Origin of the sequence: Flavitalea plasmicola, from assembly GCF_030546645.1 — a bacterium.
Taxonomy (GTDB): domain Bacteria; phylum Bacteroidota; class Bacteroidia; order Chitinophagales; family Chitinophagaceae; genus Puia.
Map to the genome: position 1 here is coordinate 115,344 of NZ_JAUOTO010000008.1, position 57,671 is coordinate 173,014.

General features: G+C 51.5%; 38 protein-coding genes (2 of these 38 cut by a window edge). 8 read left to right on the forward strand and 30 right to left on the reverse strand.

Annotation, left to right across the window (positions count from 1 at the left end):
- Together Q4E93_RS28455 and Q4E93_RS28460 are read left to right on the forward strand one after the other, a co-directional pair.
- Nucleotides 1-1,256 carry the end of a TonB-dependent receptor gene (locus Q4E93_RS28455; RefSeq protein ID WP_303591177.1) on the forward strand. Its footprint begins 1,447 nt before the window's first position, so only the last 1,256 of its 2,703 coding nucleotides appear in the window; its start codon lies off the left edge, out of view; its stop codon occupies nucleotides 1,254-1,256.
- Between the two features lie 43 nt (nucleotides 1,257-1,299).
- Complete coding sequence (locus Q4E93_RS28460) at nucleotides 1,300-1,896, forward strand: SGNH/GDSL hydrolase family protein (protein ID WP_303591179.1); 597 nt, start codon at nucleotides 1,300-1,302, stop codon at nucleotides 1,894-1,896.
- On the opposite strand, the gene Q4E93_RS28465 is transcribed toward Q4E93_RS28460, so the two are convergent.
- Nucleotides 1,890-3,848: a hypothetical protein gene (locus tag Q4E93_RS28465; protein WP_303591181.1), complete on the reverse strand. Its 1,959-nt coding sequence runs from the start codon at nucleotides 3,846-3,848 to the stop codon at nucleotides 1,890-1,892. The genes Q4E93_RS28460 and Q4E93_RS28465 overlap by 7 nt on opposite strands.
- Nucleotides 3,849-4,144: 296 nt before the next feature.
- On the opposite strand from Q4E93_RS28465, the gene Q4E93_RS28470 reads away from it, so the two are divergent.
- Nucleotides 4,145-4,363, forward strand: a complete 219-nt coding sequence (locus Q4E93_RS28470; RefSeq protein WP_303591183.1) for a hypothetical protein — start codon at nucleotides 4,145-4,147, stop codon at nucleotides 4,361-4,363.
- Nucleotides 4,364-4,415: 52 nt separating this feature from the next.
- Here the strand turns inward: Q4E93_RS28470 and Q4E93_RS28475 are convergent, their stop codons facing one another.
- Complete coding sequence (locus Q4E93_RS28475) at nucleotides 4,416-4,664, reverse strand: hypothetical protein (protein WP_303591185.1); 249 nt, start codon at nucleotides 4,662-4,664, stop codon at nucleotides 4,416-4,418.
- A gap of 144 nt (nucleotides 4,665-4,808) precedes the next feature.
- On the opposite strand from Q4E93_RS28475, the gene Q4E93_RS28480 reads away from it, so the two are divergent.
- A complete protein-coding gene (locus Q4E93_RS28480; RefSeq protein ID WP_303591186.1) occupies nucleotides 4,809-5,282 on the forward strand; it encodes a YciE/YciF ferroxidase family protein in 474 nt (157 codons plus the stop codon).
- Here the strand turns inward: Q4E93_RS28480 and Q4E93_RS28485 are convergent.
- The 4 genes from Q4E93_RS28485 to pxpB all read right to left on the reverse strand — a co-directional run bounded on the left by Q4E93_RS28485 (nucleotide 5,277) and on the right by pxpB (nucleotide 9,284).
- Entirely contained in the window at nucleotides 5,277-6,566 is a 1,290-nt protein-coding gene (locus tag Q4E93_RS28485) for a DUF4407 domain-containing protein (protein ID WP_303591188.1), read from the reverse strand. The genes Q4E93_RS28480 and Q4E93_RS28485 overlap by 6 nt on opposite strands.
- 138 nt (nucleotides 6,567-6,704) lie before the next feature.
- Nucleotides 6,705-7,439, reverse strand: a complete 735-nt coding sequence (locus Q4E93_RS28490) for a 5-oxoprolinase subunit PxpA (protein WP_303591190.1) — start codon at nucleotides 7,437-7,439, stop codon at nucleotides 6,705-6,707.
- Nucleotides 7,433-8,425 (reverse strand): 5-oxoprolinase subunit C family protein, encoded by a 993-nt coding sequence (locus tag Q4E93_RS28495; protein ID WP_303591192.1) that lies wholly within the window; start codon nucleotides 8,423-8,425, stop codon nucleotides 7,433-7,435. Before Q4E93_RS28495 ends, Q4E93_RS28490 begins: the two co-directional genes overlap by 7 nt.
- Nucleotides 8,426-8,570: 145 nt before the next feature.
- Complete coding sequence (gene pxpB / locus Q4E93_RS28500; RefSeq protein WP_303591194.1) at nucleotides 8,571-9,284, reverse strand: 5-oxoprolinase subunit PxpB; 714 nt, start codon at nucleotides 9,282-9,284, stop codon at nucleotides 8,571-8,573.
- Between the two features lie 257 nt (nucleotides 9,285-9,541).
- Between pxpB and topA the strand changes: the two genes are divergently transcribed.
- Nucleotides 9,542-11,887, forward strand: a complete 2,346-nt coding sequence (gene topA / locus Q4E93_RS28505; protein ID WP_303591195.1) for a type I DNA topoisomerase — start codon at nucleotides 9,542-9,544, stop codon at nucleotides 11,885-11,887.
- Between the two features lie 185 nt (nucleotides 11,888-12,072).
- Nucleotides 12,073-12,945: a transglutaminase family protein gene (locus Q4E93_RS28510; protein ID WP_303591196.1), complete on the forward strand. Its 873-nt coding sequence runs from the start codon at nucleotides 12,073-12,075 to the stop codon at nucleotides 12,943-12,945.
- Nucleotides 12,946-12,989: 44 nt separating this feature from the next.
- Here the strand turns inward: Q4E93_RS28510 and Q4E93_RS28515 are convergent, their stop codons facing one another.
- Nucleotides 12,990-14,411 (reverse strand): Gfo/Idh/MocA family protein, encoded by a 1,422-nt coding sequence (locus Q4E93_RS28515; RefSeq protein ID WP_303591198.1) that lies wholly within the window; start codon nucleotides 14,409-14,411, stop codon nucleotides 12,990-12,992.
- A 121-nt stretch (nucleotides 14,412-14,532) separates the two neighbouring features.
- On the opposite strand from Q4E93_RS28515, the gene Q4E93_RS28520 reads away from it, so the two are divergent.
- Nucleotides 14,533-14,868 (forward strand): tRNA-binding protein, encoded by a 336-nt coding sequence (locus Q4E93_RS28520; protein WP_303591200.1) that lies wholly within the window; start codon nucleotides 14,533-14,535, stop codon nucleotides 14,866-14,868.
- Nucleotides 14,869-14,882: 14 nt separating this feature from the next.
- The gene (locus Q4E93_RS28525) at nucleotides 14,883-15,401 is read left to right on the forward strand and encodes a methylated-DNA--[protein]-cysteine S-methyltransferase (RefSeq protein WP_303591202.1); all 519 of its coding nucleotides are present in this window, start codon (nucleotides 14,883-14,885) and stop codon (nucleotides 15,399-15,401) included.
- A 1-nt stretch (nucleotide 15,402) separates the two neighbouring features.
- On the opposite strand, the gene Q4E93_RS28530 is transcribed toward Q4E93_RS28525, so the two are convergent.
- The 23 genes from Q4E93_RS28530 to Q4E93_RS28640 all read right to left on the reverse strand — a co-directional run.
- Nucleotides 15,403-16,758, reverse strand: a complete 1,356-nt coding sequence (locus tag Q4E93_RS28530) for a TolC family protein (protein WP_303591204.1) — start codon at nucleotides 16,756-16,758, stop codon at nucleotides 15,403-15,405.
- A gap of 3 nt (nucleotides 16,759-16,761) precedes the next feature.
- Nucleotides 16,762-19,827 carry an efflux RND transporter permease subunit gene (locus tag Q4E93_RS28535; protein ID WP_303591206.1) on the reverse strand — a complete coding sequence of 1,022 codons (3,066 nt, stop codon included), beginning with the start codon at nucleotides 19,825-19,827 and terminating at the stop codon, nucleotides 16,762-16,764.
- A 29-nt stretch (nucleotides 19,828-19,856) separates the two neighbouring features.
- Nucleotides 19,857-20,969, reverse strand: coding sequence for an efflux RND transporter periplasmic adaptor subunit (locus Q4E93_RS28540; RefSeq protein WP_303591207.1), 1,113 nt, complete (start codon nucleotides 20,967-20,969; stop codon nucleotides 19,857-19,859).
- A gap of 333 nt (nucleotides 20,970-21,302) precedes the next feature.
- On the reverse strand, nucleotides 21,303-22,166 hold the full coding sequence (locus Q4E93_RS28545; protein WP_303591209.1) for a beta-1,6-N-acetylglucosaminyltransferase: 864 nt from the start codon (nucleotides 22,164-22,166) through the stop codon (nucleotides 21,303-21,305).
- 32 nt (nucleotides 22,167-22,198) lie between these two features.
- Complete coding sequence (locus tag Q4E93_RS28550; RefSeq protein WP_303591211.1) at nucleotides 22,199-24,046, reverse strand: lanthionine synthetase LanC family protein; 1,848 nt, start codon at nucleotides 24,044-24,046, stop codon at nucleotides 22,199-22,201.
- A 12-nt stretch (nucleotides 24,047-24,058) separates the two neighbouring features.
- Nucleotides 24,059-24,916 carry a DUF6734 family protein gene (locus tag Q4E93_RS28555; RefSeq protein WP_303591213.1) on the reverse strand — a complete coding sequence of 286 codons (858 nt, stop codon included), beginning with the start codon at nucleotides 24,914-24,916 and terminating at the stop codon, nucleotides 24,059-24,061.
- 32 nt (nucleotides 24,917-24,948) lie between these two features.
- Nucleotides 24,949-26,046: a glycosyltransferase family 2 protein gene (locus Q4E93_RS28560; RefSeq protein ID WP_303591215.1), complete on the reverse strand. Its 1,098-nt coding sequence runs from the start codon at nucleotides 26,044-26,046 to the stop codon at nucleotides 24,949-24,951.
- Nucleotides 26,047-26,057: 11 nt separating this feature from the next.
- On the reverse strand, nucleotides 26,058-28,259 hold the full coding sequence (locus Q4E93_RS28565) for a tryptophan halogenase family protein (RefSeq protein ID WP_303591217.1): 2,202 nt from the start codon (nucleotides 28,257-28,259) through the stop codon (nucleotides 26,058-26,060).
- Nucleotides 28,260-28,315: 56 nt separating this feature from the next.
- Nucleotides 28,316-28,486 carry a hypothetical protein gene (locus Q4E93_RS28570; RefSeq protein WP_303591219.1) on the reverse strand — a complete coding sequence of 57 codons (171 nt, stop codon included), beginning with the start codon at nucleotides 28,484-28,486 and terminating at the stop codon, nucleotides 28,316-28,318.
- Nucleotides 28,487-28,573: 87 nt separating this feature from the next.
- On the reverse strand, nucleotides 28,574-29,233 hold the full coding sequence (locus Q4E93_RS28575; RefSeq protein ID WP_303591221.1) for a DUF4254 domain-containing protein: 660 nt from the start codon (nucleotides 29,231-29,233) through the stop codon (nucleotides 28,574-28,576).
- A 22-nt stretch (nucleotides 29,234-29,255) separates the two neighbouring features.
- Nucleotides 29,256-31,211 carry a lanthionine synthetase LanC family protein gene (locus Q4E93_RS28580; RefSeq protein ID WP_303591223.1) on the reverse strand — a complete coding sequence of 652 codons (1,956 nt, stop codon included), beginning with the start codon at nucleotides 31,209-31,211 and terminating at the stop codon, nucleotides 29,256-29,258.
- Nucleotides 31,212-31,216: 5 nt separating this feature from the next.
- A complete protein-coding gene (locus Q4E93_RS28585) occupies nucleotides 31,217-32,104 on the reverse strand; it encodes a DUF6734 family protein (RefSeq protein WP_303591226.1) in 888 nt (295 codons plus the stop codon).
- On the reverse strand, nucleotides 32,076-33,011 hold the full coding sequence (locus tag Q4E93_RS28590) for a glycosyltransferase family 9 protein (RefSeq protein ID WP_303591228.1): 936 nt from the start codon (nucleotides 33,009-33,011) through the stop codon (nucleotides 32,076-32,078). The genes Q4E93_RS28585 and Q4E93_RS28590 overlap by 29 nt, the downstream gene beginning before the upstream one ends.
- Nucleotides 33,004-33,195, reverse strand: coding sequence for a hypothetical protein (locus Q4E93_RS28595; RefSeq protein WP_303591230.1), 192 nt, complete (start codon nucleotides 33,193-33,195; stop codon nucleotides 33,004-33,006). The genes Q4E93_RS28590 and Q4E93_RS28595 overlap by 8 nt, the downstream gene beginning before the upstream one ends.
- Nucleotides 33,196-33,222: 27 nt before the next feature.
- Complete coding sequence (locus tag Q4E93_RS28600; protein ID WP_303591232.1) at nucleotides 33,223-34,500, reverse strand: class I SAM-dependent methyltransferase; 1,278 nt, start codon at nucleotides 34,498-34,500, stop codon at nucleotides 33,223-33,225.
- 109 nt (nucleotides 34,501-34,609) lie between these two features.
- On the reverse strand, nucleotides 34,610-37,063 hold the full coding sequence (locus Q4E93_RS28605) for an ABC transporter permease (protein ID WP_303591234.1): 2,454 nt from the start codon (nucleotides 37,061-37,063) through the stop codon (nucleotides 34,610-34,612).
- Between the two features lie 122 nt (nucleotides 37,064-37,185).
- Nucleotides 37,186-41,517, reverse strand: coding sequence for a thioester reductase domain-containing protein (locus tag Q4E93_RS28610; protein ID WP_303591236.1), 4,332 nt, complete (start codon nucleotides 41,515-41,517; stop codon nucleotides 37,186-37,188).
- A gap of 18 nt (nucleotides 41,518-41,535) precedes the next feature.
- On the reverse strand, nucleotides 41,536-42,294 hold the full coding sequence (locus Q4E93_RS28615; RefSeq protein WP_303591238.1) for an SDR family NAD(P)-dependent oxidoreductase: 759 nt from the start codon (nucleotides 42,292-42,294) through the stop codon (nucleotides 41,536-41,538).
- Between the two features lie 9 nt (nucleotides 42,295-42,303).
- Nucleotides 42,304-43,917 (reverse strand): MBL fold metallo-hydrolase, encoded by a 1,614-nt coding sequence (locus Q4E93_RS28620; RefSeq protein WP_303591240.1) that lies wholly within the window; start codon nucleotides 43,915-43,917, stop codon nucleotides 42,304-42,306.
- Between the two features lie 55 nt (nucleotides 43,918-43,972).
- On the reverse strand, nucleotides 43,973-44,668 hold the full coding sequence (locus Q4E93_RS28625) for a thioesterase II family protein (protein ID WP_303591242.1): 696 nt from the start codon (nucleotides 44,666-44,668) through the stop codon (nucleotides 43,973-43,975).
- Nucleotides 44,669-44,670: 2 nt separating this feature from the next.
- Nucleotides 44,671-49,125 carry a non-ribosomal peptide synthetase gene (locus tag Q4E93_RS28630; RefSeq protein ID WP_303591244.1) on the reverse strand — a complete coding sequence of 1,485 codons (4,455 nt, stop codon included), beginning with the start codon at nucleotides 49,123-49,125 and terminating at the stop codon, nucleotides 44,671-44,673.
- The gene (locus Q4E93_RS28635; protein ID WP_303591245.1) at nucleotides 49,122-56,990 is read right to left on the reverse strand and encodes a non-ribosomal peptide synthetase; all 7,869 of its coding nucleotides are present in this window, start codon (nucleotides 56,988-56,990) and stop codon (nucleotides 49,122-49,124) included. The genes Q4E93_RS28630 and Q4E93_RS28635 overlap by 4 nt, the downstream gene beginning before the upstream one ends.
- A gap of 40 nt (nucleotides 56,991-57,030) precedes the next feature.
- Nucleotides 57,031-57,671, reverse strand: partial view of an SDR family NAD(P)-dependent oxidoreductase gene (locus tag Q4E93_RS28640; RefSeq protein ID WP_303591247.1) — the 3' end only. 3,859 nt of this gene lie beyond the right edge of the window; 641 of the gene's 4,500 nt are visible here — the last part of the coding sequence; its start codon lies off the right edge, out of view — the gene reads right to left on this strand; it ends in the stop codon at nucleotides 57,031-57,033.

Below are 57,671 nucleotides of genomic sequence, written 5' to 3' on the forward strand. Positions count from 1 at the left end.
AGTCAAAGTTCGAAACAGGCGCCCGCGTGGCGATCCGCAATATCACGAGCCTGAACAACATCGATATCTTCGGTGAGGATAAGAACTACCACAACCAGCCCCTGCTCTCTTCCCATTATAAATACCGCGACCGGGTATACGCTGCGTACGTGACCTATAGCAATGCCATTAAGAACTTCACTTATCAGCTGGGATTGAGGGGCGAACGCTCCGACTACAACGGCGCACAAACCTATGCCGTAAAAGGCCAGGGTGGTGGGCTCGCCGACACCGTTGGTAATTTCAGCAATAAATTCCCTATCAGCCTCTTCCCCAGCGTATTCCTTACACAAAAACTGGGCGGTGACCAGGACCTTTCATTGAACTATACGCGCCGCATCGACAGGCCCAGCTTCTTCCAGCTGTTCCCTTTCACCGATTATTCCGATTCCCTCAACCTAAGCAGGGGAAATCCAAACCTGAAACCGCAGTTCACCAACTCTTTCGAGCTCGCTTATCAGAAGACCTATGCAGGCAATAATACGTTCCTCGCTTCCATCTATTATAAGTATACCACGGACCTGATCACCCGCTACCAATTTCCGGGCTTCAACCCCGTCAATGACTCGGCCGTCTTTATCAACACATTTATCAATGCCCAATCCTCTTTTGTCAGCGGACTGGAGCTCATCAGTCGCAATACCATCACCAAATGGTGGGATGTGACAGGCAATATCAACATTTACACGTCAAAGATCAACGTGACAGACACTGGCGCGGTAGCCATTCCTACGGTAGGACAGACCTGGAGCTGGTTTGGCAAGATCAATAATACTTTCAAGCTGCCAAAGAACTTTACCCTCCAGCTGACAGGCGATTATACGTCCAAAACTGTACTACCTCCCGGCGGCAGTGCCAGCACAGGCGGAGGCGGTGGCGGCGGCGGCAGAGGTTTTGGACAAACCGTCAGCGGCAGCGCCCAGGGATACTCCAAGCCCACCGGCGGCGTGGATGCAGCGTTGAAATATGAGTTCCTTAAGAATAAGGCGGCCTCCCTCACCCTCAGTGTCAGCGATATCTTCCGCTCAAGGGTATACGACGTCTATACCACTTCTGTATCCTTTACGCAGGAAGCCTTCCGCCGGAGGGATCCCCAATTCTTTCGCCTGCAATTCAACTGGCGCTTCGGTAAATTCGACATGAGCCTCTTCAAACGTAAGAATATGAAGGGCGAAATGGAAAGCATCCAGGGCGGCCTGCAGGGCGCACAACAATAAAAACGTATCTTAACAGGCCGGTTTTTGCCGGTCTGTTAAGACTATGTACACATTCTTAGCCCTGGGAGATTCCTACACCATTGGAGAAGGCGTCCTCCTCAACGAAACATATCCCTATCAGGCAGTGCGGCTGCTGCGTGGAAAAGGCCTTCCCTTTACAGCACCTGAGATCATTGCGCGTACAGGCTGGACAACGGATGAGCTGAACAACGCCATCGCAGGCTCCCGCCTCCTCCCGGCCTACGATTTTGTCACCCTCCTCGTCGGCGTCAACAATCAGTATAGGGGGCGTTCCTGCGAAGAATATAAGGTTCAGTTCCAATCCCTCCTCCAGCAAGCCATCGCTTTCGCCGGAGGACGACCCGATCGGGTATTCATCCTCTCCATTCCGGACTGGGGCGTCGCTCCATTCGCGGCAGACCGCGACAGGGACACCATCGCCCGCCAGATCGACGCATTCAATGCAGCGGCAAAGGAGTCTGCCGCCCGGCAGAAGGTAGCCTTCATCGATATCACCTCCCATGGAAGGATGCAAGGACAGCCTTTTGCCGCTGACGGCCTTCATCCCGCTGGCGGGCAATATCGTTTCTGGGCTGAAGAGCTGGTGGAGCAGATTACCCGGCAGGTCGCCCGTCAGTAGATGCTATTCAGACCGTCCGTGTTTAGGAAAATGACATCCGGCGCTTTTACATACACACTCCTGTACCGGAACTGGATTCCCGTGTCCAGAAAGATCTTGAATGACTGGTTCTGCTCGGTCTTACGGGGAAACCAGGCCATCCGGAACTCGATCGTATTAAAGACGAGGTTCTCATTGCGTGCCCTGACGCCAGCGCCCAGGCCATGGTAAAGGGAGGAACGGTCAAAAAACGACCGGTGCTCAGGGGTCAGCAGAGAGACATCCCCGAATGCAAAAGGGGCAAACTTAAAACCGAACAGCTTGTAATTGATAAAAAAGCTCGTTTCCGAATGCAGGGTCACCCGCTGAGATCCAATCACCGAATCCCCGCTGAAATAACGCAGACCAAACGGATTGTTCAACGTCAGCGCATCAATGCCTATCCGGTTGAATTGCCGGGTATAGCTGAAGTTGATGTATTGTCGGACCTTTAGCCGGCGGAATAAGAACAGGGGACTGTAATAGCTGGCCCCGATCAGCCCGCTGGCATCTTGCAGACGCCCCTGGTTCAGGTAGCCGCCGCTCCGGAAAAAATACTGGATAAAACCGCCCCTTTTTGTCACCACATAGCTGTTGGCATCCACTCCGCTGTAGAATCTCTTCAGGTCCGTCTGCCCGAACTGGCGGTAATACCCCGTCGTCAAAGCCACATTATAGCCCGATGGGACGTCCTCCGTCGTACCAAAACCATAGATGTAGTTGGTCTTATAGAAATCCTGCCTGAAAAAAGTGAACTGCGACAAGACAGCCTCCCGGTCGTTAAAGCGGAAATTGAATTGATGGGCGATCTGGTAGGGTACTTCCGTAAAATGGTTCTTAAAATACCGGAAGCTGAGAAATTTACGATCGCGCACAGATGTATTGGAAAGGAACCGGTTGTTTCCCAGGTTCCATCCAAGCCATATATCGTGGGTCCAATACCGGTACTTAAAGAATAAGCTATCCGGTTGTTGATACCGGTTAATGGACTCGAAAGTGCCCAGGTTGATCCCTCCGGCCAGGTGTGCATAAGGCGCATACAGGGGGCGCTCCAGCCGCAGGAACCAGGCTTCCTCATCCGGTGTGCCGGATTTAAGGTTGCTGTTGATCTGCGTGTAAGACGCCGAAACGTTTACAAAGCGGTACATATTGATCTTGCTGTACAGCAGCTGGTACCCAAAGCTGGGGTGCCGGGCCTGCTCTACAATCACCCCCCCCTGGACCTTCTGCCCCATACCCAAAAAATTCGATTCGCTGATATTGCCGCGGACGCTGGTAGGGGCAATTCCCAGGCTGCTCAGCTCCCCCCCTATGCTGAAAAGGTCCTTTACCACCACCACCAGATCCACGGAATCCTGGTCATCCGGAAGATAGTTCACCAGGATACGGGCATCCTGTATAAAATTCAAACTGCGAATGAGGCGTTCGTTATCAGCCACCTTAAAGGCATTCAACGGGGTGCGCTCCTTTATAAACAGGGAATTACGGACCACCCAATCCCTGGTTTTCCGGTGCGCCTGGTTCAGGAGCTTTGTACCGAAATACTGCAGCCGCTTGGAAGTATCGGCAAAAGTCTGCTCGAATCCGTAGGTTCTGATGAAAATATGCCTGATTATCTTTCCCTCATAAGAAATAAAGGGGCTTTCACTTTTGGTATTCAGGGCAGATGCCAGCTCAGCTGAATCCACATGCCCCGCAATAATGGGCTTGATATTCGTATCCACCCCCCCGCCCCGGCTGATGGCATTGCGAAAGAACTGGAAGATATTGTTATTCATCAACCGGTTGCGGCCGCGAACACTGTCGGTCGCGTGGTGGCGCCCCCGCCGGAGACTGTCCGCTACAGGGTGCTCTTTTTGGGTGGTGTCCGTCACCTGGCCAAAACAGCTGAGACAAACCAACCAACTAACCAATACAGCAACAAATCGTATCATGATAGTCTTCTCAAGCACGAATATGGGGTCGTGGTTTAGTAATCATATAGGACTCCAATATAAGGCATAATCGTTTGAAATCTGCGGATGATCTTCCTTTCGGTTTCAATTTCCTTTAATTATTTGTACGTACTTGTTACGGTATTGTTATAATGCCTTGTTTACTGATACTTAACGTGCTGCATCCTGACGTGGTATTGTTTTTGAATAGGTGTCAACTGAAATCACGATGCAAAAACCATTGATCAAACGATTGTCCGGAGTCAGACTCCCGGCCCCAAAAAACCTTCAGAAAGATGAAATCGAAATCATTAGCCAATTGGCCAGCCCTTTTGCCGGAAAATGCCCTTACAGCCTACAATCCCAGCAAATCCCAACGACAAAAACCTGGCGTTGTCAAATTGATGCCGATGGTTCCTCCGCCAGACGAAAAAACGATCCGCGAACTGAATGAACTGGCAGCCAGGCGCCCATTCTGTACGTTCCGCAAGGTCCGCCGCCACGACATGCTGTAGAAAAAATTCCCGTGGATAAAGGATCAATTTCCACACGTCCGGAGCATCCTTCCTAAGAAACAGACTTTATCTTATCTACGAGCTGATCCAGGAAGGAAAGTTTAAAGATCTCCTTATCGGCTGCGGGAATATCGAAGTTCATGAACAGGATGCTCCCGTCTTTAGCAATAGTCATCAGGAATTGCTCTTTTCTGAAAATATCATAGACGACAAGGTCGCCATGGTCCTTTTCCTTTATTTGAAATTCCTCGTTGATGCCATGAAGCCGCATTTTGATTGATTGCGTCATTAAATTTTCCATATAATTGTTTTTTATCATTATAACATAAAAATTCAAGCCACCTGCCCGGAGGCTGCAGGCTGGAGGAACTTCCTCACAAGTGCCTGTTTTTCGGGCCAAAATGGCATAATTCTATTACAATAATTACGTACACACCTTGCTATTATGGAAAAGTTATTCCTTGATCTACTCCGGGAAATATATGGGGCGGAAAAGTACCAGATCCTGCTGCTTCACCTGCTGAAAAAATCAGCGGCCTCCCTTCGGCTGCAAAATATGCTTGCCAATCATCTGGACGCAACCCGAGAGCACATTCATCGCCTTGAAGCCATCTTCGGTATGCTGGGGAAAGCCCCCGAGGCCCGCCCTTCCGAGGCAGTGCTGGGAATTGGACGTGAGGCGGAAACGGTAATAGAGACCACGGAAAAAGGTTCAGCTATCCGCGACACAGCGCTGGTGGCGGCAGTGCAAAAGCTGGAGCATTATGAGATCTCTTCGTATGGGAACCTGGCCCGATTGTGCAGGACGCTGGAATACGACGATATACTTGATATACTGGAAATGACCTTGCATGAGGAAAAAGAAGCGGACGACATGCTCACCGTCCTTGCCGAAAATTACATCAGGCCCGTACTATAATACATCCTCTTCCCGGAAATCATAGCGTTCCCTGATGCGCCGTGTGATCGTCTCAAGGGATGTCCGGGAAGGAATATTATCCTGTCCCTTTTCCCATTGGTCCAGCTCTTCCTGGATATGTTTCTTTTGGAGGGCGCCCAGCTTCTTCGTCAGTTCCTCCGTCAGATCTTTCTTCTGCTGATAGATCCCTTTCTTTTTATCCTGCATCAGCTCTTTTTGCCTGCGCATCTGATCTTCCTCCTCGGCCATCTGCAGCAATTCCGCTCTTGCCAGCGCCAGGTCGTATGGTCCGGTGCTCATGATCAGCTTCGACAGGATTGGCCCGGTTTCAATAAGAATGATCAGCAGGGAGATGAGAAGGTTGGCCCAGAATACACTCCCCTCCTTACCGGACAGGTCGGAGAGGGCCTTGTTCTTTTCAAGGAATCCTACGTCTGCCGTCACCTGCGCCTCGTAACCCCGGTTCTTCAGCTCTTTCGCAGCATGCACGCCGGCGATAATGCTATCCTGGTAACGGATAGCTCCCTGTAATTGGCCTAGTTCCGGGGTTGCCTGCAGCAAAGCCGTCTGATATGCCTCCTGCTTCAGCCGGGTCAGTTTGTCGATGCCCCGTTGCTGTGAGCCCCCTGTCCCGTCGGCTTCCTGCACATAGGCCTGCTGCAGCCGGTGGAGCGTATCCTCCAGGGACGTTTTACGGGACATCAGCCTCTGCCGCTCCCCCTGCGCAGTGGCCAGCGTCTGCTGGTTCTCCAGGGTCAACAGGCTATCATTGAGCAGGATCTTCTTGTGCCGGTTCTCCGTCACCTGGACATCGATCTCCTTCTCGAATATCTTCAATTCCAGCGGCCGGGCAATGGTGAACCCGATCAGCAACGCAAGGGCCAGCCGGGGAGCCGCCATCCATAATTGCTTATTGCGCGATACCCCGTATTTGCGCATGGTGGCGACGAGAAACCGGTCGAAGTTGAAGATCACCAGGCCCCAGATGATGGCAAAGACGATAGCCCAGATGGGCTCGTTGAATACGCTATAGATAGCATACCCAGCCGAGAGTGCCGCCAGGACAAAAGTGGCCAGGATCACGCCGCCCAGGCCGGCGTACTTCGTCTGTTCCGAAGGACAATCCTTTAAAAGGTCCTGGTAAGCGCCGGCGCACCACCAAAGGAAATGAGTTTCACGGGGTTTCTTTTGCTTCTCTCCCAGCCCGCTGAAGGAATCGTAGGTCAGGAGGCTTTCATTGCGATAGCGCCCATTGCCGCCCTGCCCGTTATCTGTTGTGGACATAAAATTTGATTGAAGTACATGAAACGATCAGGCCCGGGCAATAGCCTGCGGCCTGCCGTACCAGACGATTTTCTAGTAAAATTGAAGTGGGAACAAGGCAAAGAACGGGAATTCCCGGGAGAAATTGCAAAGGAAATGCTAAAAGGTATGCTCCCGCGACAACGCCTCAAATATCATCTTCGCAAATTCCACCGCGTGGTCTCCATCCCCATGTAAACAAACCGTCTCCGCGACGATATCAATCTCCTCGCCCGTCAGGGCCACTACTTTCCCCTCCGATACCATGCGTCGAACCTGCGCCAAACACACCGCCGCATCCTCGATCAGCGCACCCGGTGAAGTCCTCGGCGTCAGACTTCCATCCGCCTGGTAAGTCCTGTCCGCAAACACCTCGTTCACAAAAACCAATCCATGCCGGGAAGCTTCCACCCCCATCACACTGCCACTGAGCCCATATAACTGCAACGAGGGATCGAATTCCCGTATAGCCCGGCAAATGAGCGCGCTCACCTCCGCATCCCGGGCGGCCCTGTTATACAAAGCTCCATGCGGCTTCACATGATGCAGCCGCGCTCCAAACTCATCACAGATGGCCTGCAGAACAATTAACTGATCGACAACGAGACCGACGATCTCTTCCAGGACAACCCCTCTCCCCAGCATATCGACCCTGCCGAAATGGGCACGGTCAGGATAGGAAGGATGCGCACCGATCGCCACATGATGCCGCAAGGCCATTTCCACGGTCCTGCGCATGGTGTCCGCGTCGCCGGCATGGTAGCCGCACGAAATGTTGGCTGAGCTTATAAAAGGGATGATCGCCTCATCCGTCTCCATCCCCTCCCCCATGTCACAGTTGAGATCGATCAGCATACCAGCTCGTTTAAATGATCCATACAGGCCCTTTGAAGGATATGCAGCTCCTTTTGCTGGGCTGTCAACAGCGTTTCGGCCGCAGTCGCGTCCACCCGCTTGAATTGAATGGCGTCGCAGGGCCTCAGCTGAGCCAGCTTGGGCAAGTGTGCCGAAATAACATGCGCAATGCGGGGATATCCTCCCGTTGTCTGATGATCCGCCATCAGCACGATCAGCTGGCCATCGGGAAGTAATTGAACAGTTCCAAAGCTGACCGCTGAAGACAGCAGCTCGACAGGACGATCCATGACCATCGGACTACCTTTCAGCTGATACCCCATCCGGTCGGAAGAAGGATGTATAAGGAAATTATTCTGGATGAAATTCTCTTGTGAAGCCGGTGACAGCCCCTCCCATTCGCGGCCTGGTATAAAACCAATCTCATGGGGCCAACGATAGATCTTCTCAGTATTCACGCGCCAGGGCAAAGCTTCGAAATTGCTTTCGTCTTTCAGCAGCCCCGCAAAGTAAATGGTGTTCTCTTTAAAAGGAAGCTCATCCCCTTTTCTCAGGGGCTGCCCATGCCAACCTCCTACCCCGGCCTTCAGGTTCGTACTATAGCTGTTCAGCCATTTTTCTCCGCAATAGCCGCCATGCACGCTTAGATAGCAACGGGCCCCTTCCACCAACGAAGAGAATTGAAGCACTGTATTCCTCCTCACCACCACCGGCTGCCAGCGGGGGATCTGCTCATCGTTCACCGTCGCGGAAAAATTCGCGCCCGTGATCGCGATCAGCGTATTCTGCTCGAAGAGGATCTGAGGACCGGGAAAATGGATCTCCATCACCGCCTCCTCACCGCAATTGCCTACCAACAGATTTGCCACCTGTGCCGCATAACGGTCCATGGCGCCTCCGGGATTGATACCCCAGCTGCCATAACCAATCCTGCCTAGATCTTGTAATGTGTCGAGTAAACCTGGCTTAATAATAGACAAAGACATGATAAATGTTTAGTGTCCAATGTAAGTTGTTACGATAGGGCGGGTACGAAGGGGCAGGATATACATACACAGGATAAAAACAGGCAAACTAAGCTACTGATTTCATCTACCTCATGGGTGATCGATTATGCTAAAACACATACTATCAGGGACACAATGAACGGAACTCCTCCTGGCTGATGGGATAAAACTGCACCCGGTCGCCGATGGCAAATCTTATAGGAGGCAGCGCGGCACGTTCGAATAATTTTATGGGTGTACGACCAATGATCTGCCATCCGCCCGGGCTGTTCACCGGGTAGATCCCTGTCTGATTGCCCGCAATTCCTACACCACCGGCACGGACAGGCACAGGCCGTGATTTTCTTTCCGCCTCCAGCCGGACATCCACCTTTCCAAGGTACGGAAAGCCGGGAAGAAAGCCTATCATATAAACACGATATATTATTGAACAATGTAATTGTATAATGTCCTCCTTGGTTATATTCTTAACTCGGCTCAACTCCTCCAGGTCAGGCCCCTCCCTTCCGCCGTAACATACGGGTATGCGTATAAGCGCACCCGATGCCGCCGGACCGTCTAAAACCCCGGTGGCTATCCAGGCCTCTTCCAGTAATGCTTTTACATAGTCATATACACCACCCGGGCAGTCCCGTTGCCTCCGCACTATTTCCGGATCATAGAAGATGCTCACCGAGCTATAGGCCACAATGATGTCCTGCAAGCCGGGAAAAGCGTGGGCCTTCAACCATTCCTGGATGCATAAAGCCTTTCTATTTAGCTGTTCATCAATGAGATGGCCCAGATCCAGGGTAATGGCGCAATCCCCCAGGGGAAATATTGCAAATGGTTTATCCAAAGTTTGCTCTGATACCCGCTCAAATTAGAGTTTTTTGGCCAGCCTCCTCTCCCTGACATTCATAAACTTATAACCTTTCTGCGCCAAACGGCATAAATTATTGCTATACAATATGAAATAGTTTAATTTTTTTCGGTTTATGTCTCTATTCCCCAGGTAGTAATTTTTTAATTTGACGGTTATACTGTAAACTTGCACGCGGACATAGAGTATCCCGGTGAGCGGGCAATCCTATTTTAAACCACTTTAATGAACACATGGCTAAGAATTTATTGATTGTGGAGTCTCCGGCGAAGGCCAAGACGATCGAAAAGATACTGGGTGAAGATTTTGAAGTAAAGAGCTGCTACGGTCATATCCGCGACCTGGAGAAAGGCGATATGGGGATTGATATAAAGAACAATTATAAACCTCGCTATATTGTCCCGGAAGACAAGGAAAAAGTCGTAAAAGAGCTTAAAAGCCTCGCCAAAAAATCTGGCGAAGTATGGCTCGCGACGGACGAGGACCGTGAGGGAGAAGCCATCAGCTGGCACTTGTGTGAGGTATTGGGTTTGGACCCCGTGACCACAAAACGCATTGTTTTTCATGAGATCACGAAGCCAGCCATCCAGTCGGCCGTCACAAAGCCGCGCACAGTGGACATGAACCTGGTGAATGCCCAGCAGGCCCGCCGGATCCTGGACAGGATCGTAGGCTTCGAGCTGAGCCCCGTCCTCTGGCGTAAGATGAGCATGAAGAACAACCTGAGCGCAGGTCGTGTTCAAAGCGTTGCCGTCCGCATCATAGCCGAAAGAGAACGGGAGATCAATGCATTTGTCCCCGTCAGCTCCTTTAAGATAGAAGCCCTTTTCACCGCCAAAGACGTTTCCGGCAAACAGGTGACATTTTCGGCCGAAGGTAAAAAACAAGCTTCGGTGGAGAATGCGGAAGCCTTCCTCACTGGCTGTAAAGGCGCCGACTATACGGTCACGGATATCCAGGTCAAGCCAGGCAAAAAAACACCTGCCGCGCCTTTTACTACATCTACCCTCCAGCAGGAAGCCAGCCGTAAACTGGGCTACGGCGTCAGCCGCACCATGCTCCTGGCCCAAAAGCTATACGAGAGCGGTAAGATCACCTATATGCGTACCGACAGCGTCAGCCTGAGCGAAACTGCAATGGATGCCATCAGCAGCCAGATCAGCAGCCAATACGGAGATAGATACAAACAGTCCCGCAAGTTCAAGAATAAGAATGAATCCGCCCAGGAGGCCCACGAGGCCATCCGCCCTACCTATATGGATGCCATGACGGTGGAAGATGCCGACTGCCGGCGGTTGTACGAGCTGATCTGGAAAAGGACAATGGCCAGCCAGATGGCGGATGCCGAGCTGGAAAAGACCATCGCCAAAATACAGATCTCCACCAATAAAGAAGAACTGACGGCCAGCGGCGAAGTCCTGAAATTCGACGGATTCCTGAAAGTATACATGGAGGACAGGGATGAGGATGAGATCTCCGAAGAAGATGGCCAGGAAGGCATGCTGCCTCCGCTGGCAGTACAGCAAAAACTGCCCCTGAAGGAAATGCGGGCCGTCGAGCGTTTCACCCGCCCCCTCCCCAGGTATACGGAAGCTTCCCTGGTCAAAAAGCTGGAAGAGCTGGGCATCGGACGCCCCTCCACCTATGCGCCCACCATCTCCACCATTCTGAAAAGAGGCTATGTGGAAAAACGCGATAAAGAAGGAATAAAAAGGGATTTCAGGATCCTCTTGCTGAAAAATAACAATGTTGAGAAGCTGGTCGAACAGGAGAACACCGGCGCGGAAAAATCCAAATTATTCCCCACCGACCTCGGCTTGGTGGTGACGGACTTCCTAAAACAATACTTCGACGACATCATGGATTACAACTTCACGGCCCGCATCGAAGAAGAATTCGATGAGGTTGCCCAGGGTAAGATCCTATGGAATAAAATGATCGACGACTTCTACAATCCTTTCAAGAAGGACGTGGATAATACCATCGAAAATGCCGAAAGGATCAAGGGTGAAAGAGAACTGGGCGTCGATGCCGCCAGCGGCAAGAAAGTCATCGCCCGGATGGGCCGCTATGGTCCCATGGTCCAGATCGGGGACGTCAACGATGAAGAAAAGCCAAGGTTCGCCAAGCTGAAGAACACCCAAAGCATTGAGACCATCAGCTACGACGAGGCCATGGAGCTTTTCCGCCTGCCCCGTAACCTGGGCCAGTTCGAAGATTCGGACGTAGTGGTCAACATCGGTCGTTTCGGCCCTTACATCGCCCACGATAAGAAATTTTACTCCCTGGGGAAAGAATATGATCCCTATAGCATCACCTTCGATGAGGCCACTCCGATCATCGTGGAAAAAAGGGCCGCCAAAGAAGAGCGCACCATCAAGATCTTCGAAAAAGAAAAGATCCAGCTGCTGCGTGGCCCTTATGGTCCCTATATCAAGCAGGGGCTCCGCAACTACAAGCTGCCCAAGGAAAAGCAGGAAAATGCTGCAGACCTGAGCATCGAAGAGGTCAAAGCCATCATCGAAGAGGTGAAGGCCAACCCTCCCAAACGCGTGCCCCGCAAGAAAAAAAGCTCCTGATAGCCCTGCCCCGGTATCACAATTTTATCGGAAGGACCATCGTTATCCATAGGACACCCCTTACCCGCATCGCCCACCCGGAGTGTAGTAATAAACACTTACAGCGTGCTTGTGGATAAGAATTTTATCAAAGTTTTACAAACTTCCCCGATATTGATTCCGTATTTCAGGGAAGAATCATCTACATGCAGGAAAACAAAGAAATAAAGGCCCTTTTTCACCTGATCGATGACCCCGATCAAGAGGTGTTTGACTCTGTGAGCAGTCGTATTGTCAGCTATGGCAGGGGCATTATCCCTAACCTGGAAAATCTCTGGGAAAATACCATCAGCGGAGAGGTGCAGGAGCGGATCGAGCTCCTCATTCACAAGCTGCATTACCACGATCTCACGGAAGATTTTATTCATTGGAAGAACAGCAGCTACCAGGACCTGCTCACGGCGGCACTGCTGGTGTCCAAATTCCAGTATCCCGACCTGGTCACGACGCCCGTGCTGCAGGAAGTGGAAAAATTGCGCCGCAACATCTGGCTGGAGCTGAACAGCTATCTCACCCCCCTGGAACAGGTGAACGTCCTTACGAGCATCCTGTACAATTACTATGGGCTAAAAGGTACGGAAGTCGCCTACCAGCAACCGGAAGAATTTCTCATCAACAAGCTCATCGAGACAAAAAGAGGTAATTCCATCGCCAATGGCATCCTGTACCTGTTGCTGAGCGAATTATTGGATATCCCCGTAAAAGCGATCAATATTCCCCGACAGTTCGTTTTGGCCTATATCAAGCCTACCTACGATGAAAACCCCGAAAGGCTCAGCGCACAGCAACGCATCGAATTTTTCATCGACCCGATGAGCGGACAGGTATTCTCACATAAAGACGTAGACAGCTATTTCAAACGGGTATCCGTTCCGCCTGTGGCGTCTTATTTCAAGCCGCTGTCGCATAATCGCATTATTCAGACGACGCTGGAAGAGTTCAGTAAATGTTTCGAGGACGAACGCAATGCGTATAAGCAGAAAGAATTATTGGAGCTTGCTAAGCTCCTGAATGAATAAAAAAAACCGGCATCTGCCGGTTTTTTTCTGCGTATTGCGTATTATTATACGGGTAGCTTCCACCCTTCACGGTATTCCCGTTTCACAAACTGGTTGGCCGGGTCGAAATTCGTGATCTTCATATTCTGCGCGTCCCACAACAGCTTTTTCCTGCCGGTGAATTCTTTGCCTTCCTTGATATTCCAGCTGCGCAATGCCAGGTTACCCATCAGGATCGTCTCCGTCAGCGGTCCGGCATATTCGAATGGCGAGCTCACCTTGTTCTTGCCATACCCTGCGATACAGGCATTCACCCACTGTACATAATGCCCTTCGGGTACACGTGCCAGTGTCTGCGGCACATTCACCTCCTTCGTCCTGGACGTTGGCAACAAGGTCGCCTTACTGCCGTATGTACCGCACATGATCTTACCCTTTGTTCCCGTGATGATCGCACCGCCGCCGTCGTCCCCGCCCATCATCTCGTCAGGTCCCAGCTCGGCGGGTCGGTCAGGACGCAGATTGCCGTCCATCCAATGAAGGTCCACATCAGGCTTGCCATTCTTGCCAGGAAATTTCATTTTTACAGAGCTGGCAGGAGGACAGCTTTCAGGATAATAAGCAGGCGTCCACATCTGCTCGTAAACATCCACCACGCTGCATTCCACTTCGGAAGGATACCCCAGACCCACCGTCTTGAATGCCGGATCGATCAGATGACATCCCATATCTCCCAATGCCCCCGTCCCGAATGCCCAGAACCCCCTCCAGTTGAAAGGCACATATTCCTTATGGTATTGCTCGAATGTTGCCGGTCCCAGCCACAGGTCCCAATTGAGCTCTGTCGGCGAGGCATCCGTGCTTTTCGGCCGCCCAAAGCCCTGCGGCCAAACAGGGCGGTTCGTCCATACATGAATGGACACTGCATCTCCGATGATGCCCGCATTGTACCACTCCTGCATCTGCCGCACACCGTCGCTGGAAGATCCCTGGTTGCCCATCTGGGTCACTACCTTATAGCGCTTCGCCGCTTCCGTAAGCATGCGGGCCTCATAAATATCATGCGTAAGTGGTTTCTGCACATAAACATGTTTTCCCAGGGACATAGCCGTCAGCGCTGCGATCGCATGGGTATTGTCGGGCGTGGAAACAGACACGGCATCAATGCTCTTGTGCTCTTTCTCCAGCATTTCCCGGAAGTCCTTATAGTACTTCGCTTTCGTATACTTCTTGACGGAGTTGGCAGCCTGGCGGTCATCCACGTCGCAAAGCGCCACTATATCAACCTTTCCGCTGCCAAAAAAATTCTTCAGATCGTCCCCGCCCTTTCCACCGGCGCCGACGGCGGCAATGGCCAGCCGGTCGCTGGGAGCGATAAAACCTCTTCCCAGTACGTGACGGGGAACAATAAAAAATCCGGTGGCTGCAAGCGATGCATCCCGTAGGAACTCACGCCTGGAATGCTGGTTTTTGAGTTTGTCAGTCATAGAAAAAATTTGCTAAGCTAATCGGTTTAAAAATTTATCCGGTAATTTACATTAAAGACATCGGACAGAATATAAAATCGAATTAAAAAACACCGGGAAACGCTGCTAAAATTGCAAAACCATGGAGACCATTCAATGGAGTGATTTCGAAAAGATCGATATTCGGGTAGGTACCATCATTGACGTCCAGGAATTCCCCCAGGCCCGCAGACCCGCCTGGCGGCTGACCATCGATTTTGGAGAGCTGGGAATAAAAAGGTCGTCGGCACAAGTCACAGATCTATATGATCCTCAACAGCTCTCCGGTCGGCAGGTAGTGGCGGTGGTCAATTTCCCTCCCAAACAGATAGCAAATTTTTTTAGTGAATGTCTCGTACTGGGTGTGTATACTGACAAAAAAGAAGTAGTTTTATTAGGGCCTGAACGGCACGTGCACAACGGCTGGAAAGTAGGCTGACAAAACCCCTTACAATGGCAACGACGCTGGAGGTCACATCCACCTGGTATAAGTCACCCCTGGGCCTTCTCCGGATAGGCGGAACGGACGCTTATATCAGCGAGATCAGCTTCGTCGACAATCTGGACCGGGCCATCGATGGCCCCGGAGAGCTACAGGGCCCCGTTCCCCCCATGATCATACAATGCATCGAACAGCTGATCCAATATTTCCAGGGACAAAGAAGAGTGTTTGATTTTCCGGTTTACCAGGAAGGGACGCCCTTTCAGGAAAAGGTCTGGAACGAGCTGACAGGTATCCCATTCGGCAAGACCCTCAGCTACCTGGACATGGCCCGCCGGTTGGGCGATCCAAAATGCATTCGCGCTGCGGCATCCGCCAATGGAAGGAACAATATAGCGATCGTCGTTCCCTGCCACAGGGTCATCGGCTCTAAAAGGGACCTGGTGGGTTATGCAGGCGGCCTCTGGCGCAAAAAATGGCTGCTGGATCACGAGACCAGGATCCATTACGGCGTTCAAACCCTGTTCTGACCTAATTTGTCAGCTGATTGGCATAACGCCGCAGCTGCACCTCTGCCGACTTCGCGGCAAAAGATACATTGATCAGGATATACCCCGCATTCTCAAAACTTTGCTGTGCGTTCTTTACATCCACGATCGTGGCCTGCCTCAGCTGGAAACGCTGTAATACGAGGTTCAACAGCTTTTGTGAAAGATCATAATTGGCCTTGGCCGTCTGCAGCTGCTTGAGATTATTATTATAAGCCTGCCAGTTCCTGACAGCATTGGATGTATAGTTCAACACCAGGGTATCCCGCGTCAGCTGTGCATTTTTAACGTTCACGCCCGCTATCCGCTCCTGTCGCTTGTAAATCCCGCCGTTGAAGATGGGCACATTCAGCGAAACACCCGCGTAAGGCCCATAGTTGAGGTTCAACAGGGAAAATCCCTCCGAGTTCTTCGTCCGGTTGTAATTATACCCCGCATTCACATAAAGGGAAGGATAGCGCAAGGCCCCTGTTTCCCGTTGGATATACTTGCTGATCGTGATCTGCTCGTCCGCCGCCAGGACGTCCGGATTGGCCGACTGCACGGCACTCAGAATAACCCCTAGCTGAATGCTGCTGTCAACAATGATCGTATCCTCCACGCTGATGGCCGAGTCGGGATTCAGGGTAAGCAGGGTAAGCAGGTCCGTCTTGCCCTGGTCCACCACCAGCTGCTGCGCCTGCAGGTTCTGCACCTGCGTATTCAGGTCCACCTGGGATTGGAACAGGTCCGCATTGTTCGCTACCCCCACATTCTGCTGCGCTTTTACGATGTCCAGCCGCTGTTGGGATGCATCGATGGACCTTTGCAGGGTCCTGGCATAGCTCTGCTGCCGCACGATGTCGTAATATTTCAACGTAACATTGTTGATCAGCACCAACGCCCGGGAGCTCAGCACCTGCCGTGTCTGTGCTTCGACGGAGCCCAGTCGCTTTTTCGCCGTTGCTATGCGCCCGTCATTATACAGCAGCATGCTGCCGTTGACCGAGGCGGACAGGCTATTGGAAAAGGCATTATTGCTGGATTTGTTATTGGCCGGGTTGGCGTACTGCTGCTTAAGGCTGGTGGCCTGCTCCTGGTTCGTGGCGGTGGCGCTGACCACCGGAAGGCCGCCTGCATAGCCATAGTCATTGGCAATGCCCGCAATGGTAACATTGTTTTTGGCCAGCTGGATGCCCAGGTTGTTCTTCAGTGCTATCTGGACGGCGTCCGGAAGGGTCAGCGTAGCGGTCTGGGCGCACAGCTGCATCGCCGGCAAACCGCCGGTGAATAAGAAACCAACTATGCGAAATAATCCTGTCTTCATGGAAGTGTTGATCATTGTTTTTTTGTTGGTCATGCCCTAATCGGTGACCTCTGTCAAATGTGCTTTATGTTTGCCGGATACATAAGTATATACTGCCGGTATTACGAACAGTGTCAATATCAGCGAGAACATGATCCCCCCTACTACCACGATCCCCAGGGGAATGCGGCTCGTGGCCGCGGCGCCCAGGCTCAGCGCAATAGGCAGGGCGCCAAGCGACGTGGCAAGGCTGGTCATCAGGATGGGACGCAGTCGCTGGGAAGCGGCTTCTATCACCGCATCCATCCGGGCCATGCCATGCTCCCTTTTCTGGTTGGTGAATTCCACGATAAGGATCCCATTCTTCGTCACCAGTCCGATCAGCATGATCATCCCGATCTCGGAGAAGATGTTCAGGGTCTGGTGAAAGAGCCACAGGCTTAGCAAAGCGCCTGCCAGCGCCAGCGGCACCGTCAGCATGATGGTGAATGGATCGATAAAGCTTTCGAATTGTGCCGACAATACCAGGTAGATCAGCGCCAGCGCCAGGCCAAAGGCAAACAGGATATTGGACGAGCTCTCGGCATAGTCACGGGAAGAGCCAGACAGGGCCGTTTGGAAGCTGGGGTCCAGCTGCTTGTTGGCAATGGCTTGCATAGCCTCGATCCCATCCCCGATGGTCTTGCCTTCCGCCAGTGACGCGGAGATGGTAGCGGCTTTATACCGATTGAAATGGAAGAGGGTGGAAGGATTACTGTTGTTTTCGATATGGATCACGGCATCAAGAGGAATATTGTCCCCATACTTGTTGCGGACATACACCTTGCTGATGTCGGTAGGCTTGTTCCTGTCGTCCCTTTCCACCTGCGCAATGACATAATACTGATAGCCGTTCATGATAAAATAGGCCAGCCGGCCTCCGCTGAAGGCCGCCTGCATGGCGGAGATGACGTCGTTGGTCGACAGGCCCAGATCCTTGATCTTCATCCTGTCCACGCTGATCTGCAGCTCAGGTTTGTTGAATTTCAGGTTCACGTCCACATTAGCGAAAGTGGGGTCCTTACGGGCCGCGTCCAGGAATGCGGGGATCGTTTTCTTCAGCTTTTCCATATCCTGGTTCTGCAGGACGAATTGCACGGGCAGACTGGTCTTGCTGCCGGAGCCTACGGCAATTGTCTGTTCCTGGATGGCGAAAACCCTGGCGTCGTTAAACCGGGTGAGCTTTCGTTGCAGCTCCGACGTGATGGTATTCTGACTCCGGTGGCGCTCATCCGGTGGCACCAGGCCGATGCGGGGCTGGGAAGTATTGATAGATGTCCCCGCTGGCGTACGCGCAAAGACAAACTGCCGCTCCGGAATGGAGTCATAAAGAAAATTGGCGATCTCATCGGTCACATCGCGCGTGTACGTGTAGCTGGAACCTTCCGGCAGGGTGACGGAGAACCGAATGCTGCTGCGATCTTCCAGCGGTGCGATCTCGCTTTGCATATTCCTCAGGATCATCCAGATCATAACGCCGCAGACCACGATGATCACCCACGCCATCCACCGTATCTTCATAAAACCTTTAAGCAGGCGTAAATAGCCATTTTCCATGCCGGCGAAAAAAGGTTCGGTCTTATTGTAAAACCACCCATGTCCCGACTTGCTGCTCGTCAGGTATACGTTCAGCACAGGAGTGATGGTCAGCGATACGAAAGAGGATATGAGCACCGCTGCAGCCAGCACCACGCCGAACTCACGGAACAGCCGTCCCACAAAGCCCTGGAGAAAGACCACCGGCATGAACACTACCGCCAGGGTCAATGAGGTGCTGATGACGGCAAAAAATATCTCCTTACTTCCTTCCAACGCTGCCTTATGAATGGGAAAGCCCTGTTCCAGCTTGCGAAATATATTTTCTGTCACCACAATGCCGTCGTCCACCACCAGGCCCGTTGCCAGCACAATACCCAATAACGTAAGTATATTGATCGTAAAGCCCGACACATACATGATAAAAAAGGTGGCGATCAGCGAGATGGGAATATCGATCAGTGGACGCAGGGCGATCAGCCAGCTGCGGAAAAAGAAAAAGATCACCAATACCACCAGCGAAAAAGCGATCACCAGGGTCTCCTTCACCTCGGAGAGGGATTGACGGATGATCTTGGTATTATCTATCAATACATTCAGCTCTATATCCGATTTGTTGGAATTTTTCAGCTCATCCATCCGCTTGTAGAACTCATCGGCTATGGCAATATTATTCGCCCCCGGCTGAGGCACGATGGCCAATCCCACCGCATTGACCCCGTTGTACTTCCAGCTTTGCTCCTCATTCTGGGGTCCGAGCTCCACCCGGGCTACATCGCTCAGGCGAACGATGCCCGTACTATCCTCCCGGAGAATGATGTCCCTGAAATCCTTTTCCGTTGTCAGGCGGCCCAGGGTTTTGATGGTGAGCTCCGTATTATTGCCATAGATCTTTCCGGGCGGCAACTCCACATTCTCGGTGTTCATAGCCGTGGAGATATCGTTGTAGGCGATGCCATAGGCATTCATTTTGTCCTGGTTCAGCCAGATACGCATGGAATAGCTCTTGTCCCCAAAGACGTTGACAGAGCTCACCTGGTTAATGGTCTGCAGCTGCTGCTGCAAGACGTTGTCAGCATAATCGCTCAGCTCCATCAGGCTCTTGGTCCGGCTTTGGACAGCCAGGATAAGAATAAAGTCGCTGTTGGCGTCAGCCTTGGTTACCACGGGCGGAGCGTCGATGTCCAAAGGGAGGCCCCGCTGGGCCTGACCCACCTTGTCCCGCACATCGCTGGCCGCCGCTTCCAGGTCCACCCCAAGGTTGAATTCCACCGTGATATAGCTGCTGCCCAGGCTGCTGGTGGAAGAAATGGTCCGGATGCCGGGAATACCGTTGATCTGTTTTTCCAGGGGCTCCGTGATCTGGCTTTCAATGATATCCGGGTTCGCGCCCGTATAGTTGGTATTCACCGTGATAATGGGGGGATCGATAGCAGGATAATCCCTTACGGCCAGAAAATTATAGCCTACGACGCCAAACAGGATGATCATCAGGTTCATCACCGTCGCCAGCACCGGCCGTTTGAGAGATAATTCAGAGATATTCATACTTCAGGTATACTAGATAGGTGATTTGCTTATTGGTTGGCGTCCATTTTTTCCAGGTCCTTCACGCTGCGCACCTGCAGCGGGGACCTGGGCCGGGCAAAGAGCACGCCGGTGACCACCACCGTATCGCCGGGACTGACCCCCTTGGTTATCTCCACATTATTGGCTTCACGTACGCCGGTCTGTACGTTGACAAACTGAGCCCTTCCCTGTTTCACGAGTATCAGCTGGTTGTTCTTATCTTCAGGGATAATGCAATTGGTAGGCACCATAACGGCCTGCTTGTCCGCGCCGGCATCGACAAATACCTTTACAAAGGCGCCGGGATGCCCTTTCCCTTCCTGGAGGATCGCCCTTACTTTCAGGTTGCGGCTGGTCTGGTTGATCTGAGGTTCAGTGGCGATGATCAGCCCTTTGCGATGCGCCTTGCTGGCGGCGTCTATCTCAATATCCACCAGCGAGCCTTTCCTGATCACGGCGGCATATTGTTCAGGCAGGGTAAAATCCACTTTGATCCTGTCCAGCTGCTGGACGGTGGCAATGACATTGGCTGGGGTGACATAGGCGCCGGGACTTACCTGGCGAAGCCCCACAATACCACTGAATGGTGCGCGGATGATGGTCTTGTCGATCTGGGCCTGTGTATAGGCGATATCCGCCTTGGTGCTGTTGACATTATTGAGCGCCAGGTCATAATCTGCCTGGTTGATCCCCTGAATGTCCAGAAGCTTCTGATCCCGCTCCAATGTCTTTTGATAAAGGTCCAGCTGTACCCTTGACTTTTCCAGGGTAGCCTGGAGATCCGCATCATTGATCCGGGCGATGACCGTGCCTTTCTCAATCTGCGCTCCTTCCGGCACATTGAGGTAAGTGATGCGCCCGCTGATCTCGGGATGCAATTCCACGTATTCATTCGCCACCACCGTCCCGTTGGCCTCTACCGTATTCTCGACGCTCCGGGAACTGGCAATAATGACATCCACGATGACGGGCTGGTTGCCCTGGCTCCTGGGCGTCTTTGCAGCATCCGCTTTCTCCTTACAGGCCTGCAGGAACAAAGGGAGCGAAAGTGCCACGCAGAGATAACGAATAGCGAATGTATTACCTGTGAAAGGAGCTGCTGTGTGTAGTAGCCGGGCCATAAATCGATTTAGTTGAAAGATGCCAAATATAAACAGATTTGACATGCTCTAAATTCCCGGACCTAAGTATTTCTATGAATGGTAATATGGGGGTGCCCCCGGGGAGATGGTTTCATTTACAGGGAGTTAGCACTGCCCTGCCATTAACAATTGATTTAAAATTAGATTAAGATGGGATTAAAAAAAACGGGAATAATCTGCGAATGGAGAAGAATGGTGATTTTTTCAAATACGGCAACTGGAGCGTTGCTATTTTTTTAAGGAGGGAGGCGATTTTATATGGTCGGTGGATGGGCACCTTACCTACACCGGTGCATGGGTGTTCCTCATGGGTTATTCCATAAATTTTTCTAAGGCATACACAATCTGCCTGTCTACTTTATAGTCGAATTTCCGGGCAAAATGGCGGTTGCTATTTTTAATTTTTACCCAATCTTTTATGGTTAAAGTTTTGGGGTGATAACCTCCTTCTGTCCAATCAATATACCGTAAATTGTTATTAACTATAGCCTTTCTAAAAGGAGAGTTTAACAGTAAGGAGGGCATCAGCAGCTCATCGGGAATGCAGGTAAGTCTAAAAAAGATATCAATATCAATATGCGCTGTCAGGTATTCACAGATATATTTTGCACAGGCGTAAGTAATGGTAAACCACATGGACCCGCCATAGGGTTGCCATCCATTTGGGAAAGTCCGCTTACTGCCTTCCATACGCTGTGCCTGGACAAACAGATGAGCGCGCTCCATTCCAAGGTCATCGACGAGCCAATAATAATTATAACGGTCTGCCCCGCCTGCGGGCCCCCATCTTGTAAAATCCGGTATTGAAAAATATTCAATGAATTCATGTCCGGCATGCTCTTGTAAGTACGTCACGATTGTTTGATTGCTTTTTATGGGGAAATCCTGTCCGCTGATCAAGCTGAGATAATCATAATGCCCATGTTTGATAGCTTCGTTTAACAAATGTAAGATCCCTTCTACCATACTATATCCTCCCCAATTGATTGCCAGTCGTTTTTCCGGCAGGTGGACGTCAGCCTTGTCGGAAAATTGGCTTTTCAGCGTAAGATAATTTACTTCTGTCTGGCTATCGATGTGAATAAAAAAAGTAACCTCTTCCGACGCAAGTGTGTTAACTATTTTCACCAGATGTTCAAAATGTTCATGCGCCAGGATTAAATAAGCCAGTTTCATATTGCCTGCCAGATTTTTTTAGTTCCTTAATACTAACGCGGTACGACGACCAGCACTCCTTTCATTAACAGGGATTTTATATACATCTGCAGGATATAATTCAACTGGACCTGGAGATGTCGTTTATTCCCGGCCGAAAATTTTTCTATCAGGATCGCAATGGTTTTTTCTTCCTGGGATAGAATAAAGTTTACAATATTGTTCAATACTTTATACACCGGGCGTGGTTCGGTGAATATGTCTGTAAAGATCCTCGATGTGCCCAGGTTCTCTGCCTTAAAGTCCATGTAGTCGTCGCCCCAGCAGTAATACGAATGCCTGCCATAAGAAGTGAACAGGTGGGACAGCATTGCAGGCGTCAATGGATTTGTGAGGTCAACTACAGGCTCCCTCTTCAACAATAATATTTTGTCCGAGAGTATCAGCTGCAAATTCAAAAAGTCCTCCACCGGTAAGGCCAACAGTTTATCCATTCTCGCGGAGAATTCAACGGCACTGTCTGACATATATATTTCCGGACGGCTTCTCATCCTGGTGATGGCCATCTCGATATCGATCGCCTCCTCCAGCTTGTTTTTCACATTTCCCGGAAATACATGTTTCGAGACCGTCCTGACCCATTCCTCATATTTTTCCGGCAGAATGAATGACGATGTCGACAAAAAAGTGCTTAATTCATCCGGGCAGTTTTTTTTAACGATAGGGAATGACCTTCTGAAATAGCGTTGCAGCAATTGTGCATTGACGGCCGACTGCAATCCTCCCTGGGAAGCCTTGTGCAGCATACCACGGCAAGGATGATCTTCCTGCATCGGGGAAACGGGCAGGCGCGGCAGCAACAAGGATGGATCGCTATCAAGATCCGTCATTTTAAGCAGGAAGTAGCCTGCGTCCACCAGACTGTTGAAATCGTGTGGCGTGCCTGCCAGCTTTTTCTTTTCCTGGGCGACCTTTGTAACGAGCGCTGCAGCCACTGTCCTTGCGGCTTCCAGGCAATTGGGGTCTTTTGTCAGGCAATAGGCTTCTTTATATGCCAGCCCTTCGTCTGCTAGTTTGCCTGTAGGGGCCTGTGCATAATTTGAAGCAAGCATGGGAAAAGCGGCTATCCATTCATTCCAGCGGTCCCCGTATCCCGTGCCGGGCAGGAGCAAGGACGCATACAGCCTCGTCAAAAGGTGTACAGGCAGCATCGCATTATTCATTTCCCTCCGCAAGTATTCATCTTCTTCCTTTAGCACTTTATCAGCCAGCGAATACAGATCGGAATTGTGGCAATAGCGCCCTATTTCGAGGAAACAGCATGCTATCCCCGAGCTACCCCGGTCCCAGCCGGTGTGACGTTTGTTCCTTTTCAAGGCGGTCCAATAAATCCCGGTGCCTGTCAGGACGGCCTTATCCACCAGGAAGGTGAGGCATTGCCGGATATAATCCATCAACCAACCTTCTTCTGTCTCGGCATACATGGAAAGATAAAGCAGCATTGTGCCTGCCATTCCGTCTGCCATCCCATAATTGTCGGGTGTTTTACACGAAAGGAAATTCGAATGGAGATATTGTTTTCCCAGTTCCAGAGCCTTCTCCAGGTATAACTCCCTGCCGGTGGCGTTGAAAAGTTCAAAGTAAAGGGAAGCCAGCCCTGACCTCCCATAACATGGGCGCCCCGGGCGGCTCGGGAATGTCATGGACGATAGCCCCGGTTTTTCCAAAACGGACAGTAGGTTTGCCAATATTGCCGGCTCATGCGTATTTTTATACAACTCCAGTATAAAAAAGAGGTCCTTGTTTAACCCATGTTCTGCCACCTGGCTGTCTTGCATTTCCATGACATAGCGGCCAATATCAAGACAATGGTCCAATATCTGAGACGACTGTTTAAGCATGCGGTGGAAGAGTTAGATCTCAGACTTTTCGATCAGCCTGTTTATTTTATGATAATATTCGGGATAATCCGTTTGGAGCCGCCATTCCAGATGTGCATAGCATATGCGTACAGATTTATAAAACCCATAGCAGTGTACGTAATTCTTGTTATCACGGGCGAAATTGAACACACCAATGTGGTCGGGGGCATCTATCTGAGGGAACAGGCAGGTGATCTTATGCTGGTGACGGCGGGCAAGGGCCTCGAAAACGACCTGCTCGGTGATGACATTGACAAACCCTGCATTGATGGTGAGTAAGGAGTCCACAATGACTTCCATATTGTTCTCCAGAAAAGAAAAAGCTTCTTTTACATATTCCTTGAAGAAAATAATATCATTGCCTCCCAGGATGCCCGCGCTGACGCCGGGAATATATTTGACTCCGGACAGGTTGCCGAAGTAGGAAGGGATCTTCACCAGTCCTGCCCAGACCTCCTCATAGTCCGGCATACTGACTGGGGTCAGTTCCATATTCTGCCCGATCAGGGCTGCGTTCATCAGCTGTTCACCGAATTCCTGGAAGATGAAGACGTCTCCATCCACATGCAGGAAAGGCTTGTCTTGCAGGCCATATGTATACAATTTCCCCAATGCCCATAATGCCGGAGAATAATGATCGATCTGGTTCAGAACAGTCCGTACGCTGGTGTAAGGCAAACCGATCTTATCAATGAAGATCTCCTGTCCGAAATGGTCCGTAACCAATTCCACCTCGTCATAATATTTTCTCAGCTGGAGGCAGCTTAGCGCCCAACTGTAATAATTGATGACGCGATGCGGCCACCCACCGTGCAGTCTGTCATCTATGCCATATGAGTCCGACCTCATAAAGGGTTTGGACCAAAAGCTTTGAATTATTTTCATACGATCCCGATCGGATTGGTCATGTCGAAATTCAAATATACCGTCCCTTTACCCCATCCATCCTGGTTGACGGATTTATCATTCTTGTCGTTTTCCATGAATTTATTCCGGTTGACACATTCTCCATAAGCCATCAATACCACATAATACATTGCATCGTCCTTGGGGATGCACTGCCAGGAAGAGTTGTCGTTTGCAGCCCGGTAACTCATTGCTTTGCTGTCTTTCTCCTGCAGCCTGAGGGTTTGGCCCTCTTTGAATTTGAGCAGTATACCCTTGTTCTCCTGGTCGAAGGTGCCTTCCTTTTGCCCGTTGGGAGGGATGGACCAGCCTGCGAAGCTATTAACCCAATCTTCGTGCGCTGAGCTATCGAATGCATAGGAGACCTCAAAAAAGGAATGGTCCCGCAAGAGGTACAATATTCTTCCTGAATTGTCGGTGCCTTCCTCCGAAACACGCATCAGGATCGCATCTACATCGTTGGGGAGGCGGTGATTCACCAGGCGCTCGACATTGGAATGCCCGATGTACTGGCGGTATTTATCCTGGTCTATGAAAACCCGTTTGCCGCCGGCTTTTTCCAGCCGGTTGACAAGGTCGACGTCTTCTATGCCGTATACGATCATGGATTCATCAAATCCGTTCACGGATCGGAAGGCGTCGTTGGAGAAACAAAGTTTACCGCCCTGGTCCCTGAAGGGAATGCTGTCTTTCATCAAGGTGGTGGTAATCGTCTTTTCGCCATGTTGATTAAAACTTTCATTAACCCAATCCACGTAAGCAGGTCCGGCATAATTATCTGCGTCCACCAGACCAATGATATTCCCTGATGCCAGCTTTAAAGCCATGTTCTTGGAATGGGACAGGTCAAAATACTGCGGTTCAGTGGTCTTGTAATATTTTAAGATCCCGGAGCTGATATACTGAGATAAATTAGACCTTACCCAGTTGCTCAGGCCGTCTTTGGAATTATAGTCCAGTAAGACGAACTCTATACCCGGGTAGTGCATGTTCTCCCTGATGTTAACAGGTAGCGTCTTGGCCAGGTGTTTCAACCTGTTCATACACACGGTGCATATCGATATCTTATTCATACGATTGAAGTTTAAATTAATTCGGGATGCCGGGTAAGGATCTTCAGGTCGTTTTCCAACGGCACCGTCAGCTGTTGGATGGATTGCCAGGTACGTATGTTCGCCATCCAGATACTTTTGTTCTGTACGGATGGCGGGAACCTGTTTGGAAGTATACCTTGTCCCATCAATAAGGTATCCAGTCCGAGAAATCCAAAAATATCGTCCTTTATTTCCTGCCCTATCATTCTCTTGAAGTGTTCGTCTGTATAGGACAGCAAACCTACTTCCTTATAAAGGTCTACCAACCATTGAATGGAGGAGATATCCGTGTATTCCCGGCAATCCTTCCAGAATTCCGTCTGGAACTTCTTATTGTATTTGTAGTGGATGGAAAGGAAGCCCCGCAGATAGTCCCAATGGGCGTTCATGTTGTAGTTGATAGCCTTTCTTATGGAGGGGGATTTTTTCAACTGGCGAAAGCTATGCGTCAATGTTTCCACCTCTTTAATGATCATGTGGATACCGGTGGATTCCAGGGGTTCCACGAACGCATAGGAATTCCCGATGGCGAATACGTTGCCTATACAGGCTTCCTGGTGCCGGCCTGACCTGAAACGGACCGTTTTAAGTCCGACGATCCCCGGGTTTTTCCTCTGCAATTCATCTGCGGCTTCATCGATCGTACAGTAATTAGACGAGAATACATAGCCGCGATGATCTTCTCCGCGCATGGGTATGCACCAGCACCAGCCATTGTTCATTGATTCGGCATAAGTATAGGGTTTCACCTTATCGCGGTTGGGGATACAGCCTGTCACTGCCGTATCTGTGAAAAGACTGCTGTTGTAAGATACATAAGGTGATTCGAGCATTTTTTCGAGCAGCAGGGACCTGAACCCGGAGCAATCCACGTAAAAATCGTATTCATAAGACATGCCGCTCTCTCCTTTTATCGAAAGGATCTCATTTACATCGGTTTTCCTTTCTGAGTCAACGATGAGGTCATCGATATAATGGACGCCGGCGGCCAGGGCCATTTCCTTCAAATACCCGATAAAGGAGACATTGTCCAGGTGAAGCGCATAGGAAATATCATTTGAAAGGGAAAGGAACTGTTCGAGGGAATGGCTGTTCATGGTCGACAGGACGAAGGATGAGTCATTGCTCATCAACAGGGATGTAAGGGAGCAATAATTCATGTCCTTGTTGATATGATAGGCGCTGCGGATATCGGATTTGCCGAAGGGATAGTTGAAATAGTAATCGCCGGGAAGGCCCCAAAAGAACTTGATCCCCAGCTTCCATGTGGGCCTTACTTTTTTATAGAAATCCAGCGCACTAAAGCCCAATGTATGGAACAGGAAACGACGGATCTCGGGTGTTGTAGCCTCTCCCACCCCAATGACCGGGACCTTGGAGGACTCGATCAGGGAGACGGACAGCCCTGGATATCGTTTCTTGAGGGATAATGCAGTGAGGTAACCTGCCGTTCCGCCCCCTACTATGGCTACGCTTTTATATTCATCTTCATCAATCGTAGAAGCGGGCCGGTCGAGGAACAGGTTATTGACGATATGTGTCTGGGAGTGCTGGTATTTTCCAAGGAGCACCCTGCAATCCGGCGGCCCCATCGGGGGCGGGTAATTTTCTTTCTCGAACAGTGGATATATGTATTTTGAAGAGGCAGGAGCGGAAGATCCGGGAGATAAGCAGAAAAAGGCTGCTTTATCGATGAATTTTAATTTCTGGTCCGGCTCGTCCTGGTACAATAGCCGAAGCTCGTCTACCAGGTCTGCAAATGCCAGGTGATATACGCCCAGGTTTCGCTGCAGGTCATCAGCGGTGACCGCACACGTGGTCATTTCATACAATTCGCTGCTGGTCGGCGTGCGTTTCAGCTCCTGTTGTTTCAGGAAAAGCAGACAGGAATCCATGCCGGCCGTCATACCGGGGAAATGTGTGGGCCCTGCGATCAGGTGATCATCCCAGCAAGATATATGTATAGATCTTTTCTTTTCTTTCCGGAGGAGCTCGCAAACGTCCAGGACTTCCTGGAAAGTAAGGTTTTCCATGACGGGCAGGAAGAATTCCGTCTCCATTTGATCATTCCAGATGCCGAACAGGGTCCGACGACAATCCAGCCAGTCAACCATCTTCAGTTGGTCCCAAAGAAAGTTTGCCAGCGGAGACTCCTCGTTATGGGCAACCAGTGTGATTTTCATTTTATTCATTGAATGAAATTTTGCGAATTAATAAGGGCACCATAATATTAATGGTGCCCTCCATGTTACTTGTTCCAGCTTTGGCTCCAGCTTTGGCTCCAGCTCTTGGAATCCGCAACGGACCATTCCCAGGCGCGGGAATTCTTAGATTCCTGCATTTCGCATGCAAGGTCCATCTTCTCTTCTGACATAGCAGTCAGAAGTTCGTTCAGGTTACCCTTCGTCTTTTCAATCATAAAAATTGATTAAAATAGTTACGCTTACTCTTTTTTAGGTTTTCAGCATCCCCTACTTTATAGATAGATCATAAAGCTGTGGTAAGTTCAGTGCCCAGCCGAATTGTATAGCACCGGATTGAGGTTCGGGTCATTATACATTTTCATTTGCCTGTACACTTTCATGTATTTATCCCCGCGGGCAATGTCCTGCAGCAATTCATCGATGCTTCGGAGCAGATCGAGCTGCTGATCTGCCAACACCCGCAGCCTGGAGGTACATTGATGAATATGCTGTTCATCGGCGTTGGTGCGGCGCGTTTCAATTCTCATGTGATATATCTTCAATGCCAGGATAGACAATCTATCGAGTGCCCACGCAGGGCTCTCGCTGTTCATTTTGGCGGATGGTCGAACCGGGACTTCCCTGAACAGTGTAAGAAAATGGTCGTCCATACGTTCCACTGTGTTTGTCCGGTCCTGGTTGAGCGCATCGATGCGGCGTTTGCAGGCCAGGGCCTCCCGGGGTTCTATATCGGGGTGCCGGATGGCGTCTTCGACATGCCATTGGAGGCAGTCGATCCAGCATTTCTGGTAAAGCAGGTATTCGATGGTTCCGGCCGGAAAGGGGTTGGAGACGGCCTGTCCGGGGTCATCGTACAGGTGGTAGTCATCTATGACCTGTTCGTAGATAGTATTTGCCGGCCGGCTAAAGGTTTCACCCATCGATAGGGCGGCAATCGGCGGCATCTTTTTCAGGTACTGCATATAAATTTCTCTTCCTTGGTGATCAATTACCCAGGGCGGGGGAAAGGATGTCGGCACATACCCATTGACGAATGGTGAACAGCGTGCCTTTTTCCATCACTTCCAGGAAATAAGCCGCGGTCGGAAAATTCGTAAATGCCTTCACCATTTCTTTCAACTCCTTTTGAGGTATGGATGCGATGTGTGCCCTGATCTTCTGCAGCGCATGTCCTACCGTGCAGGGCTCATCAAAACAGTGTAGCAGAAGCATATTATCTGGAGTCAGGTATATTTCGTCCACCTGGTTCCCCGGGACGGTGTATAAAATATATTCGCTGTACTGAGCGGCAGTGTTATCAGGCTTGCTCCAGTTCCAGACAGTATTCACCAGTTTTATCGCGGGCGATATACGCAATGCTTGTTGGAGCAGCCATTCATCGGACCCGTTGAGCCATTCGGCAGTCTTTTCCTGGCGAAGGCTTTTATCGAGATAGAGCTGCAGCGGTGAACGTTGTTCCGTCAGAAGGCATTGCAGCTTTTCATGTTCCAACCTGAATGCGTCCTTCCACCTGTCTTTTGTCGGGAGTAGACCGGTCATGGACACCCGATGCCTCAGCTGTGTGATAAAGGCAGAGAGCTCTCCGGCGACTCCCGGTCCTTCCGATCTTTTCAGGTAGTCGGCTGCTGAGGAGGCGTCGGCCTCTTCCCACAACCGGAGGCTCCTTGGGAATACGCCGGAAAGCAGTATCCTGCGAGTCTCGGCTAAGGTCGGGCCGGGCAGTTCCGGAAGGTGTTCTCCCCGGTCGATATTCAGGAATGGGGCAACTATGTTCCCCGACCGGGCAGCCCCCCTGAGGGCGAGGGTAAGGAAATAAACAATGCCGGGGCAACCATGCAAGAGCCCCCCGTTCATGCTGGTCTCCGTTTCGCAAGCCAGGTAGTCTGTCAAACGGACGCTCAGATGTTGCCATTTGTCGGTGTGCCGTCCGTCGTCTGTCGCGAGGAGGAATAGCCCCAGACCGGCCAGCCCATTGTATATGCCGGCGGCTTCCATGTTTCCGGGCAGTGGCCCGTCGGGGATGTCCGGAGCTTCTCCCTGGCAGCCCGCCACCAGCAGACCCGTCGTTCCGTCTGCCCAACCATAATCATTTTCCGGTGTCAACGATCCTGCATCGCCCCGGAGGTATGCTTGCCTCCAAAGCTCTTCCATTTTCCGGTCCAGCATGGGCTTCCGGTAGTTGCCCCAGGTAGAAGATCCCTCTACCCGGCAGGACTGGATAAACCGGTCTGTTTCCGTCAATAAGAAAGAAAAGGAAGGATGGGGTGAGAGGTGGTGCAACTGGGTCAGGACACATCGTATCCCGGCGGCTCCATAAGCCAGCCCGCATACGGGTCCCAGGTTGAGCTCTTCCGGCCTGCGCCAGTACAAGCCTTTGGGTGAAAGCGTTGCATTCTCCAGTATCTTGTAAATAAACTGCCCGATGTATGACGGGAGGAAGGAAGCGCCTGTGTAGCGGTACAGGTGCAGCAGGATCAATAACGTGCCCGCCCTTCCATCAAACAGCGCATCCGGCGTGTATTGGGAGTGAAGGTATTCGAGGTTGGCGGGCCGGATGAGATCCAGGTGATCTGTTAAAATGGTTTTATCCTTGTCGATGAGGTATCGTTCGATCAATACATAAAAGACTCCTCCCCGGCCAGTGTACAAGGAGTAGTTGTTGGTAGGATGCTGTCTGCAGAAGGCAAGCAGGGATTGTATCGCCTCATCGGCAGAGCGTAAATAGGCCTCTTCCCCGAACTGCCGGTATAATTCCAGAAGGAGCAAAATGATGCCGCCCGTTCCCGACGCTATATTTTCAGGGTTGTTCCAGGGCAGCTGCCCGGGAACTTGTAGTGAAGGAAACTGTGTGACAAGAGGCATTTGTCCGAGGAGGAAATGCCCATAGCGTCTTGTCAGCTCTTCTGTCCCGGGCTGCGCCTGATCGATTGTCTGCAACATGTGACTCAGATTTGATGCGTCCGCAAAAGGTTTATGATCCTGTAGTAGGTGTCGGGATGGTCTCTGTGCAACCTGTGATCCAAAGAATCTGTCAGGTAGCGCTCCGATTTCAGGGCATTTCCAGGCGTATGAATGTAAGTGGTTCTGTGGGGAACGCCTGTATAATCGGCAAAATCATACAGCAAATGATTCACTTTGGGTTTAAGGTATTTAATGGCTATACCTTTTTCTTCGGCCAGGGCGTGGAACAGGAACTGCTCGAAGATGGTATTGGACAATCTTACATCCACTTTATCGAGGTTATTAAGATTGCGGTCGATGAACTCGAAGGCCTGGCGTCCGTATTCCCGGAAGAAGCCCACGTCCGTGCCTCCGATGACACCCGCATTAACGCCTTTGATACTACCATTCCGGCCGAGAGACGCGGTCAGTACATCCGGGCAGAAGTCAAAATGATTGACCATTTTGATAAATATCTCAAAGTAGCTGGGGTGGAAGGCGTCCCCGGCCTCTTCAAACTGTGACACCAGTGGGGCGCGCAGAAAACCTTCATCGAATTTTTTCCAGATGAACACATCCCCGTCGGCATGGAGAAAGGGAGCTTCCTGGATGCTGTAGGCATAGAGTTTTCCCACGGCGAATAAGCCGGGAGGATAGTCATTCAGTATATCCAGGGCGATCTTGCAGCTGGTATAGGGCAATTCCAGTTTTTCGATCAGCAGTTCGTGGCCCGCCTTGTCAGTGACCAGTTCCACTTCATCATAGAATTGCCTGAATTGCAGGCAGCTCAGGGCCCAGCTGAAGTAATGGTATTTCTTAGCCGCCCAGCCGCACCTGTTGGGTTCTTTCTTGACCTGGCCAGGTTTAGACCAGAAGCTTTGGATTATTTTCATGGAATTCAGTGTTGAAAGGAGGTCCATTGTGTCTCCCTGAAGCGACCTGGCGTTTGAGGGCCAGCTTTACTTCTTCGACGGTGATATGGTTCATACATTCATGTCCGAACGGGCAGGGATCGCCCCAGGCGTAATCAAAGCAGGGGGAACAAAAGACCCTTTTATAAATATTGACATTGTTGTCGTGCCCCCAGTAAAGAGGGTCCGTGTCTCCGAACAGGACCACCCCGGGGAGATCCGCGGCATTGGTGGCATGTGCGAAGGAAGAGTCAATGCCCACGAAAGAAGTGCAATAGTGCAGCATGCAAAATGCTTCCCGCAGCGGCACTTTCCCTCTCCAATCGACGGCGCCTTTCACATATTCCTCGTCGGCATGGCCTGTCTGAATAAAGGTATATTCAGGTAATTGCCTGACCAGCTCGATCCAGTTGCTGATCTTCCAATGATGATTCCTGGAAGCCCTGGAATGGATGTGCATAAAAACGACATTGCGATAAGGAGCCAGCTTTTCACGGGCAATGCGGTGTTCCTTTTCTGTAAAGAACAGCTGTATCCTTCTATCTTTCAAAGTAAGGCCGAATATATCAGCGGCAATGTCCACTACATTTTTCCGGTAGATCCTCGATACGGGGACGTGCTGAAAAGCCATCCGGTAAGCGTTGGGCATTTTCTTTTTCAGCCAATAGGACAGCAGGTGCCTGGGATAGCGTAGCAGCGCCCACGAAGTGAGATACCGGAGGGAGTCTATATAAGGGTTGTGCTCAAACACCTTTTTGTGTCGCGGATTGATGTAATAGACTATGATCCTGCGGTCGGGGAACTTCTCTTTAAGTGCCTTGTAGACGGGTGTGCAAACAAGTGCGTCCCCGATGGCTCCCCAGGAATAGATGATGAAGTCCTTATTCATATAGCCATTTTAGCTCCTTATACAGGGAGGCATGGATCTTTCGTTGAAGGTCGAGGAACTGACAGAGGTTGGGCCGCCTTGCAAAGAAAGGCCTTTCCAGTTCCCGGGCGATGGCATCGTCGATCTGTTTTAGCTTGCTTTTTACTTCCATCATCCTTATTCTGATCTGTTCTTCCGTTTTCATTGTAATAAACGATTGGTTGGAATAAGTTCAGCAAACGGCCAGCAGGTAGGGGAACTGGGAGCTTGTCAGACGGATCCTCACCTCGTTGACATGCCGGAAGCCTGGTTTGATCTTGAGGCGCTCGAATACCTCTCCTATTGTCAGGTTCTTGTTGACCTCGTTGTATACCCGGGCGGCCAGAGGATGCTTTGGAAGGGCCGGGGACGGGAGTGAGCGGGGTTTTTCACTCAACAGGTAATCCCCGTCGGCATTCAGGATATAATTCCGTACCTGGAATGAATTCTTTTCGAAGCGCGTATGGAGGAATTCCTCGCAGATCTCCTGTTCGGACCTGATGGGTATGCCGGCGTCCTGGCGTTGAAAGTAGAACCACAGCATCGGTGACTTGTCAAGGAGCAGGAGGTTGGATATTTGCCAGCGTCTGACATCGGGCAGTTTATCGTAAAGTGCCTGAAGGGAGGGGTCTTTAAAGGTCATGTTCCAGTCAAGCCTTTCGGATTCGACATCGAACTGATTCGGACATTGCGCCAGGTACGAGAGATTGGATTGGCCCGTCAGCTTTTCAAGCGAGCGTACGGTATAGCTGTATTCCACCGGCTGCAGCAGCGTGTCGGCCATTTCCGCTTCGGGAGTGATGGAATGAGCTTTCAGGAACCTGGTCACCAGGTTCTCGGGTTGGAAACCAGCTATCAATTTGCCGATCAGTGAAAGTTCGAGGTCCAGGTCCGGCGAGCTGTCATATTCATAGAATTCTCTGACTGCATTCTGGGTGGCGGTGCTGAGCAGGCGATGGTAATAATTATAGACCATGAATTCCAATATACCATTGGGTTTGAGCGCCCCGGCAATCTTTTTCAGGGTGGCATCCGGGTTGGCGTTATGGTGGACGACGCCTGTGCAAAGGACATAATCGAACTTATCCTTGTGGGTGATCTCATTAAGGCTGCGTTCTTCCAGCTCCAGGTTCTTTACACCCAGTTGGGCGGCGTTTCTCCGGCATACGTCCAGGGAGCCGGAAGATATATCGGTGCCGAGCACTTCTGCCTCCGGGAATTTGAGCGCGGTGAAAAGGGCCTGGTTGGTACCGCACCCGGCGATCCATATTTTGGGGCGTTCGGGAATACGGGAGTGGTTCCAGGAGCCAATGTCCTGGTTGACGAATAATCCTGCCATGCCGGGGGGATACGCTGGCAGCAAAGAGGGAGACCAGGGATAGTTAAACCTCCCGTAAAATCTTTTGTTTACATGATCTACCTGTTCGTAGGATTTGACCAGCTTGAGATTAAATAAATCTGTCGTTGACATAATAGATGATTTTCCTGATTATTAAATACCAGTTGATAAATAGATATGCAGGTGCGGCCTGCCACGTAACAGTGCGGGAGAAATAATGACTATACGATGTCCGGGAAACCTACTCCGACTTAAGGCTTTTGATCGGATTTGCAAGGGCTGCCCGGACTGCCTGGAAGCTGATCGTCAGCATGGATATTGCCAGGGCCAGCGCTATGGTCACCAGGAACACCGTCCAATGAATAGGTGTTCTGAAGGCGAAATCATCCAGCCATTTATGCATGATGAACCATGCGATGGGCGATGCGATCAGGGACGCGATAAAGACTAGTTTGAGAAAATCCCGGGAGAGCAGACTGACAATGCCTGAGGCGCTGCTTCCCAATACTTTTCGGATACCTATCTCCCGGATGCGCTGCTCCGCGCTGAAGCTGGCGAGGCCGAACAATCCCAGGCAGGAAATAAGGATAGCCATGATCGTGAAATAGCGGATGATCTCCGAGAGGCGTACTTCCGCTTTGTAGTTCTTTTGAAAATCCTCATCCAGGAAGCTGTATTCGAAGGGTGACGAGGGGTCGGCTTTCTGCCAGACACCGGCTAGGAATTTGATCAGGTTGCTGATGTTGCCGGGGCCTGCATGGACAACAAAATAGTTATAGGTGGGGTCAGTGTATAATTCGAAGCCATAGGGCGCTATGGGTACGTGTAAGTCTTCGAAATGAAAATCTTTTACTACTCCTACTATGGTATATTCGGTGGAATTACCCTGGTAAGTGGAATAGATGTGTTTACCGACGGCCTTTTCCGGAGTTGCGAAACCCATGGAATGGATGGCGCTTTCATTTAAGATCATATGATTGCTGGTATCCGACATATATTCCTCCGAGAAGATGTGACCGGCAGCAGCCTTGATATCGAGGGTACGGAGATAGCCGGGGTCGACGAAATTCATCCGTATGCGTTTGGCGGCGCTGACGCCTTGTCCTTCGGGGTATAACAGTTTGTCGGCCGGGTTGATAATGCCGGGATAATAGCGGGAAGCGCCTACAGAGATAACCTGGCGGTTGCCCGCAATTTCGCTTTTGAGGTAAGGGTATGCATTCTTGGCGCTCTTGCTTCGTAAGGGAAGGATGATCTGCCTCTCTTTTTCGAATCCGAGATTCTTGGTGCGCATAAATTGCATCTGGTCATCTATGACCAGGGAAGAAATGATAAGCACTACGGAGATAACGAACTGGAAGATCACGAGTCCTTTGCGGAGAGAGAGGGCTCCCAGTGAATTTTTAAATTTCCCTTTCAGTACCTGCACCGGACGGAATGAGGCCATGTAAAAGGCGGGATAGATGCCAGCCAGCAGGCCTGTCATTATCGACAATACCAGGAACCCGATAATCAAAGGGAGTTGGTGAGAAAGTGAAAGGCTAAGGTGTTTTTCCGTCACAGCGCTAAAAGTAGGCAGCAGGATCAGTGATAGTCCCCACGCCAGCAGGAATGCGAAGAAGCTCATCAGCACTGATTCGCCCAGGAATTGTATCATCAGGCCTTTTCTCTCTGCTCCGAGGACTTTACGCACGCCCACTTCGGCAGACCGTTTGGTCGATCTGGCCGTCGCCAGGTTCATAAAGTTAAAGCACGCGATCAGCAAGGTGAACAGCGAGATGGAGCCGAGTATATAAAGGTACGTGGTACTGGTGCTGGCCGAAACATTCCCGGCCAGATCGGACCGCAGGTGGATGTCCCGGACGGGTACGAGGAACTGTTTTTTTTCAAAACCCATAGCTTTCAGATCGTGGGAAGCATATTTTTCGATAAAGGCGGGAAATTGCCGTTCCAGTTTATCCGGATCCGTCCCGTTCTTTAGGATTACATAGGTATAGAACATGTTGTTGCTGGCAAAATCATTGGCTTGTCGCTGTAGGAAGGATTCCACCTTGCCTCCCATCATGGAGAGGAAGAATCTTCCTTCGATATGAGAGGCTGTCGACATTGGCCGGAACACGCCTGTTATGGTAAAATCGTGGTCGCCGTTGGTACCGCTGTTGATCCGTACTACTTTGTTCAATGCCGGGGCGTTGCCGAAAATTTTCCTGGCGATATCCTCTGATATCACCACCGTGGCGGGGGCATTCAGGGCGCTATTGGCATCACCCTCGATGAAGTCATAGGTGAACATCCGGAAGAAGGAGCTATCGGCGAGGAATCCTTTCGTCTCGTAAAACGAGACGGGCACCCCGTCAGACTTATTGTACTGGATCAATGTTTTGTCTTCGAAGAGCAAGGGCAGGAGCCGGGTGGAGGCTTCTATTTCGCTGAACTCTTTTTTCAAAGTAGGTGCCATCGGGGCGGGCGTAGTGGCCCAGGATTCTTCCTTGTGCTGTGTGACAACGGTGGTGGCTACCTGGTAAAAATCCTTGATGTTCTTATGATAGCTGTCGTAATTGAATTCATAGAGCAAGTATATGGCAAGAAGCATGCAACAGACGAGGCCGGCCGACATACCGAAGACATTGATAAAAGAGAATGCTTTATTACGGATGAGATTACGCCAGGCGATCTTAATGTAGTTTGCAAGCATAGATAAGATTTAGATTGTGGTTGTCTCAGTCCATTGGCCCTAAAAACATGCCAAAATTATAAAAAATTAACAATCAATTCTGTACAATCTATTTTATAGAGTGAATGTCCGGTTATGATACATCAGTGTTCGTTTTTCACCGGATCTGCGGCAGCCTGCAGCCAGTCAACTTTTCCCTGAAGAGCGGGTGGGTGAAAATAGTCCATGTCTATCCCCTGGCGGACCATATGTGAGAACCAGCCGAAGTCGGTTTCAGGGAAATACAGTCCCGATCTTGCGAGGGTATCGAGCGAGCGGCCGTGCAGGTAGATGGTCTTCCTGGGGAAGTCCATGCTGCGGAGAACCCAGGTTCGCATAAGATGCACTATTTCCCTGTCTTTGGGAGGGCCGTCGAATGCTGCAACGGCTTCTTCAAATGTGTCCATATCTACTGCTTCAATGGTATATCCCATTTGTTTCAGCATGACCGTGATCCTGCCGAATGAAAGGTACTGGGGGTTTTCCAGGTGCAGGCACTGCATATCGGTTCCAATGAGGTCGAGGCTGAGGCGTACCAGGGCCCTGGCCACGACGTCCACATAGGAGAAGGAAATTTTTTCCTGGTAGTCCGCGGGTATTTTCCCCAGCAGGAGCATCCCCTTGATGAGCTGATACACCCTGTTTTGTTCGGGATTGCACTGGAATCGCCCCCGCAGGGAATCGGCGGCAATATGTCCTGTCCGGTATATTTTGCCTTTACCGCCCTGGCTAAAGAATGTCCTTACTATTTTTTCCGCTTCGAACTTAGTCCTTTCATAGTCGGAGATGAAGGATTGCCCCTGGTCCAGGCTGTCCTCGTCAAAGTCGGCCGTTGTCCTGGCATCCAGGTAGCCGCTGACGGCGAGTGAGGATACATAGTGTATCTCCTTTTGTTTGCCGGAACGGGCGAGGTCAAGGAGGGGCTGCAGGGGGTCTGTATTGATGGTTTTCAGGCGCGCGTAGTCTCTCAGCAGGTTGACATCCGCAGCCGCATGGAGGATCAGGTCCACGTTCTCCCTGAGAACGGCATATTCCGTCTCTTCGATTCCCAGGCGGTGTTCCAGCAAGTCGCCTTTGAGTATGGTAACGCGTTGCAGGCCGTCTTCCGTCCAGTCGTCGAAATAATAGTTCAGGCGCTCTTTAAAACGGCGTTCAGCCCTGGCCTTATTTTCTCCCCGGACGAGGCAATAGATATGAATGCCTGGATACTTCAGCAGTTCGTGGACCAGGTGGATGCCCAGGAATCCTGTCGCGCCGGTCAGCAATACATATTTGTGAGTTATTCCCGGCAGGCGGTGGGGGAAGCGCAGGTAATACAGTGGTTGTCCCACGGAAGGGAGGTTGCTGTCCAGCAGAAGGGGCGCATATAAGGGGAGCATGGGGTGTTTGTCCTTAAGGAAATCCCGTACGTTATCCAGCATGGTATGTGCGAGGGCTGCGATGCGGACGGCGTTGAAGCGGGGTGTCTGGTACTGGATATCCGCGATGAGTGCGGTCCCGACAAACCGGCATGTGAAGGAAAGGCTGTATTCGAGCAAGGCTTCTCTGTCACGAGTGGGGCCCGGGTTAAAGGCAGCCGGATGCAGACGGAGGCTGTTATTGCCAAAGTATTCGGGGAAGGGCCCCAGGTAATTAAACCGTATGTCGGCGTGGTCGGTCGTCGCGTGCTGCTGATGGGGTTGCATGTTGAGCCGGCGGGCTTGTTCGGCTTTTGTTCTTAACAACGCGTTGCATTGTGCCGGCGTAGTATTGGAAGGAATAAAATTTACGGGCAGGGTAACGGACCACCAGGCTACCGAGCGGCTTACATCCGGAAAGGATGTATGGTCGGGCCTGGCATGGAATTCCACGTCGATGGATACCTCCTGCAGGCCGAGCTCATGGAGGACGGACCTGGCGAAGGCGCCCAGCAGGTAGTCACCGGTGGTGAGGGCGCCCGTCTGTTCGTCGGAATGTCGAAGGGCTTTTGCCATTTCTTCAGGCAGCTGGATGCAACATACCTGGGTGCTGGTCGGCACGCCGAAGGTATGTTGGCGGGGTGGCAATTTCACCGGCAGGGGGATGCGTTCCGGCAGGTGCCTGCCATTTTCCTGAGGGGAATGCCGGAGATAACTATAGAACAACTGGACCGTGTTTTCGGGATTGACGGCAGGCGTTATTCCCCGGAGTATCTGTTCATAATATTCCGGCAGTTCATCCAGGATAATATTCCAGGAAACGACATCGATTGCCAGGTGATGACAGACCAGGTAGAGGTAATCTTTGCCAGCAGGGTCTACAAATACTTGGGCGCGGAATAACCTGCCTTTTCCGATGGACATTTCCTTAAGCAGGCGAACGGTCGTTTGGCGAACCTGGAGGCTGGCAGGCATCCTGTTGTCGAGGATGGTAGTACCCAGCTCCCATGCGCCGGCATCTGTTTTGCCTTCGTTGTCAGGGTCCTCCTTTGACAGGAACCGGGCCGTCAGCTGGGTATGTCCCTGCAAGACGCAGGTGAGCGCCATGGCCATTTCCCTGATGTGTATCTTGTTCTCCGTTTCCAGCAATATACTCTGGCAATAGGTATTCATCGACAGACTGGTCTGCAACAAAAAGGACTGCTGTGACCAGGTCCGGCCGTCCTCGTACGGAGGAATGAAGTCAGCGGGCTTCGGTTGGTTGCCGGGTCTCAGTGAGATAAAATCAGCGAATATTGGGTACCTGTTGAGATCCCGGATATGTACTTTATAGCCGAATCGCTGGAGCCTGCCAATCATCTGTATCGCCAGGAGGGAATCGCCTCCTGTCTCAAAAAAGTGGTCTGTCTGTTGGATGGTGTTCTTGTCAAGTGCCTTTTTCCAGGCCATCAGTACCTGGTCTTCCCATGGGTCAATGCCCGTGTGTTGTCCGTTAAGACTGGCATCGGCAGTGCCGGGTCCCGGGATGGAAAATGCTTTTTTAAGAGAAGCCAGGTCGATCTTTCCGTTGGAGGTGAAAGGGGTGTGGGTATAAATATAGATCTCCGACGGCACTTTACTGGCCTGTACTTTCCGGAGCAGCCAGTTCCTCAGTACTGCCACCTCCAGGGACCTCCCATCAATCAGACGGACGTATGCTTCAAGGCTGTTATGCGCGGTTTTGCCGGACAACTGTACGATGGCGTTTTCCACATCGGGGTGGGTCGTCAGCAGGAGCTCGATCTCACCCAGCTCGATACGGTACCCGTTCACTTTAACCTGTCTGTCCATGCGATAGAGGAATTCATAATTGTCGTCATCCAGCTTTCTGCAAATATCGCCCGTACGATAGAAGGGTTGTCCGGCACCGTCCAGGGACCGAGTAAAGAATTTCCTCCGGGTTTCTTCTTCATTGTTGAGGTAGCCGGGACTGACACCTGGTCCGCCTATGCATAATTCCCCGGTGACCCCTTCCCCCTCGAGGAAGCAGGTGCCTTGCCCCAGCGGCCGGCCTATGGGCACCGATGCGGTCATATCTATGTATGGGTACGAAAGGGTAACAGGGAACATGGTAGCGCCGATGGTGGTTTCGGTAGGTCCGTAATGATTATACAAGTGGCGGCATAAGTCCAGCGAGAATATTTTTTTTACCATCGGCCAGCTCAGTTTTTCTCCGCCCAGCACCAAATTGTCAATGGGTTGGCGGAGGCGTCTGCCGCCTTCTACCATGGAAAGGAGGTGCGAAGGTGTGATCTTGAGCAAAGTTATCCTTTCTTTAGCCAGTATATCTTCGAAGAGGTCGGGATCGGTGGCCTCTTCTTTATTGAATATCCTCAGCAGACCCCCGGCCGCCAGCGCTACGCAGAGGTTGGTTAGTCCCAGGTCGGCGGCGAATGTGGTGACATGCGCGGCAACAACCTGCCTTGGCCGGCCCAGCCGTTCATAAACGGCCTCGGTATAATGCAGGACGTTCCGGTGACTTATCCGAACGGCTTTGGGGATACCCGAAGTGCCGCTGGTAAGCAGGATGTAGCAAAGAGGATCAACGGGAATGTCCAGCGGTATCTTATATTCTCCCTGTAATACGGCGGGGAGCAGATCGGCGGGATCCAGCCCTGGCCTCTTGCCAGGGATCACTGAAAGGTCATGCTCTTTTTTATCCAGGATGATCCATTGCGGAGAAACAGCTTCAATTTTCAATGCGTTTGTTTCGTGGCCATCTTCCTGGTCAAGCATAACGGGTATGCCGCCGCAGCATTGGATAGCCCAGAAAAGGAGGATGCTTTCCGCATTCTTCCTGCTTATGCATACGATGCGATCGCCGGGACGGGCCCCGATGGAAGAGAGCTTTTCAGCAGCCTGGCGAGCTGTCCTGTACACCTCGTCATAGGTATATGAGCGACGGCTGTCCTTCAGGGCAGGGCTATCCGGGGCTTTTCCCACGACCCATTCCAGCAATCCAACCAGGTTTTTATGATCAAATGATATTCGGTAGTCCATAATTAATTGAAGTATATTTTACGGATATGCCTGACGGGTAGGTCGAATGGAGACATTATCGAGATGTACGTTGCCGGGCAGGCCTACCAGGAATTCGATCACGCCCGCGATGTCATCTGCCGTCAGGACCGGGCCGACCTCGCGCGCATACTGTTCGAACCATTCGGAGTCATAGCCTGCGGTCTCCTGAAAATTCGTTCTTACCAGGCCGGGTTCGATAAGAGATACCCGTATGCCCCGGGGCGCCAGTTCCCGGCGGAGGGCCTCCGTCAGTCCGTGCGTGGCGAACTTGGTGGCGCCATACACCGGGTTGAAGGGGGATATGTTCCTGCCTACGCTGGAGCCTATGACGATGATATCGAGTGGGTGTTGAACGAAATCCCTTTCAGGGCGGGCCTGTTCAAGCATGGCTTTGCCTATCTCCCTCAACTGGTGCATGGTGCCGAGGACATTGGTGCTGATAAGCGTGTCCCAGTCCTCCGTACGCGAGCCGATCACTGTTCCGCGCAGGCCACGGCCGGCGCTGGCGACGAAAATGGCCGGCGGCGCCTGCCATGCATTCAGACATTCCTGTATGCAGGCCCTTGTGACCCCGCCGTCGGAAATATCTCCGCATACTATCCTCGCCTGATCGCCGATCTGGTGCGCCAGGGTTGCCAGCCGGGTTTCATCCCGGGAATTAAGCACCAGCCTGATGCCCTTCCCGGCCAGGCGCAGGGCCGTCGCCCGGCCTATGCCGGAACCTGCACCGGTGATGATCGCTGTTCTTTTTTCCATTTGTATATTTTACACCATTTCGGCCACCTTGTTATACAAAAGTTCTTTTTCCCCATATAATCTTTCGGCGATGATACCCCTGGCAGAACACTCTTTTACCAGCATATCGGATTGAACAATGGGATGGGATTCCTTGGTATACCGGATGCTGCTGATGAATTCCAACCAGGGTTCCTGACCCATGGCGTATACATAGGCCTCCCTGGGATGAAAAATGTCCACGAGATGCATGCCCTTTTCAAAATCGGATCCCGACAACCGTCTGGACCTATCCTTGTCCCGTTCCAGGTCCTCCGTCAGCAACGGTCCGTAAAGCCAGGTCAGGGGCGCGCCCTCACATTCCATTCCCAGGAAAAGGACATCGATGTCACCTGTCAGCCGGTGAACATGTTCATATAGTTTCCGTTCCAGTATCCGGGAATCAGCCACAAACAGGAAAGTGAACTGGTCTAAAGCCACATGATAGCATGTTTTTGCCCGGACGTTCAGATCACTGTGTTCGCCCGTGAAAGGAACCCCGGTAATGGTACAATTCCCGAGGCGTATCTGTTCCAGCTCATCGATCTCAATGACATTGTCAAAGCCGATGGCGTTAAATGCCAGCTTCAGGCTAGGGTCCTGCAAGGCCCCGGTGGTCGTCCTGGGCACGATGATATTACCTATCTTATGACGCATAGGCAATAATGTTTCGAGCAAGATATGGTCCTGGTGATTATGCGTGATCAGTACATAATCGATAGTGTCGGGTATGTCGACGTCTGAAAAATGAGCGACGCTGGATTCATATCCGTAGTAGCTGATAAGCGGGTCGACCAGAACGCTTACTTCCCTGGTCTCTATAAGTATGCAGGCATGCCCGAAATAACGCATGCGAACGTAGGGGCCTTCATACCTGCGATAAGTAGGATACTCCTTTTGTGTAAAGAAGGTATCAAAAAGGGGCCGGTCTTCACCGCGCACGCCCAGCAACGCAGCTACCTGGCCTATGGAGCCTTTCTGCCGTTTCATCCTGCCCAGCGCGTCGATGCCAGGGTGGTCGAAAGGCAGATCAAGATGCAGGACGTGCGGTTCTTCCAGTCTCGGTGTGCTGAGGCAGAAGGGTCTTTCGTCATTCTCCGTCAGCCACAGGGCAACGCTTTGGGAAGACTTATCATAAAATTCGCTCTTGTACAACAGGGATTCGAATACCCTGAAGGATGGATGGTTATTAAGGTCATATACCAGTTCGACATATCCTTTAAGTATCTCCGGCACTTTGGGGTACAGTGATTCCAGTGAAAAACCCTTAGCGTGGGATTTTAGCATCATATCCAGCTCCTTGATGGCCGCGGCGAACCGGATCATCTTATCCTGCCTTTCCAAAGTCCTGTCGCGGAGCTGCTTTATGGCTTCGACACGGGGTTGCTTATAATCCATGAAAGGCCCTCCCAGCATCATCGGGTTCATGACGGCCGCGGCATGAATCTGCGGGGACTGGATGTAGGAGTTCATTATTTTCAGGTGTCTGCCTACGATATTCATGGCCGCCGTAGCCGGGGATATCAGGTGCGACCATGCGTACCAGTTATCGATCAAGGGCTCCATGACCAAATTTGGTTTCAGATAAAAGAGACCTTCGCTCATAGTTGATTTTTTAATTTTAATAAATTTCGGGAGGATGGGCGCCTGGCTACAGGGACTACCCTAGCATATACCTGTAGCTTTGTTTGATGATACCGGCTATCGTATGCGGATGTTTATGTATAAAAAAATGGTCGCCTCCCAGGATCCTGTAATCGAAGCGGGCGTTGGTGAAGCGTCCCCAGTTGTCTATTTTTTCAACATTCTCTTCTTCACTTCCCATTATTGCGAAGAGAGGTATACTGACTGCCGGTTCATGGGCGAGCTCATTCCTTTCCGCGATTTCAAAATCGGCTCTCAGGATGGGTTCGAAGAACTCGAACATTTCTCTGTTCTCCACGAGCTCCCTGGGCATACCGCCCAATTTGACCAGTTCTTCTACAAAAGCACTACTCTCCAACAAATAACGTTTCTTGTCGTCGCGGATGCCGGGTCCGGGGTTGCCGCTGACGAAGAGGTAAAGAGGTGCCTTCCCACAGCGGGCAGCCATATTGGAAACCCGCAGAGCCAGGTAAGCACCCATGCTATGGCCATAGATCATGAACTTGCGGGTGACAAGCCTGTCCATCAGCTGTTGGAAAATATCGGCGGCGGCCTGGTCAAAATCCTTCAGCAGTTCTTCTTCCATGCGCCGCCCTCTTCCCGGCAGTTCCAGGGTAACCACATCGAAATCGCTCAGCATAGAAGCAATAAACTGGAACGAATAACAGTTGCCGCCGGCGAAGTGTAGCAGGAAAAGCTGTGATCTTTCCACGGTCAGGCTAATTTTTCGAGATTGGTCCTTATTTTACGGGTGGGCAGGAACGGTTCGTTCATCAGCTGTCTCAAAAGTTCACTGTACATTTCCCAAAAATCTTCGATGTCCTGCACGGGACACCTGTTGGGGTTAAGTGTGAGCTGGAAGCGCAGGCAATTGCCATATTCGTACACCGTCAGTCCAAAGGCCCTGGGGTCCGACATCGGATTCTCTCCCTTGCCGTTGCTTTCCCATTCTCCGGGGGAAAGATCGCGAACATGGAGATAGGTATAATTGTGATAATTAAAGAAGACCGTATCCTGCAAAAAGGTTTGACTGTTAACACCGGGCAGGTCCTCCAACAGTCTCAGCAACGGGTAGGCTTCGAAATTCAGGTCTTCCAGGAATCCGTCCCTGACCTTCATCAAATGATCGAGCGCCTGATCCTCCTCCCCTACCCGATGACGTACCAGGAGCAAATTGGAAAAGAATCCGATCAGGCCACTGACATCAAGATCGCCGTAGCATTTTGAATTCCTGCCGATGACGTTCGTCAATAAAGTAATATCGTTGTTGCCGCTTAATTTATTCAGCAGCAGCACCAAGGTCCCCATCAGCAGGGTTGGCCTGGTTAGTCCGTTTGCCGGAACGAACTTTTCCATATGATCATACAGGGGCCCATGTATCACCCGGTTCAGGTACTGCAGCGGTTTGTTGTCCGTTCGTACTATCGCGGAGGCCGTGGGCCAGACGGCCTTTTTAAATCCATTGAGCTTTTTCATCCAGTAGGCTCTATAGCGACTACCTTCTTCCGTCTCCAGGAAAGCGTGCTGTCGCTGGGAGAAGTCCCGGTATTGAAAGGGCAGCGGTTTCAGAGGTGTATGGTCTCCTCCTGCTGCGGCTTCGTACAGCGCTTTCAGCTCCTCTTGCAGAATGCCATGCGAATAACCATCTATAAGGGCATGGTGTATGGAGATCAATATGGCGTATCCTTCATTTTTCACCTGGTAAATTTTTACGGAGAACAAGGTGGTGTCGAAGATGTCTGTATCCAGGGCCCGATGTTGCTCCACGACAGTGTTCCAATCTTCCCGGGATATCGTCGTGAGGGGCGGTAAGTCGATCTTCACGGCGCCGGGGGGCTGGATCCTTTGGTATATGCGATCGCCGGCCCGGAAGAAAGTGGTCCGCAGTATCTCGTGGCGTTCCAGCAACCGGTGGAGCGCCATTTGTAAATGTCCCTGGTCCATCCGGTCCTGCTCATGGGTCAATATCACCATGCTGCCGCCGGTGTATAAAGGGGAACAGTAGAGTAGCTGGTTATAGGAGGCCAGGTATTCCTCTACGGATGGTAGCTGTTCCTGGAAGGAGGGCGAGGGCTGGGGCGCGGCAAGCAGGTCGTCGATATGGGCGGAGATATGTTCTACGGTGTTTTGTGAAAAGATAGTTTTTACCGATAGGGACACGCCCATCTCTTCGATGACCTTCTTGGCGACCTGCATAGCTTTGAGGGAATTCCCACCCAATTCGAAATAGTCGTCCAGGACGCCTATTTTTTCCCGGCATAGGATGTCCTCCCATATCTTCACCACCTTTTCTTCCGTCGGTGTCCGGGGAGCCAGGTATTTACCTTCCTGAGGTCTGCCTGTTCGATCTGGTTCGGGCAGCCGGGTCCTGTCCACTTTCCCATGGGCCGTCATGGGTATGGCATCTATGGGGACGATGTGAGCCGGGATCATATAGGATGGCAGGGTCTTGCCTATGTGGGAGCGAATAGAGGACCTGTTGAGGGCTTCGTGGCATACGACGTAAGCGATCAATTCGTTCTCTCCCAAAGCGTTGGTCCTTGCCATTACGAAGGCGGTATCGATGGAAGCGTGGCCCTGCAAAGCGACCTCGATCTCGCCGGCCTCAATACGATAGCCCCTTATCTTGACCTGTTCGTCTTTTCTGCCAATGAATTCGATATTGCCATCGGGCAGCCAACGCGCGCGGTCCCCTGTACGATAGATCCGTCCTCCCTCGCGAAAGGGATCGGCGATAAATTTTTCTTTTGTCAGCGCAGGGTTATGCAGGTAGCCCCTGGCCAGTCCCACGCCGCCGATGTGGAGATCCCCTTCGATCCCGGTGGGTGTCAATTGCAGACAGTCATCAAGTATGTATAAAAGTACATTGGGAATGGGGATGCCTATCGGCACATTGCTTGCGGGGATCTCCCGTCCATGGGTATAGGTAAAGATGGAACTGCAAACGCTGGCTTCAGTCGGACCGTAGGCGTTGTAATAGGTGATGCGATCGGGCAGTGAGTAAACCGTTTCGGCAGCCACCGGTTCGGCGCCAGTGAGGATCTTTTTCAGCGCAGGCAGTTTTTCGAAGGACAATAGTTTGAGGTAGGTCACAGGAACGGATATATAATCTATATCATTATCGCGGATATAGTTCTCCATTTCCGCCAGGTTCTTCTTTTGCTCGTCGGTGATAATATACAGGGCGGCCCCATAGGTGAGGGCGAAGAATACCTCGTATACGGAAACATCGAAGGAGTAAGAATGGAACTGGAGGTTTTTCCCGCCGGGCCGGAGGCCAATGATTGCCTGATGGCCCATGGTGGAGTTGACAATAGCCCTATGGTCTGTCATGACGCCTTTAGGTTTTCCTGTAGACCCGGAAGTATAGATGACATAGGCCAGGTGTTCCGGTCCGGCCGCCGGTGGTAAGTTGTCTCCGGCATATTTATGTTCCTCCGGTTCGAATGCCTTCATGCCGTCATCGGTCAACACCCATTTGCAGCCGCTGTCCTTCAGCAGGTAATCGATCCGTTCCTGCGGGTATTCGGGGTCTATCGGCACGTAGGCGCCGCCGGCTTTCAGCACACCCAGGATGGCCACGATAATGTTAGCGCTTCTTTCCATTCGGACGCCGACCAGATCATCGGGTGTTATCGAGTGGACCTTTTTCAGGTAATTTGCCAGCCTGTTGGCCTTTTCATTCAACTGTCGGTAGGTTAAACGATGTTTCCCGGACACGACAGCGGTCAGGTCGGGATTGGCGTGGACGCTGTCCTCAAATAGGTCTACCAATGTCTTGCCCCTGGGGAAGTCGATGCCTGTGTCATTAAACGTAACAAGTATCCGTTGTCTTTCGACCGGGCTGATACAGGAGAGCTGGTCTATGCTGCGTCCCGGTGTTTCCAGCACCTGTTTCAGCAGTTCGATGAAATGGTCCCTGAGCAGGGTTATCTGTGCATCGTCATAAACATTGGCATTATAGCTGATGTTGAGGGAAAGAGCTTCGTTGGAGACGACGACCAGTGTGAGATTATAGTTATTTTGTTCTACCGTTGTCCTGGAAAAGACGGAGATATCCCCTGTCCCTTCTTTTTCCTTCTTTTCCGGCCTTACCCATTCCTGAACGGGATAGTTCTCGAAGATCATGATATGATCGAAGAGGTCCCTTCCCAGTTCGCTGGCCGACTGGATTTCCGCGAGCTGAGCATAGTGATGGTCCGCGCTTTCCAGGTATTGTTGCTGCACCTGCCGGAAGAGCTCCTGCGCGCTGGTATCTTCTTCCCATCTTATGCGTACCGGGATGGTATTGATAAATAATCCCACCATTTCCTCCACTCCGTGCAGGTTGCCGGGCCGTCCGGAGACCACTGAACCAAACACCACATCCCGGCTATGGTTATACCGGCCGAGCAAGATGCCCCATATGACCTGGATGAAAGTGTTCTCTGTGACCTTCCATTCTGCGCACAGCGCCCGGATGGAGTCGCGTTCTTTTCCCAGGAAAGAAAAAGGTGTATCCCTTAGGTTGTAGCCCATGCCGGTCCGTACAATCTTTCTGGGAAAGGTGCTTGCCGTCCTGTATCCCGACAGGTGATTTTTCCAATATTGCAGGGTGGCGGCTATATCGACATTTGCCAGCCATTTAATATAGTTTGAGTAGGGATAAGGCCTCGGCAAAGACAGCTGTTCGCCTCTCAGCAAACCCTCGTAGAGCTGGAAGAATTCTTTTACCAGCAAGCCTATGCACCACCCATCCATGAGGATATGGTGGTGGCTCCAGACGAATTCGTAGGTGAGATCACCCAAAGACAGGATGGACAGACGCATCTGGGAGCCGCTGTGCAGATCGAAACCTTTCGACCTGTCATTATCGCGGTACTCCTGCACGGCCGTCCCGGCAGCGCCGGAAAGGTCGAGGTACAGGAAGGAGGGCTGTGCCGTCTTACGTACGACCTGCAGAATATTATAGCCGAACATCCTGGTGAAAAAGGTCCGCAGGACGGCATGCCGTTCAATCAGCATCCTGTAGCTTTCTTCCAATTTGACAATGTCGAGGCGCCCTTTTATCCGGTAGCTGATCTGTTCGTGATAAGCATCTGACCCCGGGTCGCTAAGCCAGTGATAGTACATGCCTTCCTGTAAAGGAGCCAGCGGATAGATGTCTTCTATCAATTCTTCCGTAGTCATAGCATTTTATTTAGTTCCTTGAGTTGTTCGGAGCTGAGCTCTTTATAAGTAAGATCGACGGGTGTTACGTGGGTCTTTTCTTCGGAGGACAGGATATCGATCAAGCGGGTGAGGTGGCGCTTGCAAGCATCCAGCAAAGTGTCTATCGTCGTCCTGGAATATTGTTGATCGCTGTATTCCAACGACAGCTGCAAAAAGCCTTCTGCGATAAAGCCTGACAGCCTGAGCGGGAAGATCCGTGGCATCTCGGCCGACATCTCCCTACCCCTGTATTCACTGGTAAATTGGAACAGGGGTTTCTCTCCCTCCGATCTGGCGCCTGAGCCGAAATCGCCCAGGTAATTGAAGATGATATCCGGTGTTCTGCGATACTCCTTCTGTGCCAGGTACCGCAATATGCCGTATCCTATTCCTTTGTTCGGAACCCGGTGCACTTTTTCTTTCACATTGATAAGCTGGTGAATAACGTCACCCGTATGTTCCAGGTCCAGCACCAGGGGATGGAGGGTGGTAAACCAGCCAATGGTCCGGCTGATGTCGATATTGGCGCCGATAGCTTCCCTGCCATGGCCTTCCATGCCGATGACAACCTTCTTGGCGCTCAGCACTTCGGACAAAGCCAGGCTCAATGCTGTAAGAAGGATATCATTGATCTCTGTCCGGTAAGCTTTATAACACTGGGTGAGCAGCTTGTTCGTTGTTGTTTTGTCCAGTGCAAAAGTCGCTGATGCGGCATTTTTTACCAGATTAGTTCCTTCCGGCCGTTCCGGCACCAGGGGCGGGACCTGCTGTGCTTCTACAGCCTGCCAGTAAGGTTCTTCATTAGCCAGTTCCGTGCTGGAGGCATATCTTACCTGGTTTTCCTGCCAGAAGCTGAAGGAATGGGTCTTAGGCGGCAGCAACATGGCATGTCCGTCACGGTATTGCCTGTACAGGGTGGACAGGTCTTCCAGCAGGATGCGCCATGAAACGCCATCCATGATGAGGTGGTGTGCTACCAGCAGCAGCCGGTGCTCTCCGTCACCGCGGAACAGTGCTGCCTTGAACAGGGGGCCATTTTCCAGGTCGAAGCCCGCCTGGATGCGTTCGCAATGTTCCGTCACCTGTGCTGCGTCAAGGTAGTCGATCACTTCCAGCGAGTAACCTTGTTCATCTCCCTTGTTTTCCTGCATCCAGCCATCCGGGGTCTCCCAGAACACCATGCGCAATGCATCGTGGTGAAAGACTATCTTGTCAAGGACGGCCCTTAACGATTCTTCCGATATGTCTTCTTGGGTTCTGAGCAGGACCGATTGGTTAAAATGGTGACGGTTTGCCGTATAGTGTTCGAAGAAGTATGACTGGATGGGGCTAAGCGGGATGAAGCCTTCGACAGTGAACTGATCGATCTCGTTGCTGGCGAGCTTGACCAATGGGGCAAGGTCTTCGACAACGGGATATAGCATAATGTCCTGAATGGTGACGATGTATCCCTTCTGTCTCAGACGGGCTACTATTTGTATCGACTTGATGGAATCCCCGCCCAGCACGAAGAAGTCGTCTTTCATGTCGATGGGGTGTCTTTTCAGTACTTCTTCGAATACTTCAATGAGCTCCCGTTCCAGGACATTCCGGGGGTCTACGTGTGCCGTCAGTGTTTCCATCTCCTGGTCTGCCGGCTCGGGCAGTGCGGCCCTGTCGACCTTTCCATTCTCTGTCAGGGGTAATTGGTCCAACTGAATGTAATGGCCAGGAACCATATAGGCCGGGACGATCTTGCTGAGGTAGCTACGGAGTGCAGGGGCGTCCAGCGGGCGGGGGCTTACCAGATAGGCCACCAGCAGTTTGTCCCCGTGACCGTCGGATCTGACGGCCACGACGGCAGCATCTACATGTTCATGGCTTTGCAGGGCATTCTCTACCTCGCCCAACTCGATCCTGTATCCTCTGATCTTCACCTGCGCGTCCTTTCGGCCGATGAACTCGATATTGCCGTCACCGAGCCATCTGCCCAGATCGCCTGTCCGATAGATCCGTTCGCCGGGCATGAATGGATCGGCTGTGAATTTTTCTGCGGTCAGGGACGGTTGATGCAGGTATCCACGAGCGACACCGGCGCCCCCGACGCATATTTCCCCGGCGACCCCCGTCGGGCAAAGCATGTTCTCTTCGTCAAGGATATAGATACGCGTCCTCGAGATGGGTTTGCCGATGACCACCGGTTCATTCTCTTCCAGCAATTTTACCGTGCAGCCCACGGTGGTCTCGGTGGGGCCATATTCATCATACACTTCTATGCCTGGATGAATGGTCTTAAGTATCCGCAGGTGTTCGGAACTGACGGCTTCCCCTCCTATAATGGCACGCCGCATGGTGGCAGACCTGATATCAAGGTATTTGAGGATATTGACATGGGAAGGGGTAATCTTGATGCTGTCGATACCGCTGTCCGCATGGAAGCTGTGTTGGAGGATATCGGATATGTCTTTCCGTTGGTGGAATATGGTAAGACGGCCGCCTTTTGTCAACGGGCAGAAGATGCTGGTCACGGTAAGGTCGAATGACAGGGACGTATACAGTCCGAAATGGGGTTTTTCATTCTTAAAATAATAGTTATTGGCCCATTGTACATACCCCGAGAGATTATCGTTGGTAATAGCGCATCCTTTAGGTGTACCCGTCGAACCGGAAGTATATATCACGTAGGCGAGGTCCGTGGGTCTGGACGCCACAGCTGTAGGCAAGGCCGGCAGATCTGTCACTTCCAGCTGAGAATCGATGGCAAATACATCTCCTTTGAAATATTCCATATCAAAGATGTAATCCGTCTGTGTAATAAGCGTCTTGATACCTGTGTCATTGATGAGATATTCTTTCCTGGCCCTGGGATAGCCGGGATCGATGGGAACGTAAGCCGCGCCGGATTTCCAAATACCCAGTAATGCAATGATCATCCATTCGCTGCGGTCCAGCTGGACACCTATCAGTTCATCGGCGCCGGCCTGTCCATTGACTTTTAGGTAAGCGGCCAGGCGGCCGGACAATTCGTTCAGCGTACCATAGGACATCGTACTGTTCTCCAGGACGAGGGCTATCTCATCCGGATGCAGGGCAGCCTGTTGTTCGAACAGGCTGATGGGTGCCAAATATTGTTCAAAGTTGGGCGGAGTGGTGTTGAGCGTTTCCAGCAGCCTTCCTTTTTCTGCAGCATACATATATTCCAGGCTGCTGATAGGAACAGATGGAGATTCGACGATGGCTCCCAGCAAACCCTCAAAATGATCAAAGAGACGTTCGGCAGTTTCTTTTGTATAGAGGTCCCCGTTGTATTCCAGGGCCAGGTTGACACCTTGTTCATATTCGACGAAATAAAAGGTCAGATCGAATTTGCTGACGGTCTGTTCCCCCATCGGATAGTCGTTTGCCTGGAGCCCGTGCAGTTCCTGGCCTGCCGTCAGGGTATCCGTCCGGCTGCTGTGGAAATCCACCAATACATTGAACAGTGGACTGCGGCTGATGTCGCGCTGCAGGTGCAGATCTTCCAACAGCTGATCGAATGGGTATGCCTTATGGTCATATGCTTCCAGTGTAACGTACATGGCGTTCTTCAGCACCTCCTGGTAGGTATCTTTTCCGCTGAAGCGGGTGCGCAGTGCCAGTGTGTTGATGTAAAGACCGATCTGGTCTTCCAGGTCGAGGTGGTCCCTTCCGGAAATGGGGCTGCCGATGATAATATCCTGTTGACCAGTGTACCGGTAGAGGTAAGTATTGACAGCAGCCAGCAATCCCATGAACAAGGTGCCGCCCTGTTCCTGGCTCAACCGGTTGATGGCTTCGGTAACGGGTTTGGCGATCATCCGGGAGACCTTGCCGCCTTTATAACGGTTCACCGGGCGGCGTGCCTTATCAGTTGGCAATTGCAGTATGGGCAGCTCGCCATCCAGCTGTTTGAGCCAATATTCGCGGTGGGACAGCAGCGACCCATCCTGCAGTTGTTGCTGTTGCCAGGCGGCATAATCTTTATACTGGACCTTGATAGGCAGCAATGGGTGTTCGCGGCCCTGGACAGCGGCGTTATACAGCAGCAGGAGCTCTTTGATCAGGATGCTCATGGACCAGGCATCGCTGATGATATGGTGGACTACATAGGTGAATATCCACTTATGATCTTCCATTTGATAGAGGCTGGCACGGACGAGTGGCGCGGCCGCCAGATCAAAGGGCGTATTGAATTCGGACTGGATAAGGCGCTGCAATACTTCCTGCTGGTCCTTCTCGTTTCTCAGGTCCTGGTGGACTATCCTGAATCCCAGATCTTCAGGGGGGAGGATGAATTGGCGTGCTCCTTCCTGGTCGTCGTTGCGGAAGGCGGTGCGGAGGCTTTCGTGCCTTTCCAGCAGCTTGTCGAAGGCATTCGTCAGGGCGGCTATATTAAGGTCACCTTGGAACTGGCAGATGCCGGGGATGATATAGGCCACGTTGCCTTTTTCAAACTGGCTGAGCACCCATAGTCTCCGCTGCGCGGATGACAGGGGATAGTCTTTCATTTCCTCTGTCTTGGGGATATTGACAAAGGAGGTGATCCTGGCCTGATCGATCATGACGGCCTGTTCTTCCACGGTAATATTGGCGAACAGCTCTTTCAGAGAGGGCTTTACCTCGAATTCCTTGTGGATCTGGCTGGCCAGCCGAATGATCTTCAGACTGTATCCGCCCAGGTCCAGAAAACTGTCCTTGATGCCGACGTTGGTGGTATTGAATATTTCCTCCCAGATACGTACCAGCCGGGTCTCCGTCCTGGTGCGGGGAGCTACATAGGTCCTGGCAGTCTGGAGACCCCCTTCCGGATCGGGCAATTTATTCCTGTCCACCTTTCCATTGACAGTAAGGGGGATGGTTTCCAGTTGCATGAAATGGGTAGGGATCATAAAAGCAGGCAGCTTACTGGCCAGGTAAGCCCTAAGCTCTGCGGGGTCGGGTTTATCCCAGCTAACGAAATAAGCCACCAGATGCCTGTCCCCGTTGCCATCGGTTTTTGCCAATACTGCTGTCGCATCTATTTGCACATGGTCCATCAGGACGCTTTCTATTTCCGCGGGCTCGATGCGGTGGCCTGAGATCTTCACCTGGTCATCGGCCCTTCCGATGAACTCAATGTCTCCATATCCCAGCCAGCGGCCCAGGTCACCAGTGCGATATAACCTGCTGTTGCCATGAAAAGGGTCGTCGACAAACCTGTCGGCGGTCAGTTCCGGTCTCTCAAGGTAGCCTGCCGACACACCGTCACCGCCGATGTATATTTCGCCTGTCACCCGGGTGGGGCAAAGCGCCCTGTCCTGGTCCAGTATATAAATCCTGGTATTGGCGATGGGCCGGCCGATGAGTACAGGCATGCCTTCCTCCAATTGTTTTACGATGCATCCCACTGTAGTTTCCGTAGGGCCGTATTCATTGTATATTTCCATCGCAGGATTAATACTCTTAAGGATGCGGATATGTTCGGGCATCACCTGTTCTCCGCCCGCAATGACGAGCGAAATGGGCGAATTATCTGCATCGATGTACCTGAGGAGATTGATATGGGAAGGAGTTAGCTTGACGCTGTCGATGGCTGTCGTCCCGTTGAAGCAGGCAAGCAATGTTTCACGGACATCTTCCCGGTGAGGCAGGATGGTAAGAATATTACCCCGGGTCAGCGAACAAAAGATGGACGTCACCGTGAGGTCGAAGGATAAGGAGGTGAACAAGCCGAAGTTGCCTTTCCCTTCGCCGTTGAAGTAGTATTGATTTGCCCAATGGATATAGTTGGAGAGATTTTGATGTGTGATGATACATCCTTTCGGGAGGCCGGTGGATCCGGAAGTATATATGACATAGGCCGGGCCGCTGGCGACGGGCATGGAGAGAATATCTGTGTCGTTATCCCTGTTCGCTCCGGCACTAAAGGCGTCCAGTTCGTCCTGGTCGATGACAGCCTTGCAGCCACTGTCGGACAACATATAATCGATCCTTTCCCCTGGGTAGCCCGGATCGATGGGAATATAGGCTGCGCCGGCCATCCACGTACTCAGAAGCGAGATCACCTGCCATTCGCTCCGTTCCAGGCTGATGGCTACCAGGTCTCCTGCTTTCAGGCTGAATTTTTTCCGCAGGTAGGCGCCGAGCCTTGCAGCCTTTTCATACAGCTGTTCATAGGAAAGAGAGTGCCCTTCGAAGACGACAGCAGTGGCATGGGGGGTAAGCGCCACCTGGTCTTTGATCAGGTGGAGGACAGATTTACCGGCTGGATATGGCGCATCGGTGTTGTTGAATGCCGACAACAATGTGTTTTTTTCCGCTGCGTCCAGGTAATCCAGTTTTCGGACGGGTACACCGGGCTCCTGCAGAAGTTTTTCCAGGAGTTGCAGGTAGTGGGAAGCCAGCTGCTGCATAGCCTCCCGCGTGAAGATATGGGTATTGTACTCGAACCCTATTTGGATCCCATCGTCTTTTTCAATAAAGTTGAGGGTTAGATCGAGCTTGCTGATGAAATGGCCGCTCCCTTTATAACCCGTGACTGTCAGTTCGCCCTGCCCGTCATCCTGTGCAGGAGCCTTCATGCCTGTGTTCTGAAGGATCACCATTACGTCGAACAACGGATTGCGGCTGGGGTCGGGACGGAGATTGAGTGAGTTGACGATCTCGTCGAAAGGGAACTCCTGGTGCTCATACGCTTCCAGGGTTACCTGGCGGACCTTGTCGAGCAGCTGTTGAAAGCTGTCATCCCTGTCGCATCGCACTCGCAATGCAAGGGTGTTAATGAAGGGCCCGATCATGCTTTCAAGGTCTATCTGTTCCCTTCCCGCGATGGGGCTTCCCACGACGAGGTCCTGCCGTCCGGTGTAGCGGTATAGCAGGGCATTAACCGAAGCCAGCAATCCCATGAACAGTGTGCTGCCGCATTCGTTGCTGAGAGATCTCAGTTTCCGGGTAGTGTTCGGGTTGATGTGGCGGGAAAGGATATCGCCGTCATAGGTCTTGACGGTCGGACGGGACCTGTCTCCCAACGGCAGGAATTCGGGAAGGTCATCCCGGAACCGGCGCATCCAGTAAGCTTTGTCATCTTTCAACGCGTCGCCGTTCAACCGTTCCTGCTGCCAGGCGGCGTAGTCCTTATATTGGATGCGCAGTGCGGGCAGTTCCAGGCGCTCTCCATCATGGTGCGCTTTATAAAATGCCATCAGCTCATCGATGAGGATATTCATGGACCATCCGTCACTGATAATATGATGCATGACACAGGTGAATACCCATTTGGCGGCCGATAGCTGGTAAAGCTCGGCACGTAACAGCGGGCCTTCGGTCAGGTCTAAGGGTCTTGCGAATGCAGTTTTTACCAATCTGTCGACCATCGCGTTCTTTTCAGTTTCCTGGGACAAATCCGTATACGCAATCTGAAAGCCCGTCTTGCCGGGGGGGAGGATAAACTGCCGTGGTTCGCCCTGTGTTATCTGGCGAAAGACGGTACGCAGGCTTTCATGACGTGCCAGGAGGCTGTCAAAGGCCCTTGATAAGGAGGTCCTGTCCAGCTGCCCTTCGAACACATATGCTTCCGTCATATTATACGCCACATTCCCTTCATCAGTCTGACTCAATATCCAGAACCTGCGCTGGGCTGAGGACAATGTGTAGAAAGGCTGCGGTTCCAGCGGGAGGATAGCGGCATCGGCCTGTCTGCCATGCATCCGGGCGAGATATTCAATCAGTCCGGCTTTGTTCTCCTTCAGGGCTGTTAAAATATCATCGGGCAGACTGGCGCCGTTGAACCTCACTCTTAGATCGTGCTTTTCTTTATCCAGCGAGACTATGATATTGTTGTCTTTTAGTTGCCTCAGTAGTTGCTGCATATGTCATATATTTTATAGTAAAAGAATTGAAAGCGGTTGGTCAGATAGTGATCTCGTTCTCCATTTTCACATCGGCCTGGAGCCATTGTAATCCCTCTATGGCGGACGCGATCCCTCTAATGGATGGATGTTGTAAAAAATCTTTGATCGTAAGATTCACGTTGAATTCCTTCTTTATTCTTTTCAGGAGCAGCATCCCTTTCAGGGAGTCTCCGCCCAATTCGAAAAAATCATCCGCCACGCCGATGCCATTCATTCCGAAGAACTGTTCGAAAACATTCTTCAACATTTCTTCGGTCCTGGTTACGGGAGGGATAAAGTCGACGGCGAGGTCAGGTCGTTGTTGTATGGTGGTCGGGCCGGCGGCGGTCTCTCCGTCCAGGTATATTTCTTTCTTCACCTCGAACACTTCATATTTCCGCATGGCCAGATCCCAGGTGGTTTCCAGTATCAGGGGCTGGCCCTTAATTCCCAGCGACCATTCAAACAAAGCGATGATCTCTGCGGGCAGGAGCGCTCCGCTGTCTCTTGCCGCATCGGAATCCGTGAATGCCATTTCCGCCAGGTTTATAGATTTCCAATAAGGCAGGTCGTCCGAAACAGAGCAGACAAAATGGTCCATGAACAGGTTGGCTGAGCTGTAAGAGCTGAAGCCCAGGCCCCCCAGGACAGAAGAGATGC

Coding starts and splice junctions, on each gene's coding strand:
- Q4E93_RS28595 (WP_303591230.1), bottom strand. CDS start 33,195: ATGAAAACGGAAGAACAGATCAGAATAAGGATGATGGAAGTAAAAAGC.
- Q4E93_RS28485 (WP_303591188.1), bottom strand. CDS start 6,566: ATGTCCACAACAGATAACGGGCAGGGCGGCAATGGGCGCTATCGCAAT.
- Q4E93_RS28460 (WP_303591179.1), top strand. CDS start 1,300: ATGTACACATTCTTAGCCCTGGGAGATTCCTACACCATTGGAGAAGGC.
- Q4E93_RS28550 (WP_303591211.1), bottom strand. CDS start 24,046: ATGCTTAAACAGTCGTCTCAGATATTGGACCATTGTCTTGATATTGGC.
- Q4E93_RS28635 (WP_303591245.1), bottom strand. CDS start 56,990: ATGCAGCAACTACTGAGGCAACTAAAAGACAACAATATCATAGTCTCG.
- Q4E93_RS28470 (WP_303591183.1), top strand. CDS start 4,145: ATGAAATCGAAATCATTAGCCAATTGGCCAGCCCTTTTGCCGGAAAAT.
- Q4E93_RS28495 (WP_303591192.1), bottom strand. CDS start 8,425: ATGTCTTTGTCTATTATTAAGCCAGGTTTACTCGACACATTACAAGAT.
- Q4E93_RS28570 (WP_303591219.1), bottom strand. CDS start 28,486: ATGATTGAAAAGACGAAGGGTAACCTGAACGAACTTCTGACTGCTATG.
- Q4E93_RS28530 (WP_303591204.1), bottom strand. CDS start 16,758: ATGACCAACAAAAAAACAATGATCAACACTTCCATGAAGACAGGATTA.
- Q4E93_RS28555 (WP_303591213.1), bottom strand. CDS start 24,916: ATGAGGTCGGACTCATATGGCATAGATGACAGACTGCACGGTGGGTGG.
- Q4E93_RS28610 (WP_303591236.1), bottom strand. CDS start 41,517: ATGGACTACCGAATATCATTTGATCATAAAAACCTGGTTGGATTGCTG.
- Q4E93_RS28510 (WP_303591196.1), top strand. CDS start 12,073: ATGCAGGAAAACAAAGAAATAAAGGCCCTTTTTCACCTGATCGATGAC.
- Q4E93_RS28545 (WP_303591209.1), bottom strand. CDS start 22,166: ATGAAACTGGCTTATTTAATCCTGGCGCATGAACATTTTGAACATCTG.
- Q4E93_RS28580 (WP_303591223.1), bottom strand. CDS start 31,211: ATGTTGCAGACAATCGATCAGGCGCAGCCCGGGACAGAAGAGCTGACA.
- Q4E93_RS28590 (WP_303591228.1), bottom strand. CDS start 33,011: ATGAATAAGGACTTCATCATCTATTCCTGGGGAGCCATCGGGGACGCA.
- Q4E93_RS28520 (WP_303591200.1), top strand. CDS start 14,533: ATGGAGACCATTCAATGGAGTGATTTCGAAAAGATCGATATTCGGGTA.
- Q4E93_RS28475 (WP_303591185.1), bottom strand. CDS start 4,664: ATGGAAAATTTAATGACGCAATCAATCAAAATGCGGCTTCATGGCATC.
- Q4E93_RS28615 (WP_303591238.1), bottom strand. CDS start 42,294: ATGGAAAAAAGAACAGCGATCATCACCGGTGCAGGTTCCGGCATAGGC.
- Q4E93_RS28575 (WP_303591221.1), bottom strand. CDS start 29,233: ATGCAGTACCTGAAAAAGATGCCGCCGATTGCCGCCCTATCGATGGGT.
- Q4E93_RS28560 (WP_303591215.1), bottom strand. CDS start 26,046: ATGAATAAGATATCGATATGCACCGTGTGTATGAACAGGTTGAAACAC.
- Q4E93_RS28480 (WP_303591186.1), top strand. CDS start 4,809: ATGGAAAAGTTATTCCTTGATCTACTCCGGGAAATATATGGGGCGGAA.
- Q4E93_RS28585 (WP_303591226.1), bottom strand. CDS start 32,104: ATGAAAATAATCCAAAGCTTCTGGTCTAAACCTGGCCAGGTCAAGAAA.
- Q4E93_RS28630 (WP_303591244.1), bottom strand. CDS start 49,125: ATGACTACGGAAGAATTGATAGAAGACATCTATCCGCTGGCTCCTTTA.
- Q4E93_RS28465 (WP_303591181.1), bottom strand. CDS start 3,848: ATGATACGATTTGTTGCTGTATTGGTTAGTTGGTTGGTTTGTCTCAGC.
- Q4E93_RS28540 (WP_303591207.1), bottom strand. CDS start 20,969: ATGGCCCGGCTACTACACACAGCAGCTCCTTTCACAGGTAATACATTC.
- Q4E93_RS28490 (WP_303591190.1), bottom strand. CDS start 7,439: ATGCTGATCGATCTCAACTGTGACATGGGGGAGGGGATGGAGACGGAT.
- Q4E93_RS28525 (WP_303591202.1), top strand. CDS start 14,883: ATGGCAACGACGCTGGAGGTCACATCCACCTGGTATAAGTCACCCCTG.
- Q4E93_RS28515 (WP_303591198.1), bottom strand. CDS start 14,411: ATGACTGACAAACTCAAAAACCAGCATTCCAGGCGTGAGTTCCTACGG.
- Q4E93_RS28605 (WP_303591234.1), bottom strand. CDS start 37,063: ATGCTTGCAAACTACATTAAGATCGCCTGGCGTAATCTCATCCGTAAT.
- Q4E93_RS28600 (WP_303591232.1), bottom strand. CDS start 34,500: ATGTCAACGACAGATTTATTTAATCTCAAGCTGGTCAAATCCTACGAA.
- Q4E93_RS28565 (WP_303591217.1), bottom strand. CDS start 28,259: ATGAATAAAATGAAAATCACACTGGTTGCCCATAACGAGGAGTCTCCG.
- Q4E93_RS28535 (WP_303591206.1), bottom strand. CDS start 19,827: ATGAATATCTCTGAATTATCTCTCAAACGGCCGGTGCTGGCGACGGTG.
- topA (WP_303591195.1), top strand. CDS start 9,542: ATGGCTAAGAATTTATTGATTGTGGAGTCTCCGGCGAAGGCCAAGACG.
- Q4E93_RS28620 (WP_303591240.1), bottom strand. CDS start 43,917: ATGAGCGAAGGTCTCTTTTATCTGAAACCAAATTTGGTCATGGAGCCC.